This is a genomic window from Halomonas gemina (assembly GCF_023554995.1).
GTDB classification, from domain to species: Bacteria; Pseudomonadota; Gammaproteobacteria; order Pseudomonadales; family Halomonadaceae; genus Halomonas; species Halomonas gemina.
Map to the genome: position 1 here is coordinate 281,909 of NZ_JAMJPK010000003.1, position 55,913 is coordinate 337,821.

The 55,913-nt window shown below is 66.6% G+C and carries 54 protein-coding genes and 1 pseudogene (2 of these 55 running past the window's edge); 26 read left to right on the forward strand and 29 right to left on the reverse strand.

Annotation, left to right across the window (positions count from 1 at the left end; all coding sequences use genetic code 11):
- The 4 genes in view from M8009_RS08000 to M8009_RS08015 are tightly spaced (at most 56 nt apart) and all read left to right on the forward strand, a layout consistent with a single transcriptional unit that may run on beyond the window.
- A protein-coding gene (locus tag M8009_RS08000) for a phosphotransferase (protein ID WP_250060299.1) crosses the window boundary here: on the forward strand, positions 1-946 show its 3' portion. Its footprint begins 155 nt before the window's first position; the window shows 946 of its 1,101 coding nt (coding positions 156-1,101); its start codon lies beyond the left edge, outside the window; its stop codon occupies positions 944-946.
- Between the two features lie 56 nt (positions 947-1,002).
- Positions 1,003-2,262 (forward strand): ABC transporter substrate-binding protein, encoded by a 1,260-nt coding sequence (locus tag M8009_RS08005; protein WP_250060300.1) that lies wholly within the window; start codon positions 1,003-1,005, stop codon positions 2,260-2,262.
- Positions 2,263-2,311: 49 nt separating this feature from the next.
- Positions 2,312-3,991, forward strand: a complete 1,680-nt coding sequence (locus M8009_RS08010) for an ABC transporter permease (RefSeq protein WP_250060561.1) — start codon at positions 2,312-2,314, stop codon at positions 3,989-3,991.
- The gene (locus M8009_RS08015) at positions 3,988-4,623 is read left to right on the forward strand and encodes an ATP-binding cassette domain-containing protein (RefSeq protein ID WP_250060301.1); all 636 of its coding nucleotides are present in this window, start codon (positions 3,988-3,990) and stop codon (positions 4,621-4,623) included. The genes M8009_RS08010 and M8009_RS08015 overlap by 4 nt, the downstream gene beginning before the upstream one ends.
- Positions 4,624-4,651: 28 nt before the next feature.
- Here M8009_RS08015 and M8009_RS08020 read toward each other — a convergent pair whose 3' ends face one another.
- Genes M8009_RS08020 through M8009_RS08030 form a run of 3 tightly spaced genes read right to left on the reverse strand, consistent with a single transcriptional unit; the run spans position 4,652 to position 7,001 of the window.
- Complete coding sequence (locus M8009_RS08020) at positions 4,652-5,386, reverse strand: C40 family peptidase (protein ID WP_250060302.1); 735 nt, start codon at positions 5,384-5,386, stop codon at positions 4,652-4,654.
- A 20-nt stretch (positions 5,387-5,406) separates the two neighbouring features.
- On the reverse strand, positions 5,407-5,958 hold the full coding sequence (locus M8009_RS08025; protein WP_250060303.1) for a hypothetical protein: 552 nt from the start codon (positions 5,956-5,958) through the stop codon (positions 5,407-5,409).
- Positions 5,955-7,001 (reverse strand): DUF3179 domain-containing protein, encoded by a 1,047-nt coding sequence (locus M8009_RS08030; RefSeq protein WP_250060304.1) that lies wholly within the window; start codon positions 6,999-7,001, stop codon positions 5,955-5,957. The genes M8009_RS08025 and M8009_RS08030 overlap by 4 nt, the downstream gene beginning before the upstream one ends.
- A gap of 181 nt (positions 7,002-7,182) precedes the next feature.
- Here M8009_RS08030 and M8009_RS08035 point away from each other — a divergent pair, with 181 nt between their 5' ends.
- From M8009_RS08035 to M8009_RS08050, 4 genes are all read left to right on the forward strand, one after another.
- Positions 7,183-7,875, forward strand: coding sequence for a TIGR04283 family arsenosugar biosynthesis glycosyltransferase (locus M8009_RS08035; protein ID WP_250060305.1), 693 nt, complete (start codon positions 7,183-7,185; stop codon positions 7,873-7,875).
- A complete protein-coding gene (locus M8009_RS08040; protein ID WP_250060306.1) occupies positions 7,865-8,542 on the forward strand; it encodes a TIGR04282 family arsenosugar biosynthesis glycosyltransferase in 678 nt (225 codons plus the stop codon). The genes M8009_RS08035 and M8009_RS08040 overlap by 11 nt, the downstream gene beginning before the upstream one ends.
- A 333-nt stretch (positions 8,543-8,875) precedes the next feature.
- Complete coding sequence (locus M8009_RS08045) at positions 8,876-9,454, forward strand: sigma-70 family RNA polymerase sigma factor (RefSeq protein ID WP_284047757.1); 579 nt, start codon at positions 8,876-8,878, stop codon at positions 9,452-9,454.
- On the forward strand, positions 9,451-9,654 hold the full coding sequence (locus M8009_RS08050) for a zf-HC2 domain-containing protein (protein WP_250060307.1): 204 nt from the start codon (positions 9,451-9,453) through the stop codon (positions 9,652-9,654). The genes M8009_RS08045 and M8009_RS08050 overlap by 4 nt, the downstream gene beginning before the upstream one ends.
- A gap of 29 nt (positions 9,655-9,683) precedes the next feature.
- On the opposite strand, the gene M8009_RS08055 is transcribed toward M8009_RS08050, so the two are convergent.
- A complete protein-coding gene (locus M8009_RS08055; RefSeq protein ID WP_250060308.1) occupies positions 9,684-10,142 on the reverse strand; it encodes a DUF302 domain-containing protein in 459 nt (152 codons plus the stop codon).
- A 115-nt stretch (positions 10,143-10,257) separates the two neighbouring features.
- Positions 10,258-10,515, reverse strand: coding sequence for a hypothetical protein (locus M8009_RS08060; RefSeq protein WP_250060309.1), 258 nt, complete (start codon positions 10,513-10,515; stop codon positions 10,258-10,260).
- A gap of 294 nt (positions 10,516-10,809) precedes the next feature.
- On the opposite strand from M8009_RS08060, the gene M8009_RS08065 reads away from it, so the two are divergent.
- Complete coding sequence (locus M8009_RS08065) at positions 10,810-11,475, forward strand: DUF3047 domain-containing protein (protein WP_250060310.1); 666 nt, start codon at positions 10,810-10,812, stop codon at positions 11,473-11,475.
- A gap of 21 nt (positions 11,476-11,496) precedes the next feature.
- Here M8009_RS08065 and M8009_RS08070 read toward each other — a convergent pair whose 3' ends face one another.
- The 5 genes from M8009_RS08070 to M8009_RS08090 form a co-directional block, all read right to left on the reverse strand.
- Complete coding sequence (locus M8009_RS08070) at positions 11,497-11,859, reverse strand: hypothetical protein (RefSeq protein WP_250060311.1); 363 nt, start codon at positions 11,857-11,859, stop codon at positions 11,497-11,499.
- Positions 11,860-11,897: 38 nt separating this feature from the next.
- Entirely contained in the window at positions 11,898-12,383 is a 486-nt protein-coding gene (locus M8009_RS08075) for a DUF302 domain-containing protein (protein WP_250060312.1), read from the reverse strand.
- Positions 12,383-12,958, reverse strand: a complete 576-nt coding sequence (locus M8009_RS08080) for a DinB family protein (protein WP_250060313.1) — start codon at positions 12,956-12,958, stop codon at positions 12,383-12,385. The genes M8009_RS08075 and M8009_RS08080 overlap by 1 nt, the downstream gene beginning before the upstream one ends.
- Before the next feature lie 124 nt (positions 12,959-13,082).
- Positions 13,083-13,388 (reverse strand): hypothetical protein, encoded by a 306-nt coding sequence (locus M8009_RS08085; RefSeq protein ID WP_250060314.1) that lies wholly within the window; start codon positions 13,386-13,388, stop codon positions 13,083-13,085.
- A gap of 124 nt (positions 13,389-13,512) precedes the next feature.
- Positions 13,513-15,909: a PqqD family peptide modification chaperone gene (locus M8009_RS08090; RefSeq protein WP_250060315.1), complete on the reverse strand. Its 2,397-nt coding sequence runs from the start codon at positions 15,907-15,909 to the stop codon at positions 13,513-13,515.
- Between the two features lie 157 nt (positions 15,910-16,066).
- Between M8009_RS08090 and M8009_RS08095 the strand changes: the two genes are divergently transcribed.
- The 3 genes from M8009_RS08095 (at position 16,067) to M8009_RS08105 (ending at position 18,415) form a co-directional block, all read left to right on the forward strand.
- Complete coding sequence (locus M8009_RS08095) at positions 16,067-16,657, forward strand: TetR/AcrR family transcriptional regulator (protein ID WP_250060316.1); 591 nt, start codon at positions 16,067-16,069, stop codon at positions 16,655-16,657.
- Positions 16,658-16,742: 85 nt separating this feature from the next.
- Positions 16,743-17,312 (forward strand): carboxymuconolactone decarboxylase family protein, encoded by a 570-nt coding sequence (locus M8009_RS08100; protein WP_250060317.1) that lies wholly within the window; start codon positions 16,743-16,745, stop codon positions 17,310-17,312.
- 146 nt (positions 17,313-17,458) lie between these two features.
- Positions 17,459-18,415, forward strand: a complete 957-nt coding sequence (locus M8009_RS08105; RefSeq protein WP_250060318.1) for a sulfurtransferase — start codon at positions 17,459-17,461, stop codon at positions 18,413-18,415.
- A gap of 59 nt (positions 18,416-18,474) precedes the next feature.
- Here M8009_RS08105 and M8009_RS08110 read toward each other — a convergent pair whose 3' ends face one another.
- The 14 genes from M8009_RS08110 to doeA form a co-directional block, all read right to left on the reverse strand.
- Positions 18,475-19,158, reverse strand: coding sequence for a haloacid dehalogenase type II (locus tag M8009_RS08110; protein WP_250060319.1), 684 nt, complete (start codon positions 19,156-19,158; stop codon positions 18,475-18,477).
- Between the two features lie 81 nt (positions 19,159-19,239).
- Entirely contained in the window at positions 19,240-20,187 is a 948-nt protein-coding gene (locus M8009_RS08115) for a cyclodeaminase (RefSeq protein WP_250060320.1), read from the reverse strand.
- A 142-nt stretch (positions 20,188-20,329) separates the two neighbouring features.
- Entirely contained in the window at positions 20,330-21,322 is a 993-nt protein-coding gene (gene eutB / locus M8009_RS08120; protein WP_250060321.1) for a hydroxyectoine utilization dehydratase EutB, read from the reverse strand.
- Positions 21,323-21,414: 92 nt separating this feature from the next.
- The gene (locus tag M8009_RS08125; RefSeq protein WP_250060322.1) at positions 21,415-22,842 is read right to left on the reverse strand and encodes an aspartate aminotransferase family protein; all 1,428 of its coding nucleotides are present in this window, start codon (positions 22,840-22,842) and stop codon (positions 21,415-21,417) included.
- 69 nt (positions 22,843-22,911) lie between these two features.
- The gene (locus tag M8009_RS08130; RefSeq protein WP_250060323.1) at positions 22,912-24,393 is read right to left on the reverse strand and encodes an NAD-dependent succinate-semialdehyde dehydrogenase; all 1,482 of its coding nucleotides are present in this window, start codon (positions 24,391-24,393) and stop codon (positions 22,912-22,914) included.
- 288 nt (positions 24,394-24,681) lie between these two features.
- Positions 24,682-25,515, reverse strand: a complete 834-nt coding sequence (locus tag M8009_RS08135) for a universal stress protein (protein WP_250060324.1) — start codon at positions 25,513-25,515, stop codon at positions 24,682-24,684.
- 87 nt (positions 25,516-25,602) lie between these two features.
- Positions 25,603-26,955 (reverse strand): MFS transporter, encoded by a 1,353-nt coding sequence (locus M8009_RS08140; protein WP_250060325.1) that lies wholly within the window; start codon positions 26,953-26,955, stop codon positions 25,603-25,605.
- Between the two features lie 603 nt (positions 26,956-27,558).
- Complete coding sequence (locus M8009_RS08145; protein ID WP_250060326.1) at positions 27,559-30,342, reverse strand: aminotransferase class I/II-fold pyridoxal phosphate-dependent enzyme; 2,784 nt, start codon at positions 30,340-30,342, stop codon at positions 27,559-27,561.
- A gap of 49 nt (positions 30,343-30,391) precedes the next feature.
- Complete coding sequence (locus M8009_RS08150) at positions 30,392-31,390, reverse strand: C45 family autoproteolytic acyltransferase/hydrolase (protein WP_250060327.1); 999 nt, start codon at positions 31,388-31,390, stop codon at positions 30,392-30,394.
- A 47-nt stretch (positions 31,391-31,437) separates the two neighbouring features.
- Positions 31,438-33,021 (reverse strand): biotin carboxylase, encoded by a 1,584-nt coding sequence (locus M8009_RS08155; RefSeq protein WP_250060328.1) that lies wholly within the window; start codon positions 33,019-33,021, stop codon positions 31,438-31,440.
- Positions 33,022-33,064: 43 nt separating this feature from the next.
- The gene (locus M8009_RS08160; protein ID WP_250060329.1) at positions 33,065-33,934 is read right to left on the reverse strand and encodes a carbon-nitrogen hydrolase family protein; all 870 of its coding nucleotides are present in this window, start codon (positions 33,932-33,934) and stop codon (positions 33,065-33,067) included.
- A gap of 197 nt (positions 33,935-34,131) precedes the next feature.
- Complete coding sequence (locus M8009_RS08165; RefSeq protein ID WP_250060330.1) at positions 34,132-34,605, reverse strand: Lrp/AsnC family transcriptional regulator; 474 nt, start codon at positions 34,603-34,605, stop codon at positions 34,132-34,134.
- Positions 34,602-35,615: a N(2)-acetyl-L-2,4-diaminobutanoate deacetylase DoeB gene (gene doeB, locus M8009_RS08170; RefSeq protein WP_250060331.1), complete on the reverse strand. Its 1,014-nt coding sequence runs from the start codon at positions 35,613-35,615 to the stop codon at positions 34,602-34,604. Before doeB ends, M8009_RS08165 begins: the two co-directional genes overlap by 4 nt.
- 31 nt (positions 35,616-35,646) lie before the next feature.
- The gene (gene doeA, locus M8009_RS08175) at positions 35,647-36,846 is read right to left on the reverse strand and encodes an ectoine hydrolase DoeA (RefSeq protein WP_250060332.1); all 1,200 of its coding nucleotides are present in this window, start codon (positions 36,844-36,846) and stop codon (positions 35,647-35,649) included.
- Positions 36,847-37,117: 271 nt separating this feature from the next.
- Here doeA and M8009_RS08180 point away from each other — a divergent pair, with 271 nt between their 5' ends.
- From M8009_RS08180 to M8009_RS08190, 3 genes are all read left to right on the forward strand, one after another.
- Positions 37,118-38,068, forward strand: a complete 951-nt coding sequence (locus tag M8009_RS08180) for a 2-hydroxyacid dehydrogenase (protein ID WP_250060333.1) — start codon at positions 37,118-37,120, stop codon at positions 38,066-38,068.
- Between the two features lie 113 nt (positions 38,069-38,181).
- Entirely contained in the window at positions 38,182-38,748 is a 567-nt protein-coding gene (locus M8009_RS08185; RefSeq protein WP_250060334.1) for a nicotinamidase, read from the forward strand.
- A complete protein-coding gene (locus M8009_RS08190) occupies positions 38,745-40,091 on the forward strand; it encodes a nicotinate phosphoribosyltransferase (protein WP_250060335.1) in 1,347 nt (448 codons plus the stop codon). Before M8009_RS08185 ends, M8009_RS08190 begins: the two co-directional genes overlap by 4 nt.
- A gap of 139 nt (positions 40,092-40,230) precedes the next feature.
- On the opposite strand, the gene yghU is transcribed toward M8009_RS08190, so the two are convergent.
- From yghU to M8009_RS08210, 4 genes are all read right to left on the reverse strand, one after another.
- Positions 40,231-41,094, reverse strand: coding sequence for a glutathione-dependent disulfide-bond oxidoreductase (gene yghU / locus M8009_RS08195; protein WP_250060336.1), 864 nt, complete (start codon positions 41,092-41,094; stop codon positions 40,231-40,233).
- Between the two features lie 123 nt (positions 41,095-41,217).
- Complete coding sequence (locus M8009_RS08200; protein ID WP_250060337.1) at positions 41,218-41,955, reverse strand: SDR family oxidoreductase; 738 nt, start codon at positions 41,953-41,955, stop codon at positions 41,218-41,220.
- Between the two features lie 126 nt (positions 41,956-42,081).
- A complete protein-coding gene (locus tag M8009_RS08205; RefSeq protein ID WP_250060338.1) occupies positions 42,082-42,684 on the reverse strand; it encodes a TetR/AcrR family transcriptional regulator in 603 nt (200 codons plus the stop codon).
- Positions 42,685-42,736: 52 nt separating this feature from the next.
- Entirely contained in the window at positions 42,737-43,297 is a 561-nt protein-coding gene (locus M8009_RS08210) for a DJ-1/PfpI family protein (RefSeq protein WP_250060339.1), read from the reverse strand.
- A gap of 168 nt (positions 43,298-43,465) precedes the next feature.
- Between M8009_RS08210 and M8009_RS08215 the strand changes: the two genes are divergently transcribed.
- The 6 genes and pseudogenes from M8009_RS08215 to M8009_RS08240 all read left to right on the forward strand — a co-directional run.
- Positions 43,466-44,149 carry a hypothetical protein gene (locus M8009_RS08215; protein WP_250060340.1) on the forward strand — a complete coding sequence of 228 codons (684 nt, stop codon included), beginning with the start codon at positions 43,466-43,468 and terminating at the stop codon, positions 44,147-44,149.
- A 57-nt stretch (positions 44,150-44,206) separates the two neighbouring features.
- Positions 44,207-45,133, forward strand: coding sequence for a LysO family transporter (locus M8009_RS08220; RefSeq protein ID WP_250060341.1), 927 nt, complete (start codon positions 44,207-44,209; stop codon positions 45,131-45,133).
- 162 nt (positions 45,134-45,295) lie between these two features.
- A complete protein-coding gene (locus M8009_RS08225) occupies positions 45,296-46,735 on the forward strand; it encodes an ATP-binding protein (RefSeq protein ID WP_250060342.1) in 1,440 nt (479 codons plus the stop codon).
- Positions 46,732-47,439 (forward strand): response regulator, encoded by a 708-nt coding sequence (locus tag M8009_RS08230; RefSeq protein ID WP_250060343.1) that lies wholly within the window; start codon positions 46,732-46,734, stop codon positions 47,437-47,439. Before M8009_RS08225 ends, M8009_RS08230 begins: the two co-directional genes overlap by 4 nt.
- A gap of 111 nt (positions 47,440-47,550) precedes the next feature.
- Positions 47,551-48,204 (forward strand): hypothetical protein, encoded by a 654-nt coding sequence (locus M8009_RS08235; protein WP_250060344.1) that lies wholly within the window; start codon positions 47,551-47,553, stop codon positions 48,202-48,204.
- Between the two features lie 83 nt (positions 48,205-48,287).
- Positions 48,288-49,220, forward strand: a pseudogene (locus M8009_RS08240) (BCCT family transporter); the annotation flags it as partial.
- 252 nt (positions 49,221-49,472) lie between these two features.
- Here M8009_RS08240 and M8009_RS08245 read toward each other — a convergent pair.
- On the reverse strand, positions 49,473-50,978 hold the full coding sequence (locus tag M8009_RS08245; protein ID WP_250060345.1) for a carbohydrate porin: 1,506 nt from the start codon (positions 50,976-50,978) through the stop codon (positions 49,473-49,475).
- 262 nt (positions 50,979-51,240) lie between these two features.
- Here M8009_RS08245 and M8009_RS08250 point away from each other — a divergent pair, with 262 nt between their 5' ends.
- The 5 genes from M8009_RS08250 to M8009_RS08270 form a co-directional block, all read left to right on the forward strand.
- A complete protein-coding gene (locus M8009_RS08250) occupies positions 51,241-52,101 on the forward strand; it encodes an aldo/keto reductase (protein WP_250060346.1) in 861 nt (286 codons plus the stop codon).
- Positions 52,102-52,283: 182 nt separating this feature from the next.
- The gene (locus tag M8009_RS08255; protein WP_250060347.1) at positions 52,284-53,552 is read left to right on the forward strand and encodes an ABC transporter substrate-binding protein; all 1,269 of its coding nucleotides are present in this window, start codon (positions 52,284-52,286) and stop codon (positions 53,550-53,552) included.
- A gap of 14 nt (positions 53,553-53,566) precedes the next feature.
- Entirely contained in the window at positions 53,567-54,541 is a 975-nt protein-coding gene (locus tag M8009_RS08260; protein ID WP_250060348.1) for a carbohydrate ABC transporter permease, read from the forward strand.
- Positions 54,538-55,380, forward strand: coding sequence for a carbohydrate ABC transporter permease (locus M8009_RS08265; RefSeq protein WP_250060349.1), 843 nt, complete (start codon positions 54,538-54,540; stop codon positions 55,378-55,380). Before M8009_RS08260 ends, M8009_RS08265 begins: the two co-directional genes overlap by 4 nt.
- A 20-nt stretch (positions 55,381-55,400) precedes the next feature.
- Positions 55,401-55,913, forward strand: partial view of an alpha-glucosidase gene (locus M8009_RS08270; protein ID WP_250060563.1) — the start only. It continues 1,104 nt past the right edge of the window; only the first 513 of its 1,617 coding nucleotides appear in the window; its start codon is at positions 55,401-55,403; its stop codon lies beyond the right edge, outside the window.

Below are 55,913 nucleotides of genomic sequence, written 5' to 3' on the forward strand. Positions count from 1 at the left end.
CGAGCGGGAACAGATCGACTGGGTGGCACGGTTGCCCAAGCAGAGCCAGATGCGGCTAGATCCCGAATCCAACCTCGACTACCAGGCGGCCTGCTTTCGCCGCGCCAGCCAGGGCGGCCATGCCCCCGCCCTGCACGGCATCCTCCCACCCGACCCGGCGCTGCCGCGTGGCGCTCTGCTGGTGAGTACCATCCGGGGTCGCCCGGCGCGTCTCCCGGATGACCTTGCCGGCATCGCCGAGGCGCTGGCCAGCTTCCATGTGCTGAACGTGCCCAATGTCGAGGCGCGCCCGCCGCTGCTGTCACCCGCCGACCCCTGGACGGCGATGCTCGAGGAGGTCAGGGACCAGGCACGCTTCCTCGACCGGGCCGGGCTGGAGGCGGACGCCCGAGCGCTGATCGAGGCCGAGCTGGCCGCCCTGCCGGAGCGGCTGCCTCCCGGGCCCGGCACCGAGCCGCGACTGATCAGCTTCGATGCCCATCCCGGCAACTTCCTGATCACCGAGTCGGGACGCGCGGTGCTGGTGGACCTGGAGAAATGCCGCTATGGCCTGGTGGGCTTCGACCTGGCCCACGCCAGCCTCTATACCTCCACCACCTGGGACCTGCAGAGCCACGCCGAGCTGCGTCCCGCCGAGGTGGCGGCCTTCTATCGTCACTGGATCACCGCCACGGGCTTCGACGGCGACACCGCCACGCTGCTGGCGAGCCGGCGGGCCATGTGGCTCTGGTCACTGACCTGGTGCGCCAAGTGGCGAGCCCGTAACCTTCGCACCCGGGACGTCCATGCCCGCGGCGAGGACTGGTCCGCCGAACTGAGCGACAATGCCCTGATCGCCCATGTTCGCGGCCGGGTCGACCACTACCTCTCCGTGGCCGTGATCGAGCATGTGCGCCACGAGAATCGCGTGCTGGCAGGCCTCCTCGAACCCCAGGTTCAGGGGTGACCCCTCCCGCCATGAACGACCACGAACGACGTCTCTCTACGAAAAGGAACCCCGCGATGCGCGCTTTCTCCCCCCGGCTCGCCGCCCTCCTGCCGGCGCTGCTGCTCACCAGCACGAGCCTGCAGGCCGCACCCGACCCGACCGACTGGGAGGCGGTGCTCGACGAGGCCCGTGGCCAGACGGTCTACTGGTATGCCTGGGCCGGTGAGCAGCGCACCAACGACTATATCGATTGGGTCGCCGGGCGGGTCGAGGAGCGATTCGATATCGAACTCACCCACGTCAAGATCGGCGACACCGCCGAGGCGGTCTCCCGGGTGCTGGCGGAGAAGCAGGCCGGCAACCATGACGACGGCAATGTCGACCTGATCTGGATCAACGGCGAGAACTTCGCCACCATGAAGGCCAACGACCTGCTGTTCGGCCCCTTCGCCGAGGAGCTGCCGAATTTCGCGCTCACCCACCCCGAGCACAACCCCGAGGTGGTCACCGACTTTACCCTGCCCACCGAAGGATACGAGTCCCCCTGGGGGCGGGCGCAGATCACCTTCTACTATGATAGCAATGAGCTCCGCGGGGATAGTGACGAGCTCGGCGGGGATAGCCAGGAGATCGCGACGCCCCCGCAGGATATCCCCGCCCTGCTGGAATGGGCCGAGGCCCACCCCGGGCGTTTCACCTATCCGCGGATTCCCGACTTCACCGGCAGCACCTTCCTCAAGCAGGCCCTGATCGCCCTCACCGACGAGGACGAGGCACTCTATGCGCCGGTCGACGAGAGCGACTTCGCGACCGTCACCGCCCCGCTGTGGGACTACCTGGACGCGCTCCACCCCCACCTGTGGCGCAGTGGTCGGCAGTTCCCTGCCACCGGGCCCGAGATGCGCAGCCTGATGGGCGACGGCGAACTGTCGCTGGCCTTCACCTTCACCCCCTCGGAGCCGGCGGCGGCGGTGGCAGACTTCGAGCTGCCGGAAAGCACCCGCAGCTATGTGCCCCGGGGCGGTACCCTGGGCAACGTGCACTTCGTGGCCATTCCCTACAACTCGCCCCACAAGGCCGGCGCCATGGTGGTCGCCAACTTCCTGCTCTCGCCCGAGGCCCAGGCCCACAAGCAGGATCTCGCCGTCTGGGGGGATCGCAGCGTGCTCGACATGACCCGTCTCGATGACGACAGTCGGGCCCTGTTCACCCTGGACGAGAGCAACCCGGCGATGCTGCCGCCAGGCGCCCTGCAGCAGACGCTGCCCGAACCGCACCCCAGCTGGATGACGGCCCTGCAGGACGCCTGGCAGGCCCGCTACATCGGCAACTGATGGCGAGGCACCGCGCCCAAACGGCACCCGCGGCGAGGTCCGCCCGATGATGCTGCGCCTGGCTCCCGTGCTGATCGTCATCCTGCTGGTCGCGCCGATCCTGGCCGGCCTGGCCATGGCGCTGCTACCGGCCTTCGGCTACCTGCCGGCGCTTGGCGGGGAGCGGCTCTCTCTCGACCCGTGGCGGGCACTGTTTGCCGAGCCCGGCCTCTGGCGCTCGGCCGCCATCAGCCTGACCAGCGGACTGCTCGCCACCGCCATCTCACTGGCGGTGGTGCTGCTCTACCTGGCCGCCACGACCGGCAGCCGGCTCGACCGCTGGATCCGGCGACTGGTTTCGCCGCTGCTCTCCATTCCCCATGCCGCCGCGGCCTTCGGCCTGGCCTTCCTGATCGCCCCCTCGGGGCTGGTCGCACGACTCGCCTCGCCGGGGCTGACCGGCTGGGAGCGCCCGCCGGACCTGCTGATCGTCCAGGACCCCTGGGGGCTGTCGCTGATCGCGGGGCTGGTGATCAAGGAGATTCCCTTCCTGCTGCTGATGAGCCTGGCGGCCCTGCCCCAGCTCGACCCCGAGCGTCGCGTCGCCATGGCTCGCTCGCTGGGCTACCGACCCACATTGGCCTGGTGGAAGGTGGTCGCCCCGTCGCTCTATCCGCTGATCCGCCTGCCGGTGTTCGCGGTGATCGCCTATGCCTCATCGGTGGTGGATGTGGCGATGATTCTCGGCCCCACCCTGCCCCCCACCCTGGCCGTCTCGATTCTCACCTGGTTCAGCGACCCCGACCTCGACAAGCGATTTCTGGCCTCGGCCGGGGCGATCCTGCAGTTCGGGGTGACCGCCACGGCGCTGGCGATCTGGTGGGGGCTGGAGCGGCTCGCGGGCAGGCTGATGGGGATCTGGGTCGCCCGCGGTGGAAGACGCCTGGGCGAGACGAGCCTGCATCTCGCCGGCAAGCTGTGGATCCTGCTGGCCACGGTGACCGCCTTCGTCGGCATCGCCGGCCTGGCGATCCACTCCGTGGCCGGCTTCTGGCGCTTCCCCGATGCGCTGCCGGGGAGCTTCACCGCCGCAAACTGGGCCAGGGTTCTGCCCTCGCTCGCCGGACCGGTCGCCTCGACGGCGCTGATCGCCCTGGCCTCGACGCTGCTCGCCGCAGGCCTGGCCCTGGCGGCACTCGAAAACGAGCAGCGCAGCGGCCGGCACCCTTCACGGGCGCTGTGGCTGCTCTACCTGCCGCTGATCGTCCCACAGATCGCCTTCCTGTTCGGCCTGGTGGTGGTGATGGAGCAGCTCGGGACCCCACCGACCCACGCCCTGATCACCTTCGGCCACCTGCTCTTCGTGCTGCCCTACGTCTTCCTCTCGCTCTCGGAGGCCTACCGGCGCTTCGATCCACGCTGGTCGCAGCTGGCGCTGACGCTAGGCGCCTCGCGCAACACGCTCTTCTGGCGGATAAGATTGCCGATGCTGCTGGCGCCGGTGCTCACCGCCCTGGCCGTGGGGCTGGCAGTGAGCATCGGCCAGTATCTGCCCACCCAGCTGCTCGGGGCGGGTCGCGTGACCACCGTCACCACCGAGGCAGTATCCTTGGCCGCCGGCGGCAACCGCCGGGTGATCGGTGTCTGGGCACTGGTCCAGGCCGGTCTGCCCCTGGTGGGTTTCATCATCGCGATCGGCTTGCCGAAGCTGCTATGGTCGAATCGCCGCGGCCTGCAGGGAGCCCCATGAACGCCCCCCATCACCTCGAACTCCGAGACATTTGCATCCGCCTCGACGACCAGCCCCTGGTGGAGCTCGAGGCCGAGATCGGCCCCGGTGAGGTCCTCACCGTCATGGGGCCCTCCGGCTCGGGCAAGTCGACCCTGCTCGCCTATCTCGCCGGCTTCCTGGCCCCGGAATTCCGGGCCAGCGGGCAGGTGCTGCTCGACGGCCGCGACATCAGCGCCCTCCCGGCCGAGCGTCGCGGCGTCGGCCTGCTGTTCCAGGACCCGCTGCTCTTTCCCCACCTCTCGGTGGCCGGCAACCTGCGCTTCGGCATGCCCCGGGCCACCGCCGACAAGGGCGCTCGGGTCGAGCAGGCCCTGGCAAACATCGGCCTCGTCGGCTTCGGCAATCGCGACCCGGCGACGCTCTCCGGCGGCCAGAAGGCGCGGGTGGCGCTGATGCGCCTGCTGCTGTCGGCCCCCTGCGCGGTACTGCTCGACGAACCCTTCTCGAAACTCGATACCCACCTGCGCCACGAGATGCGCCGGCTGGTGTTCGACCGCCTGCATGAGGCCGGCCTGCCCAGCCTGCTGGTCACCCACGACCGGGAAGACGCCGAGGATGCCGGTGGACGTGTGATCGAGCTGTCTCACTGAGCCTGCGGGCCCCTGCGTCATGTCCGGCTCAGGCCGATTCTTCCCACTCCAGGTCATGGGGATCGAAGCCCCCGACCAGCCCGGGCTTGACGACCTCGAACCAGGGGGAAAGATCGAAGTCCCGCGGGGTAAAGAGGGTATGGTGGCGGCGCCGGAACACCCTCGCCTGGCCCGCGACGGGGATCGGCAGGATCGGATATCGAATCGACTGGAAGGCCTCGGCGATCAGGGTCGAACAGATCGCCCGCGTCGGGTCGCCGCTGCCCAGCCCCAGCAGGTGTCGCCGCCAGGGGGTGGGCACCGGGGGCAAGGGCAGCAGGTAACGAGCCAGGTCGAGGATGTTGCGCAGATCATAGCGGTGGCCCACGCGCCCGCAGGCAAAGGCGATCAACCGTTCGAGGTCCTGACGCCCCATGCCTACCGGCCGACAGATGCGCAGCGGATAGCCCTCGAACGCCTCGAATCCCACCTGACGCACTCCCTCGGCGAGATCAGCCTCGACAAAGGCGCCACCCTGGACCGAGGCCGCCGCCCCGGAACAGCCGCCCTCGCCTATATAGAGGGCGGCATGGGACCAGGTGGACTGCGTCAGGTACTTGATCACCGTACTGATCCTAGAGGAGCCCTCGACCAGCAGGACGTCTCCAGGCTCGAGACATTCCCGGATCCCTTCGTCGACGGGCAACAGCGGGCGATGCCACGGCCTGGGACAGGAGAGCCAGCAACCGAGACCATAGCCGCAGCGCTCAAGCATGTTGGTCATGGTGGGAACCCTCCAGCGACTCAGGAGACGGATGACGCCAGGACCTTGGTAAGGTACGCGAGGCTCGCCAGCAGCAGCAGCGCCGCTAGCGGAATGAGCCAGGGGGTCAGCGATGCCAGGGCCCCGGCCAGCGGCAGCCCCAGCCAGATCAGCGCCAACGGCGCACAGCAGGCACCTCCCGCCAACAGGGCCGGCAGACTCGACAGGAAGCTGCTGCCCGAGGCCTGCCACCCACAGGCACGAGACGCCCGACGCAGCCTCCATCCCAGGGTCAGGTTGGTGCCCAGTAACATCCCCAGCCCCCATGCCAGCAGGCTGTTGATCGGGCTGAAGGTCCATACCAGGGGACCGGCCTCGATCAGCCCCACCGGTTCGAAATGGAAGGGGCCGCGTGTTTCCCAGACGCGCTCCCAGGCGGGAAAGACCGCGTGAAGGCCACCGGTGCCGCCGCCGCCCAGATCCCCGATCAGCCAGAGGTAGAGCCCGCCATAGACAAGCCCCACGGTCGCGACCAGCCCCAGGCCCAGCGGCCAATGACACAGAATCACCCACAGGGCGCGAAGCGGTTTCATGGCCTCGGCTCCTCATCTCCCCGGTACAGCAGGGTATCGGGGTAGAACGCTTCCCAGGCGAACCACATCGCCTCGTAGGCATTGACGGAGGAGAGCCCCTCGGTGCTGCCACCGCTGACGCCTTCCGGGCCGAACTGCAACTCGTCGAGGCGGATCTCGGTACGCTGGGGATTATGGAGGACCCAGCCGGTATCCAGGCCGCTGTCGTGGATCACCGCATAGTGATTATCGCCGACCGCCAGGTCGATCACCCCCTGGCGGCGCAAGGCTTCGGTGGTCACGGCGGCGGCGCCTTCCTCGGTTCGAAACCCGAGCACCGTGGCCTTGGGCGGCAGGCGCCCGCTTTTCGCCATCACCGGGAATAGCCTGCCACTCTCCGGCAGGTAGTAGCCGCTCGTCGGGTTGTAGCTCCCGTAGGGGTCGCGTCGATAGTTGCGCACATGCCCTGTCTCCTGGGTCAGCACCCGCGTCTCGGGATAGCGAGCCTTCCAGGCCCCCCAGGTGGTCCAGATGACCCGCAACTCCTCGAGCCCCTGTCCCGCCAGGGGGCCGTCGATGGCCACGCCGAGAATCTGGGGCCATTGACTGTCGGTGGCACGGTCGTACATCACCAGGTTGCTGTTCACCAGCCGACCGGACACCCCCAGTTCGGTATCCCCGCGATGGAATCCCAGTGCGGTACCCGTCAGCGGGCAGTAAGTGACACTGACGGGCGTGCCGGCCAGTTCGTCGTTGACGATCTCGTGCCACACCAGGATGCGCTGGGGATAGGCGCGGGCCTCACCGTCCAGGTAGAGGCCCACGATCCTGTCGCCGTCCTCGAGCAGGTCATCCGCGGCATGGGCCGAGTGGAAACGGGGTCGGTCGATGGAGGGAATGCCATCCTTGGCCGGCCCCCCCGAACGCACCGCCTGGCGGAAGGCCTCGAGGGTGTGGGGCACGGCCACCTCGGGTGGGTCGACGGTGGGCAGTCCCGCCCCGGCCGCTGGCGAAGAGAGCAACAATACGGCCAGTGTGGCCAGGATTCTGTGCGACCCATGCATCACTCACCTCCTTCCGCCCTGCGGCCGGGTTCGAGACCGGCAGACTATCGACGCCACTCTTCCTCTGTCGGCCTGTCTGAGGGCACCTTACAGTGCGATCATCTCGCGACAGTAAGGCTGAGGCGGGTTACACGACTCAGAGCTCGTTGCAACCTTACGCGGACCCAGGAGGACTGATCGCATGGCGGACACGCCGAGGCTCAGCATCATCATCCCGACGCTCGACGAAGAAGCCACCATCGAGGACCTGCTGTCCCGGCTTCGAGAGCTTCGGGTCGGCGGTGCGGAGACCGTGGTCGTGGACGGGGGCAGCCTCGATGATACGGTAGCCCTAGCGTCTCCCCTGGCCTCGCGAGTGATCGTCAGCGAGCCTGGCCGGTCCCGCCAGATGAACGCCGGCGCACGAGAGGCACGCGGCCGGCAACTGCTGTTCCTGCATGCCGATACGCGACTTCCACGAGGCACCGAGCGGTTGATCGCCTCGGCCCTCTCGGCTGAACATTGCTGGGGGCGCTTCGATGTGCGACTGGAAGGCCGTCATCCGCTACTGCCCGTCATTGCCGGCGCCATGAACCTTCGCTCCCGCCTGACGGGCATCGCCACCGGCGACCAGGGGCTGTTCATGACCCGGGAGGCCTTCGACGCCGCCGGCGGCTTTCCCGACCAGCCGCTAATGGAGGACATCGAGATGTCGCGGCGACTCAAGCGGCAGTCGCCGCCGGCCTGCCTGCGCGCCAGGGTGACGACCTCGGGACGCCGCTGGGAACGCGATGGCGCCTGGCGGACCCTGCTGCTGATGTGGCGGCTGCGTTGGCGCTACTGGCGGGGCGCATCGGCGGATGACCTGGCCCGGGCGTATCGCCATGTCCGCTGATACTCCCGGTCACTTTCCCCTGGCGATACTCGCCAAGGCGCCGCTTCCCGGACGGGTGAAGACGCGCCTGATACCGGCCCTGGGTGCCGAGGGGGCCTGCCGGCTACACGAGCGGCTGCTGCGGCAGGCGCTGGCCACGGCCCTCGCCGCGACCTCGCCGCAGCGCATCACCCTGTGGACGGCACTGGATCATGCCCACCCGCTGTTCCGGGAACTGGCCGACCGGCATGGCATCAGCTTGCGTGCCCAGCCAGAAGGCGACCTGGGAGAGCGCATGTACCGGGCCCTGCAGGCCATGGACGCGCCGGGACTTCTGATCGGCAGCGACTGTCCGGCGCTCTCCCCGGCCCTGCTCATACGCTGCCATGCTGCCCTGACGGAGGCCGATGCCGTCTTCCTGCCGGTCGAGGATGGCGGCTATGCGCTGGTCGGGGTCCGACGAGCCGACCGCCGCCTCTTCGCTGCCGTCGACTGGGGCACGAGCCGCGTGATGGCACAGACGCGCGATCGCGCTAATGAGTTGGGCTGGCGGCTGGCCTGCCCGGCCCGCCTCTGGGATGTGGACAGGCCTGAGGATCTCGAGCGACTGGCCAGACACCCTGACCTGATCGCCGGGGACCCGTACTCGATGACCGGACATCATGAAGAGGAGGATAAGCTTCCCTGATCCTTGATTCCCTCACTCCCTCTCCCGGCAGCTTCTCGGTAACATATGCCTCCAGGAGCAACCCCAGGCAGCGACCGATCGGATCAAATGCCACAAAACCCGCTGCCCATCATGGACCCCATATCCGTCAGGAATCGCCTTCACACAACGTTGCTTACTCGGCCAAAACGGCAGCGGCTTTGTTCAGAGAGGTCATCCATGATTCATGGGGATCCCGTAAGGAATATCACTCCTAGTCGACCCACCTCAGAGTTCCTGACCCTGATTGACACCAGCTGCTAGACTCTGACGAAATCCGGATCAATCAGCGGAACAGGGAACAGGAAATCACACATGACCGAGAAAGAAGACAGGCTTCAGAGGCTTACAGCCGTGAGGCCACGCCTGGTCTCCTTCGCCCTCATGCACTTGCGTGATCGCAGCCAGGCTGAGGATGCCGTACAGGAGGCAATGATGTCCGCCATCGAAAAGAATGAAAGCTTCGCTGGACGATCCGGTTACGAGACCTGGGTCTTCGGCATCCTCAAGTACAAGATCCTCGATGCCATGCGCGTACAGAAACGCCATGGCCGCTGGCAGCCCCTCGAGGATGAGGATGACGACGACGCCATCGACCGACAATTCCAGCAGAATGGCCGCTGGCAGGAGAGTGCTCGCCCTTCCCGCTGGGGAGAGCCCGAGGCAGCCTTCGAGACCGAGCACTTCTGGCAGGTCTTCGATGCCTGCATGATCGCCCTGCCGGACAACGCCGCCAGGGTGTTTTCCCTGCGCGAGCTGATGGGGCTCTCCACCGACGATATCTGCAAGGAGTTGGACATCAAGGAGAACAACTGCTGGGTGATACTGCACCGCGCCCGGCTGCGCCTGCGTGCCTGCATCGAGAAGGGCTGGCTGAAGGAGGAAACGGCATGATGATGTGCAAGGAGGCGACCCGCCTGATGTCCCTCAAGCAGGACCGCCCTCTGACGTTCCAGGAACGACTGTCACTGAGGTTGCACCTATCCATGTGCGGCGCCTGCCGGGAGTGCGACAGACAATTCACCCTGCTCCACGAGGCCGGCAGGCGTTTCGGCCCGGAGCATGACGCCGACCACGACGATGACGGGCACTGATGGCCCGTCACTGTTTCACCGGCCCGGTCTCACTGGCCTGCGGCAGCGCTTGCCATGCCCTCGAGCACACCGGCGACCTTGTCCAGGGGCAGGTCGCACTCCTCCAGGGCGTGACGTTCGGCCAGATAATGTGGCGAATTCCACTCCAGCCTGACGCCATCATCCGTCTCCCGCACCACCATCTTCTGAGGCAGGTCCAGCGCCATGCTTCCCTGGCACTGCATCATCGGCGTACCCACCTGCGGATTGCCGAAGATGAAGGTACGGGTCGCCGGTAAAGAGAGCCCCACGCCCTCCGCATTGGCAGTGTGATCGACAACGGTCATCAGGGTCAGTCCCTTCTCCTCGATGGCGTCACGAAGCCGCTCCTCGACACGATCGATATCATCGTTCGACTGCAGGTGCATCACCCCGTGCTCTCCGGCCTGTGCCAACAGCGGTAGAGCCACGAACATGGTCATTGCCGCTCCGATCAGTGACTTCCACATGGTACCTCCTCACTCTTACAGCGAATGTCCTGTCAGGATGGCCAAGACCTGCGAGCAGGGCAAGAAACCCGGACCTGAGGATCAGGTCCGGGGTCACCCGCTCAAGGAGATGTGGTCAGTTCCACCAGTAGCGCAGGGCTTCTCGTGTCTGCTGCCAGTCATCCTCTGTCCGGCGATACTGCCCTTCTTCAGGTTGACTGACATCCCTGTTTCGCCGCTGATCGATGGAGCTCTCCGCCTGTATGGCCGAGCTTGTCCTTTTCTCTTGCAACGCCTGACGACGCTTATCCTGATATTCGGAATCCATCGCCATCAAGGGGCCTGCACCCATTATCAGGGTTATCATGGCAAGGGTAATAGCTCTAATCTTCATGGCAACACCTCGTGACTATTGATTGATTAAAGACCATTACTCGGGTCTTGACACTTAGTTCACTTGTGGCCATCTTCCTTACGCAAATCACAAGATATAACAAGCACTTTTCTTGAAATTAATTTGAACAAACATAGCATTTCCTGGACAGTACCGATGAGATGACAGGGCCCTATCACGGCACCATGGCAACTTAGTCTCAACACATCACGAAACACTTTACCGTGACAACGTTCCAAGCCTTCCAAGGAACCATCAATCCGCCCGTGGTTTTTGAATGGAGTGACCTACACGATGAACCGTCCCCTTTTCCCCTGCTGCCTGATGATGCTGACGACACTCGTGGCAGCACCGGCCATCGCGGAAGATGACCTGTACTTCTCGCCGGACGCTATCCACGCCTGGCCGACACGCAGTTTCGAGGGCGAGACCGAGTACCGGGTCATTGAGCGGGAGGGCGCTCGGGTACTCCAGGCACGTGCACGACAACAGGCCTCGGCAAAATACCTGGAACGCGAGATCGATCTGAGCGAGACACCCTACCTGCACTGGTGCTGGCAGGTATCGGGAATACATGAGGGTCTCGACGAGACACGAAAGTCGGGGGACGATTACCCGGCACGGGTCTATGTGGCCCGCAAGACGGGGCTGCTGCCCTGGCAGGTCGAGTCGGTGAACTATGTGTGGGCCTCGAACCAGCCGGCAGGGTCGGACTGGCCCAATGCCTTCACCTCACGCGCCCGGCTGCTGGCCCTGCAGAGTGGCGACGCGCGCGTAGGCGAGTGGGTGGCGGAAGTGCGGGATATCCGCGAGGACTATCAGCGACTCTTCGGGAACCGCCCGGACCATATCGATGGCCTCGCCCTGATGAGCGACGGCGACAATGCCGGGGTGGATGCCACGTCCTGGTTCAGCCACCTGGCCTTCTCCGCGAGTTCCGAGCCGCCCGACTGTCCCTGAACACACCCGGCGAGCGACCACTCAGGCAAACAGCAGGTCACCGTAGCTCCAGATCAGAGTGCCGACCACGATGGAGAGGTAGCAGACGAAGGGAACGGCACGCCAGAAGCGCGTGACCAACCTCGCCGGGCGGATGGAGGCGGCCAGCCACGAACGGGTGCCCGACTCGAGACAGCGCAACAGGTACTTGCGGTGATACTCCACACCGACAGAGAAAAGCACCATCAAGGCACCGGAACGCTGGAACCAGTGTCCATCACCGGTCACCAGGCTGGCATAGGCGGAAAGCAGCACCGGCACAACCGCCATCATCATCAACAGGGCCTCGACCAGCGTTGCCTCGCGCGAGGGGAACGGCTGCTGAACCGAAGATTCGCGAGACATGTCGGCCTCCGGATGAACAGGTTCGGAGAGCCCGGGGGCTACTCCGATGCCTCGACAACCCGCTGCGCAATGGCGGCAAACAGGCTGTCGAGCTCGCGGGCCACGGTTTCCAGTTCCTCACCGGCGGCGTCCACATAGGGCTCGAGCAGATGAGTCGGCGTCTTCCAGGAGAGCGTGGCACTGCCGTCGTCATTTTCGGTGACATAGAAGCGCATGGGGGCCTCGATCATTGCCGGGACGCTCAGCCGCAGGATCCGCACGGCATAGTCGTTACGAAACACGCCCAGCACCCGATTGCCGGGGATGCTGACCCCTCGGTTCGCGGCGGCCTCGGTGGGCCCGGCCTCGGTGACCACGAACATGCCCTCGGCCTCGACCGCCTCCCGCAGGGCCTCCAGCAGTTCGTCATAGGCCAGCGAGGTGGGCGTCACCTGCCACCCCTGATCGGGCCAGCGGGGTTCGGCAGCCACCGGGGCAACCAGGATCAGGGCCAGTATCCATGTTGCCAGAATCGCGCGCGTCATCAGGCACTCCTCCGCGAGGGCGGCGCCTGCTCCTCGGACACCCTCTGCCAATGGCGAAGCGTGGAGGGGTGCACCCCGAACGACTCGGGCAGATGGATATCCGCCTGTTCGGCCAGCAGGGCAATGATCGCCATATGGTGAATGCTATGACTGGTCAGGAAGGCAAGCTCTCGGTCCAGGCTGGACGCCAGGCAAAGCGCCTCGTCGTCCATGGGATAGGCCAGGGTGAGCGCATCCGTTGACGGCCCGCTGTCCAGCAACGCCAGTCGCGCCTCGAGGCCGGCCAGGTGGCCCGCGGCTTGCTGCGGCCATTGCTCGAGGGCCTCGTCGCGACGGCGTTGCTCGTAGTCGATGACCTCTTCTCCTCGGTCGAGACCATCGAGGAGGGCATCGTAATGGTCGATGATATGACGCACATGCTTGCCAAGAGTGTGATGTCCGTGCGCGCCGAACGCCTGTCGATAGCGTTCAGGGGCCAGAGCCGCGACCATGCGCCTCAGCTGGGCCAGGGTCTGCAGATTCTCCTCGACGAGACGCGCCGTGGCAGGGGATGGCCGAGAGTGACGTGATGTCATGACGAGTGTCCTGTGGGTTCCACTGTGGGTCACGTTAGTGGGATCGCTGCGAGTGGGCGGGGGGGAGAACCAGGCCGCCACCGTGATGGCGGCCCTGGTCCCCCGCTGATGGGGAAGGAAGGGCTCAACCCTCGCCTTCGCCCTCGCCCTCTGCTTCACCCTCGCCTTCTGCTTCGCCTTCGGCCTCACCTTCTGCTTCGCCTTCGGCCTCAGCCTCACCCTCGGCCTCGGCGCCGCCCTCGGCGTGGGCCTCGGCAAGCATCAGGGGGGCCTCCTGGCCGTTGGAATAGCTCAGCTCGGTGGACGTCTCGCCGGCCACGGCCTGGAAGGCAGCCCCGCTGGCAACCAGGGCGAGTGCCGGTGCCGTATAGCCCAGCTGACGGCTGAGGCGACTCAGCAGGCTACGACGCTTCTCATCTTGTAGTGTCATGCTCATGACCTCCTTGATACACAGTGGGTGACATGCCGTGCATGTCGTCTTGCAGTGACGTCGGCCCGGTGGCCGACGTCTTCATCGGCGATGCCGAGGGCATCACCGGATGCTCGTGCCCCTTTCATCCCTTCGCCATGGCGGAACGGTTGACCGAGGGGACGGGGTCTATCCGGGTGACCAGCCATTCGGCCAGCGCAGCGGTATCCGGCGCCTCTGGGCCTGTGCTCAGGGCGCACGCGGCCAGGGTGGAGAGCCAGTCGCCCAGGACCGTCACGCTGTGGGCATCCAGTGCCTGGCCATCGCCGGTCAGGCAATTCGGGAGCAGGGCGCCAAGCGCCTCCAGCATGGCGACCGGGGCGAGGGCCTGGTCGGCTGATGCCTCGGCCGGCAGCAGGACACCACGCAGGGTCACGGATTCGGGCAATCCCGCCGGGGCCAGGCCGGCGACGCCGGGCAGGGGAAAATCCAGGGGGTCGGCGATGGCCGGGTCCGAGAGGTCCAGGCGCACACCGCGGGTCAGCATGCCCCCCGATGCCTCCAGCAGCCGCCGCAGCAGGAGGCGACTCTCCTCATCGTCGGGGAGCAGGCAGAGCACCCCACTGCCCTGCGGCGTGATCAGCAGGCCAGCATCGACCACCGGGCGGCCGGGCATCGCGGCCTGGCGAACCAGGTGGGCCGTCAACACCGGGCCCAGCTGCGCCAGCGTCAGCCGCGATGCCAGCAGCCGGTCGTCGCTGGCCAGGGCATAGCCGACAGACTCGCGCAGCACCGCCAACCGCGGCAGCCGGCTCGCCGCCTCATCGGCAAGCGGTGACAGCCGTTCGCCGAACCATGTCGTCAACCGCGCCATGGCGGGGCCGCTGCCCACATCCAGGGCCCATTGATGGCCGTCCAGGCTCAACCTCATGGCCCGCCCCGGCGGCGACACCGGCGCGGGCCGGTCATGGGCCTGGTACTCGCCCGTCAGTGCTGACGCTACGATGCCCTGCTGACAGAGCAGGCCGGCACGGCACCAGTCGTGCAGGGTGTTCCACACATCGCGCCGCAGTACCGAGAGCTCCGCCGGGGCCCCCGCCTCGCTGGTGGCGCGTGCCAGCTCATCGGCGATGGCATCGGGGTCCAGCCCCTCGGTCGCCAGCAGCCAGGTCAGGGCCGCCGTGTCGTTGGGTTGATAGTAGCGACCGCTGCGCGTGTCATAGAGGGCGAGACGCTCCTCGTCGACCAGTTCCGCGACGTGGCGCCGCTGCAGCCGCGAGGGCGCCAGGGCGCGCCCCGTCAGCCCTTCCGCCAACCGCAGGTCGGCCGGGGTGGGCAGCGTGAAATAGGGCAGGTAGCGCTCCGGCTCGGCGGCCGGCAGCAGCCGCAGGAAACCACCGGCACGCGCCTGCTCGGCCTGAGCCTCGGCGACCAGCCGCGCGGTGAGGTCCGGGTCCTGCTCGGCGGCACCCGCCCCGGACAGGGCCTGCCCGGGGATATCGACCAGCGAGACCATGTCATGCACCAGCCCGCCCTTGACGGCCTCCTCGACGCGCCCTCCGGACTCCGGGGCGGCACAGATGCCCAGCGACGGGCTCAGGTTGCACTCCAGGATCCACGGCTTGAGGGTATCGTCCACCAGGCAGTCGAGACCCAGTAGCTCGTAGCAGCCACGCGGATCGGCGCCGGCCTCGGCCGTGCGGAGTCGCATGGCATCCACGGCGGAGATCGCGGTCAGCGCCACCAGATCCTCGATGCGAGCGAAGAGGGTCGCATCGTCGTGACCCTGGTCACGCAGCCACTGGCGGTAGCGGTCGAGGTCGATAAACTCCACCGGCACCTCGGCACGGCTGTTCAGGGCGTTGATGTCCGGGTTGGTGAGCTGGCTGTAAGGATTATCGGCATCCTCGGGATCCCAGGGTTCGGAGGCAAGCTTGGCGAAGCCCTGGCGGTAGAGATAGACGCGCAGCGGCTCCAGCGAGGAGATCAGCACATAGAGCCGCAGGACATACTTGTGGCCGCGGATGGTATGGGGGTTGGCCAGGTACTCCTGTACCAGCCAGTCCTGCGCGAGAGGCGCCTCGGCGACATCCTTCAGCACCCGCACGCCCTTGCCCTTGGAGGCATTGGTGGGCTTTAGGATCCAGCGCTGGCCGGGGTCGGCCTGGGCGGCCTCCTGCAGCGCGTGGTAGTCATCGGGCATCACATAGGCACGGGGAAAGAACGCCAGCCGCCGGGCGAGCTCATGGTCGGTCCCATGGCTATCGCGGATGCGTTGGCGAAGGGTGGCGAGGCTGTCGTGGAGACGGCTCTTGACGGTGAGCGCCGCATTGCCCGGGAAATGATTCATCTTGCGCGTCGGCGAGACCCGTCGGAACTGCGCGGCGTCCGGCATGCCGGTGATCCAGCCGGCATCCCAGTCATGCTCGCCGCCGAGCTGCCAGCCCAAGGGTTCCAGGGCCTCACGGAAGAACCGCTCCTGCTCGGCGGCCCGCTTGCCCCCCAGCCAGAAGCGCCTTGTCGGCGAACGCTGCTCCGTCATGCTCGGAATCTCCTGATGGCCATCGTGATCGTGGTGATATGGGTCATGGTATCTGAATGCTCTGTCGACGCTGCGACGCGCTCCTTACAGCGATAGCAAGTGGCGCGTGATCTGTCGCCCCTTGAATTATGGAACGATCGATACTAAATTTAGCGACATGACACGAGGACGTCCCATCGCATTCAGCCCCGACGAGGCTGCCAACGCCGCCATGCGGGTCTTCTGGGCACGTGGCTACGAAAGCGCTTCGACCCGGGACCTGCTCGAGGCCATGCAGCTCTCGCGCAGCAGCCTCTACCAGGCCTTCGGCAACAAGGAGCAGCTGTTCCTCGAGGCGCTGAGACGCTATCGCGAGTCCCTGGTGGGCCGCCTGGGGCGACGCCTCGTGGCAGCGCCCTCGGCCATGGCCTTCCTGGCGGGCCTGTTCCGCGAGACGGCACAGGAAGCCGGCAGCGAACGCGCCGCCCTGGGCTGCCTGATCTTCAACTCCGCCAGCGAGCTCGGCCAGCACGATGGCCTGCCCTCGCAGCATGCCCGCCAGAGCATCGCCGCCATCACGGCCCTGTTCCGGCAGGCCGTGGCAAGGGCCCAGGCGGAGGGCGACATCGCCCCGGACCGGGACGCCGACGCCCTGGCCAGCTACCTGACGATGGGCATGGCCGGGCTCAGGACCCTGTTGAAGAGCGGGGTCGATGCCGGGCAAGCCGGCCAGGTGGTAGAACTGCTCCTGGACGGCCTGCGACGCTGATTCGCACCTTTTCTCGCCATTTATGGAACGATCGATCCATAAATGGCGCAACAGCAGCACCCAAACGACAAAGGAGACACACCCCATGTCCGCCGACTATCAACTGCAACTCCCGCCCCAGACCCTCGACAACGCCGACGCCAAGGCAAAGCCGCTGCTCGAGCAGGCCAACGCCAAACTGGGCTTCGTGCCCAACATGTACGAGGGCATGGCCAAGGCGCCCGGCGTGCTGGACACCTACCTGCACGGCTACACGCTGTTCCGCGAGGACTCCGGGTTCGCGCCGCCCGAGCAGGAGGTGGTCTTCCTGACCATCAGCCGACTCAACGGCTGCGGCTACTGCATGTCCGCCCACAGCATGCTGGGTGAGAAGATGTCGGACGTGCCGGCCGATGTCCTGGAGGCGATCCGCAACGACCAGCCGATTCCCGACGCACGCCTGGCGGCCCTCGCCGAGTTCACCCGGGTGATGTTCGAGACCCGGGGCAAGCCCGGCGAGGCGGACGTCAAGGCCTTCCTGGATGCCGGCTTCGAGGAGCAGCAAGTGCTGCAGATCGTGCTGGCCCTGGCGGTCAAGACGCTCTCCAACTATGCCAACCACGTCAACCACCCGGAACTCGACGAGGCCTTCGCCGGCCACGCCTGGAAGGGCTGAGAGGCCGCCGAAAGGCGGATAAAGGGATAAAAAAAAGTTTACATATAACTTAATGCACTAGATGTGTCAGGAAGCATTCTTGGCGAGGGAGCGCCAACCCGGTGCAGCATGGGCAGCAAGCTCCATCCCTGACGAGGAGATTTCCCATGCGATCCCGACTGCTACTGGCCGCCGGCGCCCTGGCCATCGCCGGCCCGGCCCACGCCCTGCACCCCTCCCCCTTGGTCGAGGCCGAATGGCTCGACGAACAGCTGGGCAGCGACGACCTGGTGGTGCTCGACGTCCGCTCCGCCATCGATGACGGCGGCGACCGCGAGAGCTTCGAGGCGGCCCGCATCCCCGGCAGCCGCTACAGCAGCTACACCGATGCCGGCTGGCGCGAGGAGCGCGACGGCGTGGCCGGCTTGCTGCCCGATGTCGAGGAGCTGGAGAGCCTGATCGGTGGGCTGGGCATCGACAACGAGGACACCGTGGTCGTGGTCTCGGCCGGCACCGGACCCACCGACTTCGGCAGCGCCGCCCGCATCTACTGGACCTTCAAGGCCCTCGGGCACGACGAGGTGACGATCCTCAACGGGGGCTTCGCCGGCTGGGAGCAGCAGGGCTTCGAGATCGCCAGCGGCTCGGCGAGCGACCCCGAGACGGTCGATTTCTCGGCCACGCTACAGGAGCAGCTGCTGGCCACCACCGAGGAGGTGGAAGCGGCCCGTGAGGACGGCGAAGCACTGGTGGATGCCCGGCCGCCGGCCTTCTTCACCGGCGAGACCCAGTCACCTGCCGCCCGCGTGCCGGGCACCATCCCGGGCTCGGTGAACCTGCCCCACGATGGCAGCCTCGAGGCGCGCGACGGGGCCTACTACCTGCAGTCGGACTCGCTGAAGGCCCGCATCGACGCGCTCGGGCTCGACCGCGAGGCGCCCACCGTGGCCTTCTGCAACACCGGCCACTGGGCCGCCAGCGGCTGGTTCCAGCTCAGCGAGATCGGTGGGCTTGAGAACGCCACCATGTACGACGGCTCCATGGCCGCCTGGACTCGCGACGACGAGCGCCCCGTGCAGTTAGCCGATCGCGGCACCGTCAGCGTCGGCGAACTGGCCGAGTAGCCTCGCCACCTGACCGTCCTGCCAGAACGCCCCGCGACCGGTCGCGGGGCGTTTTTCTGCTACCCCAGCCGCTCGGCCAGGGCATCGAGGTCGCTGACCGTGATGTCCGGCTCGATCCCCCAGGGGTCGAAGGGCGCATCGGGGGTGCGGCGCACCCAGGCGGCATGCAGTCCGGCATGGCGGGCGCCGATGACGTCGAAGGGGTTGCTGGAGATCAGCCAGGTATCGCCGGGCTCGCTCTCGAGCCGGTAACGGAGGTGGGCGTAGACCGCTGGGTCGGGCTTGAAACGCTTGACCTCGTCGACGCTGACCACCGTCTCGAAGCGCTCGCGGATCCCGGCCTGCGCCAACAGCCCCTCGACCGCCTCACGACTGCCGTTGGAGAAGGCCACGCAGCGGACTCCCGCCTCGGCGAGGCGATCCAGTGCGGCCGACGCCTCGGGAAAGGCCGGCAGCCGGGCGTAGACCCCCATCAGGTGGTCCTTGTCGGTCTCCGAGAAGCGCGTCTGCAGGGCACGGTCGGTGAACTCCAGCGCCTCGCGGGTACAGTGGGAGAAGTCCACGTAGGCACCCATCAGGCCGCGCCGGAAGCTGTACTCCAACTGCTTGTCGCGCCAGCGCCGCGAGAACTCCGGGGCCAGGTCCGAACGGTCCTGCCCGGCGAGGCGCTGCTCGAGCTCGGCGACCACGCCATGGGTGTCGATCAGGGTTCCGTAGACATCGAAGGCGAGTACCGTTGCCATCCCCTTGCTCCTTCCATCGGTTAAAGCTCCCAGCCTGCGCCAGGCGCCCCGCCGCGACAAGTCGACCTGCGATGAAGAGGCTCAGCCAGACAGGAGCCTCGACAGGGCGAAGTCGGCGATGGCGGTATCCTGGACGCCGGTGCCGGTGAGGTCGCACACCGTCAGCGTGTCGTCCGTCAGGCGCAGACGCTGCCCCTCGGCGACCACCCGGCCCAGCTCATGGACCTTGAAGGGCACTTCCCCGCCCTCGAACGCCTTGAGCTCACCGTTGCCTTCACTCTGGGCACGGGTATCGCAGACAAAGGCGTCGGCGCGGGTCAGCACCGAGGCATCCAGCTCGCGCTTCTGCGGACTGTCCGAGCCCATGGCGGTGACATGCACACCCGCGGGCAGGTCGCGGGCATGCAGCAGCGGGGTGCGCGACGGGGTGGCGGTAACGATGATATCGGCCGCGGCACAGGCCTCGGCCACGTCATCATGGACGTTCACCGTCAGGCCCGTGCCGCGCAACCGCTCGGCGTAGGCCTCCGCCCCTTCCCGGCGACGGGCCCAGACGTCCAGGGTATCGAGGTCGCGCACCAGGCGCAGCGCCTGCACCTGGCGCTCGGCCTGCTCACCGGCGCCGAGTACCGCGACCCGGCGGCTGTTCTCCCGCGACAGGTGCCTGGCGGCGATGGCGCCGGCCAGCGCGGTGCGCACCTGGGTGAGATACCCCTCATCGAAGAGCACGGCCTCCACCAGCCCGGTCTTCGCCGAGAACACCATCATCAGGCCGTTGAGGCTCGGCAAGCCCAGCGTCGGGTTGTCGAAGAAGCCGGGGCTGACCTTGATGGCGAAGCACTCGGCACCGCGGATATGCGCGGTCTTGACGTCGACTTCGCCGTTGGCCTCCTCGATGGCCATGGAGAGGATCGGCGGCTGCACCACCTCGCCACGCCCCAGGGCGGCGAAACCCGCCTCCACGGCGGCCAGGGCATCGCCGTCGATGCCCACGGCACCTTCGATGGCATCGCGATGAAAGAGCTGCATGGGGACCTCCAGAAGCAAGGGCCAAGCTGCCAAGCTGCCAAGCTGCCAAGCCAAGGCTCGATGAGAAAGTGACAAGTCGCAAGGATTCGCAATCCCCTTGCTACTTGCTACGCGGCGCTCGGCGCTCGGCGCTCGGCGCCGCTCAGCGTCCGGCCAGCGCCCGCGCCCGGTCGAGGGTCGAGAGGGAGACCGCGTTGCCGGAGAGGATCAGCGCCACGCGCTGGCCCCGAACGTCCAGGCCATGCTCCGCGATGGCCGCCAGGCCCACGGCGGCGGCGCCCTCCACCAGCCGTTTCTCCTCCTCGAGGATCTCGACCATGGCCGCGGCGATGGCGCGCTCGGAGACCTGGACGTGGTCGTCCATCACCTCGCGCACCAGACTGAGGGTGCAGCGATTGTCGCGCCCGATGCCGCCGCCCAGGGAGTCGCCAAGGCTCTCGACCTCCTCCACCGCTACGGGATGGCCGGCCTTCAGGCTCTCCCACATGGCCGCACCATGGGACAGGCTCACCCCGGTGACCCGGCAGGCGGGGCGAATCGCCTTCACGGCCGCGCCGATGCCGCCCAGCAGGCCACCGCCGGAGAGCCCGACGATGACCCGGTCCAGGTCCGGGCAGTCCTCCATGAGCTCGAGGCCGATGGTGCCCTGCCCGGCCACGACGCGCGGATCGTCGAAGGGCGGGATCAGGGTCATGCCGCGCTCGCTCACCAGCCGATCGACCTCCGCGAATGCCGCGTCCTGGCTGGCCCCGACGCGTCGCACCTCGGCACCCAGCGCCTCGATGGCGGCAACCTTGTTGGCCGGCACCAGCCGCGAGAGGCAGACCACCGCCGGCACGCCAAGCCGTGCGGCGGCGTACGCCAGCGCCCGGCCGTGGTTGCCGGTGGAAGCCGTCACCACCCCGGCCGCCAGTGCCTCGCGGCCGCGCTCCTCGATCAGCGCGGCGAGCATGTTGACGGCGCCTCGCAGCTTGAAGGCGCCGGTGGGCTGGCAGGTCTCGAGCTTGAGCCGGATGTCGGCATCGAAGCGCGCCGACAGCGCCGCCGAACGCACCAGCGGCGGGCGCACCACCTCGCCGACGATGCGCCGTCGCGCCTGGTAGAGCATCTCCAGGGAGACACCGTGATCGTGCATCGTCTCCTCCACGCCAACGGCGTCGCCGCGGGCAGGCCCGCGGCGACGCTCAGGGTTACGGCCTCCCGCTGGTGCCGGGATCGGGCCAGCCGTCAGGCGACCGTGTCCGCCACCGCATTGACGGCCCCCTCGCGGACCAGCTCGTCGAGCACCGCGTCCACGGCGTGACGGGTTCGCGCGACGATCTCGTCGACCTCCTCGCGGCTGGTGGTCAGCGGCGGCGCGAAGCCCAGGATATCCCCCTGGGGCATGGCGCGGGCGATCAGGTTCTCCTGCATCGCCGCGGCGGCGATGCGCGGCCCGACCTTCAGCGCCGGGTCGAAGGCCGTGCGACGGCTCGGGTCGGCGGCGAACTCCAGTGCCGCCAGCATGCCCACGCCGCGCACGTTGCCGACGATGGGATGGTCGCCGAAGGCGTCCTGCATCTGCTGCTGCAGGTAGGCGCCGGTATCACGGGCATTCCCCGTCAGGCCCTCGCGCTCGATGATCGCCAGGTTGGCCAGGCCCGCGGCACAGCCCAGGGCATGGCCGGAGTAGGTCCAGCCGTGGCCGATCGGGCCGAACTCGCCGGTGCCCTGTTCCAGCACCTGCCACACGCGGTCGCCGACGATCACCCCGGAGAGCGGCTGGTAGGCGCTGGTCAGGCCCTTGGCGACAGTTATGAGGTCGGGCTTGATGCCGTAGAAGTGGCTGCCGAAGTCGCTGCCGATGCGCCCAAAGCCACACACCACCTCGTCGGCGATCAGCAGCACGTCGTACCTGGCCAGCACCTCCTGGATCTCGTTCCAGTAGCCTTCCGGCGGCGGCACGATGCCCCCGGTGCCGAGCACCGGCTCGCCGATGAAGGCGGCCACGGTCTCCGGCCCCTCGGCGAGGATCATCTCCTCGAGCTTCGTTGCGCAGTGCTTCGAGAACTCGCGCTCGGTCATGCCCTCGAGCTCGGCGGCGCGCTGGTAGTAGAACGGCGCCTCGGTGTGGCGGATGGTGTCGATGGGCAGGTCGAAGTGGTCATGGAAGGCCTTGAGGCCGGTCAGCGAGCCCGAGGCGATACCGGAGCCGTGGTAGCCACGCATCCGCGAGATGACCTTCTTCTTCTGCGGCAGGCCGCGCACGTTGTTGTAGTAGCGCACGATCTTGAGCTGGGTCTCGTTGGCATCACTGCCGGACATGCCGTAGTAGACCTTGGACATACCGGGACCGGCGAGCTCGAGGATCTTCTCGGACAGGGCGATCTGCGGCTCGTTGGAGTGCCCCACATAGGTGTGGTAGTAGGACATCTTCAGGGCCTGCTCATAGATGGCCTCGGCTACCTCGGTGCGGCCATAGCCGATGTTGACGCAGTAGAGGCCGGCAAAGCCGTCGATGAACTCGCGGCCATCCTTGTCGACGATATGGATCCCCTTGCCGCCGGTGATCACGCGCCCCGGCGCGTCGCCATGGGCGAAGTCGCGCAGGTGGGTGGAGGCGTGGAAGGTCACCTTGCGGTCGCGGGCGATCAGGTCCTGGTGCTGCTGGTTCATCTCGTTCTCTCTTTTCTCGTGCTCCCCGGCATCCCGCCGGGGAGAAGGTTCATCAATGTGGTCGGGCAATCAGCTGCCGGAGACCGAGCCGAGGGCACCCAGGCAGTAGTACTTCGTCTCGAGGTACTCGTCGATGCCGGTCACCCCGCCCTCGCGGCCGAGGCCGGAGTGCTTGACGCCGCCGAAGGGCACGGGCGGGCCGGTCATCTTCACCGAGTTGACCGAGACCATGCCGAACTCCAGCGCGCGCATGATCTTCCAGATGCGGCGGATGTCGTGGGTGTAGATGTAGGCTGCCAGGCCGTACTCGGTGTCGTTGGCCATCTCGATGACCTGGTCATCGTTGGCATAGGCGGTGATGCCGGCCACCGGGGCGAAGCTCTCCTCGTGCCAGATCTTCATGTCGTGGGTCACGCCCGTGAGCAGCACCGGCATGAAGAAGTTCTCGCCCGGGGCCTGGCTCTGGTCGCCGGCCACCAGGGTGGCGCCCTTGGAAAGGGCGTCGTCGACGATGGCCGCGGCCTTCTCCACCGCCTGGCGATGGATCAGCGGCCCCAGGTCGATCTCGCCCTCCAGGCCGTTGCCCACGGTCAGCGCCGCCATGCGCTCGGCGAAGTGCGCAACGAACTCGTCGTGGATCGACTCGTGGACCAGGATGCGGTCCGCGGCGAGGCAGTCCTGGCCGGCGGTCTGGAACTTCGCCGCCACCGCGGCGAAGGCCGCCTCCCTGGGGTCCATGTCCGGCCCGACGATGAAGGGCGCATTCCCCCCCAGCTCCAGCGAGACGCGCTTGACGGTGTTGGCGCACTGCTCGAGCAGCAGCCGGCCTACCCGGGTGGAGCCGGTGAAGGAGAGCGCCTTGACGCGGTCCTCGCCGCACAGGATCCGCGACACCTCGGGCGGGTCGCCCAGCACCACGTTGAACACCCCGGCCGGGATGCCGGCGCGCTCGGCGAGCTCCGCCAGTGCCAGCGCCGAGAACGGCGTCTCCCCGGCCGGCTTGACGATCACCGTGCAGCCGGCGGCCATGGCGGCGGCGGCCTTGCGGGTGATCATCGCCAGCGGGAAGTTCCACGGGGTGATCAGGGCGGCGATGCCCACCGGCTCCTTGATGGTGCCAAGAGAGGCATTGGGAATGGGACTGGGGATGGTCTGGCCGAAGGTGCGCTTGCCCTCCTCGGCGAACCAGCGCACGAAGCTCGCGCCGTATTCCACCTCGCCGCGGGCGTCGGGCAGCGGCTTGCCCTGCTCCAGGGTCATGAGGGTGGCGAGGTCCTCGCGATGGGCCTGCAGCAGATCGTACCAGGCCAGCAGCCGCTCGCAGCGCTCGTCGGCGCGCAGCGCGCGCCAGTGCACGAAGGCCGCCTCGGCGGCATCCACGGCCGCGGTGATCTGGTGGGCCTCCAGCCAGGGAATGTGCCCCAGCGCCTCGCCGGTGGCCGGATCGAACACGGCCTCCTCGCGGCCGCCCTCGCCATGGGTCCACTTGCCGTCGACGTAGGCATACTGACGAAACAGACGCGGATCGCTGAGTTTGCTGGAAAGAGTCATACGGTACCTCCCCTGACGCACCGGCATGTATCAACGCCGGCGATATTCCGGCGCGGCTCTGGGCGCCGAAAAAAGAAAAAAACGTGCGAGCCGCCTGTTGATGACGTCCCAGGGCGGCTCGATGGCGTCATGATAGAGGAGGTGACGGACACAGAGTTTTTGTTTCATCCCTGGAATCCGCCGGGATTTTTTGTGCCTTCCACATTGATGATCGATTTTTCCTGGCCACAAAAACAAGACGGCGCCACCCTTTCAAGGTGACGCCGCCGCGTTCCCGGTGGATCGAGATCAGCGCAGCACCAGCAACGAGCAGGGAGCATTGAGCAGCACCGAGCCCGTGATGCTACCCACCAGCAGATGACGGATACGCGAATGCCCGTAGGCACCCATGATCATCATGTCGATATCATTTTCACAGGCGTAGTCGACCAGTGCCTGGTCAGTATCCTGACGCGGCAGGAGGAAGGTCCGCACGGGAATGCTCCCTCCCTCCAGGGTATGGCGAACCCACTCCATCTGCTCACGATGCTCATCGGTTTCCCCCCCGACCATGACGACGTCACATTCGACACCGTCCAGCAAGGGGCTGTCGGCGACCATCTGAACCCCCTTGACGGTCGTCTTGCTGCCATCGAATGCCAGCATGATGCGCCGTGGCTTCCGGAAACTCTCCTGAACGATCAGTATCGGTCGATGCAGTGCACGGATAACGCGCACGATATTCCCCCCCAGATGACCTTCCGGAGTCGTCGCACCGTGCTTGCCGAGAATCAGCAGACGCATCTCGTCTTCCAGTGAGGCCAGCACCTCGACCAGGACCCCTTCCTCGAGTCGGCGCAGTGGCTGCAGGCTCACGTCGTCGGCACAATGCTGGCTCGCCTGCTCCAGTACGAGTTCGGCACGCTCTCTCAGCAGATCGAGCTGGCGCGTATCCAGGGCCTGCATCTTGTCGCCCAGGGCAGTGTCCTTCATCGCCTCTTGTTCCCGGGCGGCTTGCATGTTCTCGATCACATGAAGCAGCGTCATCGGCACGCCGATACGCTTGCTGGCCCAGGCGGCGGCATCGCAAACGGCAGGCATCATGTCCGAGTCATCGATGCTGGCAATAATGTGTCGTGTCATCTCGCTCTCCTCGCAATATCGCTCGGCACCCCTTCAGTTCGGGCACCGAGACATCCCCGCCATCGCGGGGCTCGGTCTCGCTGCCGATCAACGGCTCTCATCGTGCCCCGGATAACTGGCAAGCTGCCGATGCAGCTGTTCCAGCATCTTGAGCTGAGCCCTGTTGTCGGCTTCATGCTTGCGACTCACCTCATCGAGCTGCTGTGACAGCAGGTCGACACGGTCCTTGAGGGTCACATTCATCTTGGAGATTTCACTCAGCGCATGACTTGAGCCGCTGCGAGACAACCACTTCTTGAGGCCAGAAAAGTGCATGGCGCGTTCCGCCAGAAGCAATACCGCCACGAAGATCAGCGCGATAGCCATGGCGGTATAGGAGAAATAGACACTGCCATCACCGAACAAGCGACTTACCAGGCCCAGCAATACCGGCGAGATGAACTGGCCGAGATAGATACTGCTGACCAGGATAGCGGTAGCCATTGCACGAGCCGCCCCGGTCGTGATCTTGGTTGCGCTGTCGAAGATGATCGGCACCGTGCTCCCGTAACCGAAACCAAGTACCAGCACACCGATGCCCAGCAGCACGATATATTCGTTCAGGAAGGCAATCATGCCGAAACCGATAGCCATGTAGACGACCTGCAACGGCACGAAGAGCGACTTCAGGACGCGACGGAAGAATGCCACCGACATGCCGCCAAGAAAACCACCTACTGAACATACTGCAATGACCAAGCCGTTGACGACGGTATTGGTGATATGCAGTTCGCTCAGGTAAAGCGACATGTTCGAGGGTATCCCGAAGAAGACCACGAACGTCAGGATCATGTACACGGCGAGCAGGAACACGCGAGCATCGAAACTGCTCTTCTCGCCGGCTTCACTGGTATGCTGGGGAGGCGCCTTGCGCGGCAAGAAGAAGACCACAAGCAGCAGCACGAACGCCGCAAGACCATAGGCCATGAAGGAAAAACGCCATCCCTGCAAGGCCAGCACGCCGGACACGACGATGGCGATGATACCACCAAGGTTGGTGGCTGCACTCTGCAGACCCAGGGTCCTAGTCCGCTCCTCCCCCTCATAATAATCGGAGATGAGCGTAATCGAGAGAGGAATCATCAGACCGATCGAGATACCCAGCAGGACGCGGGTTCCCAACATGAACATCATGGAATCGGAGAGCGATCCACCAATCCCACCCACCAGATACATAACCAACGAAACGATCAGGATCGATTTCTTGGAGTAGTGCTTGGCGAGGAAACCGGAAATGAAGGAAAAGGGAACGACCAACCCGGCATGCAGGGAAGTCAGCAGGTTGATCTGGAAGTCGGAAGCATTGGGAAATGCCGCCGCAATGGAAGCAATGGCTGGTGCAATCATCGCCCCAGCCATCACTGTTATCAATGATACCGAAAGTATCGCGTATTTTAACACTTATCAGGACTCCGTACTGTCACTTTTAATTGGAGATTGCCAATCTGGCAACCATGCTCACAACTAATAAGTGAAGACAAGACCCGGCAACACAGGGGAGTATCTGCACTCTATATTAAGCCAAGTCGGCAAATATAGAAAACGAAAGAATGAAACAACATGTTTTAAATAATAATTACACGCTGCTAAACTCTGTCGTCATGTGGATTACTGACAATTTCGGACCATCACGATATAAGTTAATTTTCATCGGATTATCACGAAACAATCAAGAGCAGCCATTATTTTTTAAATAAACCCTTTAAAAACCCACTTCTCAATTTATTTTACATTATGTAGTATCAATTATTGATCAATCGTCAAGAATAATACACAAGGGTCGCTGGAAATTCAATAGAATCGCAGTGTATACCAGGGCTATCGCGGTCGGGTTCAGCAAGAGGCACAGGAGGCAGACAGAACGTGGAGGGGGCCACCGCCCCCTCGCAGGTCCGGCGCCCCGGGACCTTTCGCTGAACTGCCGCGAGCGGATAAGCCAACTACGACAAATCTGCAGCGTATTGCGGCATTGCATGCGCGACGTCGTGACCTCAGAGCCTCTTATCACCCCGCCGGCGGGTTGCGCAGGGCCTCCTCGGTGAAGACCAGCAGGCCGAGCTCCGGGCGATAGCCGTGGATCTCGGTGACGTCCAGGGCCTGCAGGAAGTAGAGGATCTCCTCGCTGACCACCTGCCCCGGCACCAGCACCGGAAAGCCCGGCGGGTAGGGGATCACGAAGCTCGCCGAGACCACGTCGCGGCCACTGCGCATCTGGGCCTGGAGCTCACCGTTGTCGAAGCGCAGGTACTCGGTGTTCTCGTCGTCGTAGCTGAGGAAGTAGGCCTGGCGGATGTCGCCCTCCGGCGTGCTGCCGCCGGGGTTGGGGCGGAAGGCATCGTGGAAGCGGCTGAAGTCCGGCAGCGGCGGCAGCTCCTTGGTCAACGAGTGGACCCGGTTCTCGATGATCTTGCGCTCCGGGCGGCTGCTCTCCTCCCAGCGATACTCGAACTCCTTGGCCAGCTTGAGCAGCACGTCGAGCAGGTAGGCGATCGAGCCCCGGGTGGTACCGATGTTGGTCATGAACAGCACGGTGTTGCGCGAGGTCTTGTTGATCTGGATCCCGTACTTGTTCATCAGGTATTCGTTCTTGAAGGTATCCCCGTCGATGCCCGTGGCGCCGATGGCGATGGTGATGCGGCTGGGGTCGACGACGAACTCGTCGTTGGCCCAGGCCTCCTCCATCTTGTTCCAGCCGGTGACCGGGTCATAGAAGGTCTCGACCCCCGACTGCCGGTACTCCAGCGGCACCATGTCCTTGTTGATCAGTACCCGGAAGTACTTCTGCAGCAGCGGGTGGGTATAGAGCTGCTCGCGCAGCGACAGCGCCGCCTCCACCTGGGCGTGCACCAGCTCGAAGCCCTCCATCTCGGCCTGCATGCGCCCCACATCCAGCGAGGCGATGATCTGGTAGTTGGGCGAGGTCGAGGTATGGGTCATGTAGGCCTCGTGGAACGGCGCCTCGACCTTCTGGCGATAGTCCTGGTCCCAGACATGAATCATCGACCCCTGGCGCAGCGAGGTCAGGGTCTTGTGGGTAGAGTGGGTGGCATAGGCGCGGATGCGCACCGTGTCGGGGTCGGGCAGCAGGGGCCGGTCGAGCCAGGTGGCATCGTCGTCGGGGTCGAGGGCGTCGAACTCCGCCTTCCAGGCGTCGTACTCCTCGCGATAGGCCTCGCTGCGGTAACGGTCGCGCAGGGTACGCGCGGCGTGCATGGCGGTCCGCGGCCGATAGGTGGGGTTGAAGCCGGCGAAGGCGAACCACGCCTCGTCCCACAGGAACACCAGGTCGGGCTTGATTGCCAGGCACTCCTCCATCACCCGGCGCACGTTGTAGACCACGCCGTCGAAGGTGCAGTTGGTCAGCAGCAGCATCTTGACCTTGTGCAGCTGGCCCGAACGCTTGTAACCAAGCAGCGTCTTCTTGATCTCCTTGAGCGGTACCGCTCCGTACATGGAGTAGTCGTCGAGCGGATAGGAGTCGAGGTAGCTGACGTGGGCGCCGGCCAGCACCATGCCGTAGTGGTGCGACTTGTGGCAGTCGCGGTCGATCAGCACGATATCGCGGGGCTTGATCAGCGCCTGCACCACGATCTTGTTGGCGGTGGAGGTGCCGTTGGTGACGAAGAAGCTCTGCCGCGCACCGAAGGCCCGGGCGGCGTACTCCTGGGCCTTCTTGATCGGCCCGTAGGGCTGCAGCAGGGAATCCAGCCCGCCGGAGGTGGCCGAGGTCTCGGCCAGGAAGATGTTGATGCCGTAGAAGTCGATCATCTGCCCGGCCCAGTGGGAACGGGTGATCGACTTGCCCCGCGAGATGGGCATGGCATGGAAGACCCCGGTGGGCTTCTTGCTGTACTCGCGCAGCGCATCGAAGAAGGGGGTGCGATAGCGGTTGTCGATGGCGCGCAGGATGGTGTGGTGCTGCTCGATGTAGTCCGTCTCGCGGTAGAAGATACGATTGAAGTGACGGATATCGCGACTGGCCGTGGCCTCCACGTCGCCGCTGGTGACCAGGAACTGGTCGATCTCGGGGCGCAGCTCGTGAATCATGCTGCTCAGCAGGATGCTGCGCTCGGCCTCGGACTGGTTCTCCAGCACCTTCTCCGAGAGGCCTTCAAGGTAGCTGCGCAGGGCGCTGAGGTTGTACTTCGACTTGTAGGGAAATTCATAGCGGATCAGGCAGGCCTGGATGTTGGGGTTGACCAGCACCGCGATCAGCGCATCCTCGAAGCTGCGCACCGTGACCACGTCATAGACGAAGCGATCCTCGGGGCGACGCATGTTGTGGAAGGCCTCACGAACCACCTCCTCTTCCGGCGCCGACAGGTTATCGACAATCAGCAGCTCGAAGTAGGGCTGGGCCGAGCTGTTCGACGCCGGGTGTCCGCGGCGCAGCTGCGCCAGGGCATCGAGGGTCTCCATATCCTCGGCATCGGCGTCGGTCTCGGAGAGATCCACATGGCGCCGCCGGTAGGACTCACTGATCAGCGCCCGTACCAGACGCTTGACCACCTTCTCCAGCAGCCCGTACTCCCCGCGGTCGAACAGCGACCAGAGATGGCGGAAGTCCTCCTTGGAGGGGAAGGCGTGGTAGTCCTCGATGATCTCGAGCCGCGTCAGCTTGATGTCGACGGCCTTGACCAGGTTCTTGGCCCGACTGTCGTCGTTCAGGCGCACCAGCTGCCCAAGGTCACGCTTCAGCGCATTCCAGGTGTCGGCACGCAGCTGGGAGATCTTGTGATAGAAACCCAGGGCGGTATAGGGCGTCTCGGTATGACTCGTCTCTGGCATGGCAACACCCATCCTTGCTCTTGTTGTCGAGGGGAAATCGATCGTTCGGTCAGCCGCTATGCAGCCCGCGGCTGCCGTAGCGCACGGTGATCCGCTCCTCGGGAAAGTCGTCGAAACTCAGGTCCAGGTTCATCCCCGGCCAGTGGAACTGGGCGCGCCCCGAGCGGGGGCGGTAGACCGCGGTATAGACGGTCCCCAGGCCACGCCGGTAGTCGTGGCGAAACAGCGGCGGGGCAGAGAAGGCCGCGATCAGCCGCTCCTCGGTAGTGGTCTCGTCGTCCACCAGGATCGACAGCTGGCGCTCGCGGATCAGGGTCTCCGAGGCCAGGGCATGGGCATACCACTCGATCTTCTTCTGGTGGTTGGTGGCCACCGGCACGCGGCGGATGCTGGCGCGGCGATCCGGGCCGATCATCGCCGTCACGTAGCGGCCGGCGGCGTCGGCCACGGTGATGTTGTAGGCCATGTGGGTGGGCACCCGCGCCAGCACCTCGGCCGCCTCGGGCACGCTGTCGCAGAACTCGAGGATGTAGCGCAGGATGATCGGCGCACCGAAGCCCTCACCCACCGCCTTGCGCCCACCGAAGGCCAGCGACACGGCAAGCCCGCGGTCATTCATCCCGTCGAGCACGCCCCACAGGCAGTCGGACATGGCGATCACCCGCCGCTCGTTCCAGTGGGTATAGAGGATCGTGCCCTCGCACAGCTCCGGCGGGTAGTCGTAGTTGCGCGCCAGCACCGTGGAGGCGGGGCTGGCGAGCACCGCCTGGGAACAGCCGGTGATATAGGGCGGCGGCTGGTAGAGGCTCAGGAAGCGCGCGGCCAGGTCACCGCCGCCGGCCAACTCGCAGAGCGCCCGATAGGTCCCGAGCAGCTCCGGCATGTGCCGGCGCAGGGCGTTGTAGCAGGCGAGATACCCCGGCCGCTCGCGCTCCCCCTCGCTGAGGTACCACTGCTCATAGGCCGGCCAGTGGTACTCGAAGAGCGCCTGCCACCGCGGGCCGGCCTTGGCCTCGTGCACGGTGCGGAAATCGAGCATCTTGTCCATGTCGGCCGCAGGCACCTCCCGGGGCGAAAGGGAAACGGTCCCGGAACTCACAGGATCTTGAAGTTGCCGCCGCCGACGGCATGGCTGACGGCCACCTCCGCCACCACCGGGTCCTGCAGCGACTGGCCGGCGTACTGCCCGCGGATGCCGTCGATCCACGCCTTGGCGCGCTCGGTCAGCTGGAAGTCATCATCCATCAGCCGCCCCCGGGTGATCAGGATGCCCAGGTCGGCCCCCTCGTAGCGGAAGTCCCCTGTGCCGCTGATGCGCAGGAAGAAGCCCTCGCTGTCGTTCTCGGCGGCATGGGGGTGGTAGCTGTAGTGGTCATAGCTGACGCTGCCGTCGGCGGCCATCCTCCACACCCCGGTGCGCGGTGCGGCGGTGAGCAGGTCGACGCTCTCGTCGGTATGCTTGATTACCAGCTGGCTCCAGCTGTCGACGCTGTCGGGGTGGGCCCAGCGCTCGTTGATCTCGTTGATGTCGAGGTCGAACTCGACATCCGAGAACTCCAGCAGGTGGAAGAGGAACAGCGGAATGTCGGAGTGGGCGAAAGCGGCCACGTTGGTCAGCGAGCTGGCCCCGGTGACCCGCGGGTTGAGCTCGCCGAGGTAGACCTCGCCGTTGTCCATGTCGATCAGGAAGTCGAGCTCGAAGTAGCCGCGGTAGCCCTCCTCGCGGAGCGCCTCGCCGAACTGGAAGGTGTACTCGCGCGCCTTGTCGCGGATCGACTGGTCGAAGGCGCCGGCGAACATCTCGTTGCCGCACCAGCCGCCCTTGTAGGGGGTCAGCGTCTTGAAGCCGACGAGCTCGGTCATCAGCGGCCCCACCACGGTGCCGCAGCGGGTGGCACAGGCCTCGATGGCCGAGCCGCGGCAGTTGATACGCTTCATGATCTTGACCTCGGGCTCGGCCTCGATCTCCTCGGCGTGCTTGTAGTAGTCGTCCTCGCTGGCGATGAAGAAGGTGGTATGGCCGGAGTCGCCGAAGGCGGTCTGCACCACCAGGTCAGTGCCTAGCTCCTTGCTCACCTCGCAGAGCTCCTGATAGCTGCCGACCTTGGCCAGCACGTTGGGCACGCTGGGCACGCCGGCCTTGTTGCCGATGCGCACGGTCTCGATCTTGTTGTCCATGCGGTTTCTCAGCGCCGCCGGCGGGAAGGCCACCTTGAGCCCCAACTGCTTGCAGACCTCCTCGGTGTGCTCGTCGAACATCAGGAAGGCCGCCACGCCGGCATTCTCGCCATCTGCCCGCGACTGGATGAAGTCGATCACCTCCTTGTGCTCGAGGAGATAGTTGTTGATGTCCTCGATGCTCTCGAAGTCGCGGGGGAACTTCTCCTTGGGCACGAAGACGTTGCGCTGCTGCCCCTCGAAGCAGTCGATATAGTTGATATGGCGGAAATTGCCCACCCAGTCACCGATCCCCAGCAGGTTGAAGTTGGTAGCCGAGATGAAGTAGATCGGCTCCTTGTTGTTGAGGAAGTGGCGGCGGACATCGGCAATGGTTGTTATTTTGCTCATCGTGGTCGCTCCATCGGTAACGGGTGAGGCGCCGGGCGCCTGGTGCGGGGAAGTGGCTGCAGGGAGGGTGCCGACCAGGCGGCGCAGCAGTCGAGTCAGGTACTCCAGCATGAAAGCTCCTCTTCACTTCGATGCGCCGCCCGCAGGCGGGGGATCAATAGTCCTCGACGTTGGCACGGACAGGCTTGGCCAGCGGGCCCAGGGTGTCGAGGAAGGGAGTCGAGCCGCTCTCGCTCCGGTACAGCGAGAAATCCACCTTGCGGTCGCGGAAGCTCTTCAGCGGCTGGCCCAGTCCACGCAGCCCCGCCTCGCGCTCACGACGCACCCTCGTCATGTCGATCTCGATCGGCATGATCTCCTCGCCGATCCCGGCCTGGTGAATGACGTCGCCGGAGGGCCCCACCACGATCGAGCGACCGTTGCCCAGGGCCCCGGCACCGTTGATGTCGAAGAAGTAGCACTGGTTGATCGCGGCATTGGTGCGCGCCATCGACAGCTCGATATCACGGTCGATGGTATCGGTCATGGTCGGGTGCAGGATCACCTCGGCGCCCATAGCGGCCAGGGTGCGGGTGGTCTCGGGGAACCACATGTCGTAGCAGATCGAGACCCCGAAGCGCCCGACATTGGGCACGTCAAAGACCACGAACTCGGTGCCACTCTCGACCCCTATCTCATAGGGACGGAAGGGGAACAGCTTGCGGAAACGGTTGACCACCTGCCCATGGGGGTTGATCACCGAGAGGGTATTGTAGATGCCGTCCTCGGCCTGCTCGAACATCGAGCCGGGAATCAGCCAGATACGGTGCTGCTCGGCGATCTGGCAGAACAGGGCCTCGGCGTCGCAGGGCATCGGGCGAGCATTGTGCGTCGAGGCCCCCATGGGCATCAGCTCGCTGAACAGGACCATCTGCACCTGGGGAAAACGGCTCATCAGCACGTCGATCCGGTGGCGCATGGCCTCGGTGTTATCACCATGGTGATGGGCGTGCATCTGCACCCCGGCAATAGTGAAATAGGACATCTTGGTCTCTCTTCGTCAGGCGATCTCGGAAACTTCCAGGGCGCTGTCAACTATCATCGAACATGACCGGCACCTTCGGGAGCATGCCGGCGGGATCGCCCGGCCGGGCAAGCCTTGGCCCACCCATCTATTACCAGCTTATGCCACAAGGGCCGCGGTGACTTCAACGCTGAAATCTCGATCTAGCGGAAAAAGGCTCAGGCCAGATCCTCGGGAGAGAAGCCCGGGACGGGACGTTTCACCGTCTTGGTGACGATATAGGTGAAGTAGCGCTCGATCCCGGCCTCCCCAGTCAGCCAGGCATCCATCAGCCGCTGGTAGGCATCGATGGAGTCGGTCTCGAACTTGATCAGGTAATCGACCCCCCCGCCCACGGCCACGCACTCGGTGACCTCGGAAGTGGCGTGGACCAGGGCCTCGAAGCGGGCGAAGCTCTCGGCGTTGTGGGCCTTGAGCTCGACCTGCACCCACACGGGCGTGCGTTTGACCAGCGCCGCGGCATCGATGCGGGCGCTGTAGCCCTCGATGATGCCTGCCTTCTCGAGCCGGCGAACCCGTTCCCAGCAGGGGCTGACCGAGAGGTTGATCGCCTCGGCCAGCTTCGACTTGGTGATGCGGCCGTCCCGGGAGAGGATCTCGAGGATCTTCAGGTCATAGCGGTCGAGCTTCATGAGAGGGAGTCGACCACATCGGCGATCACCGCGATGGTGTCACCCATGTTGACCAACGCCGGATGGCGCCGTGCCGCCAGTACCCCGCTGCGCCCGGCGCGATACTCCACCGGCGCGGTGCCGCTGCGCGTCGGATCAAAGACCCGGGCCACCACCTCGCCCTGCTCGACCCGCTCGCCCAGGGCGAAACAGAGCTCCAGCACGCCGCTGTGCTCGCTCTGCACGTAGCAGCTGGCATCGGGCATGTCGAGATAGACCTGGGGGGCGTCAGGCATCTCCACCTCGCCGGCCATCAGGCCGTAATGGATCAGGAAATTGCGCACGCCGCGCTCGGTGATCGCCATGCTCTCCGGCGTGGAGGTGCCGCCGCCGCCGAGCTCGGTGGCCACGAAGATCTTGCCCTGGCTCTCCACCGCGGTGTCGAACAGCGCCGCCGCGTCGAGCTCGAACATCATCATGGCGTAGGGGGCACCGAAGGCCTTGGCGCCTTCCAGCGCCTGGCGCTGCTGCTCGGCATCCTCCAGCACGTGGGAGGCGCCGAAGGGGATGATGTCCAGGGTGCGCCCGCCGGAGTGCAGGTCGAGCACCACGTCGCACATCGGCACCATCACCCGGGTGAAGTAGTCGGCGATCTTCTCGGTCACGCTGCCATCCGGGTCGCCGGGGAAGCTGCGATTGAGGTTGCCGCCGTCGAGGCCGGAGGTACGCTTGCCGGCCATCACCGCCGGCTGGTTCATGCAGGGCACGATGATCACCCGGCCGCGGACGTCGTCGGCCTCGAGCGAGCTCGACAGCTTGAGCAGCGAGGTGATGCCCTCGTACTCGTCGCCGTGATTGCCGCCGGTCAGCAGCGCCGTGGGGCCCTCGCCGTTCTTCACCACGGTGACGGGAATCATCACCGCTCCCCAGGCCGACTCGTCAACGGAGATCGGCAGCTTGAGAAAGCCGTGCTGGACGCCATCGGCGTCGAAGTCGACGGTGGCGGAGATGGGGCTGGGACGCTTGGTCATGTCAGGGAACTCCTTGTTCTGTAACGGCGGCTCAGCGCACAAAGAGCTGACGCGGGAAGTCGGCCAGGGTCTCGCAACCGGTCTCGGTAATGAGGATGCTCTCGGTGATCTCCAGGCCCCAGTCGTCCTCCCACAGCCCCGGCATGAAGTGGAAGGTCATGCCGGGCTGCAGGATGGTCTCGTCCGAGGGGCGCAGGCTCATGGTGCGCTCACCCCAGTCCGGCGGATAGCTGATGCCGATGGGGTAGCCGCAGCGCGCGCCACCGCGGTCGAAGCCGTACTTATCCATGGCCGCGCCCAGCGCCATGGCGATATCCGCGGTGCGGTTGCCGGGCTTGGCCACCGCCAGGCCACTCTCGATGCCCTCGAGCAGCGCCGACTCGGCGCGCACGAACTCCTGGGGCGGCCTGCCGAGGAAAACCGTCCGCGACATCGGCGCATGGTAGCGCTTGAACACCCCGGCGATCTCGAAGAAGGTGCCCTCGCCCTCGCGGAACGGCGTGTCGTCCCAGGTCAGGTGCGGGGCGGCGGCGTCACTGCCGGTGGGCAGCATGGGCACGATGGCGGGATAGTCGCCGCCATAGATCTTGCCCTGCTCATCCCGCCAGCCCTCGATGGCGACGCGATAGATCTCCGACACCAGCTTGCTCTTGGGCAGGCCCGGTTCGATCACCTCGAGGATCCGCGTGTGCATGCCCTCGACGATCTTCGCCGCCACGCGCATGTACTCGATCTCCTGGGGCGACTTGATCGCTCGACACCAGTTGACCAGGGCGTTGGCGTCCATGAAGCGCGCATGGGGCAGCTCGCGCAGCAGGCTCTGGTAGGCCTTGGCCGTGAAGTAGTAGTTGTCCATCTCCATGCCCACCACGCCCTCGTGCCAGCCGCGATCGGGCAGGATGGTCTGGGCGAGGTAGTCCATAGGATGCATGTCCGGATTCTGCACGTAGTAATCCGGGTAGTAGGTGATATTGTCCGGATCGATCCAGCAGGTGCGCAGGGCGCCGTTGGCGTCCATCCGCCGGCCATACCACACCGGTTCACCCTCCAGGCCCACAAGCACGCACTGGTGCACGTAGAAGGACCAGCCGTCGTAGCCGGTCAACCAGGCCATGTTGGAGGGGTCGCTGACGATCAGCACGTCGATACCACGGCTGGCCATCTCGGCGCGCACCTTCCACAGACGGGTCGCGTATTCCTCACGAGTGAAGGGCAGGGAAACCTGGATCATGAAGCCACTCGCCATCGCATCATCAAGAAAATCGGCCCTCTCTGCAGCGAGAAGGCCGGGCCGGGGGCCGGATCACTGACACGGTGCCGGGCCACAACATGGGTGCGGCGGGCATTCCGGACAGCCGGTCGGTTCCCTCGGGTGGAGGTTACTGCCAACCCATGGTGGGCGGTCAAGCATTTCCTGATGCTCTATCACGGATACCCTGTCACGCTTGTTCACAACCAGCCACGCTCCCATGATGAAGGGAAAGATCGCCGATGGAGGAAGCATGAAGGTCCTGGTCCATATCGATGATGCCGAGCAGTGGCGGGACGCCCTGGCCGAGCGCCTGCCCCACGCCGAGGTATTCACCAGTAGCGCCCCGGCCGAGAAGCGCCGCGAGGCGGACTACCTGGCGGCCTGGAAGCCCCCCGAAGCCCTGCTGCGTGAGCCGGTCGCCCTCAAGGGGATCGTCAACCTCGGCGCCGGCGTCGATGCCCTGCTGGGCAATCCGGGGCTCCCCGAGGGCGTGCCCATCGTCAAGCTGCGCGATGCCGGCATGGCCGAGCTGATCGGTGACTATGTGCGCTACGGCATCCTGCTCTTCCAGCGTGACTTCGACCGCTACCGCCGCCAGCAGGCGCGGCGCGAGTGGCACGAGCATGCGGTGATCGACAAGGCCGACTGGCCGGTGGGCGTGCTGGGACTCGGCGCCATCGGGGCGAAGGTCGCCGCCATGGTGGCTGCCGACGGCTTCCCGGTGCATGGCTGGAGCCGCTCTCCCAAGAGCCTCGACGGCATCACCTGCCACCATGGCGAGGCGGGACTCGATGCGCTGCTCGGCCGGGTCAGAAGCCTGGTGCTGCTGCTGCCGGACACCCCCGCGACCCGCCATGTCATCGACGCGGCCGCCCTGGCGAAGCTCCCCGAGGGCGCCACCCTGATCAATCCGGGGCGCGGGACGCTGATCGACGAGGCCGCCCTGCTCGACGCGCTTGGTCCAGTCAGAGAGGGCGAGGAAGAGACGGAGGGCCGGCTGCGCGGGGCGCTGCTTGACGCCTTCCCCGCGGAACCGTTGCCCGGTGAAAGCCCGTTCTGGTCACATCCGCGGGTCTGGGTCACCCCCCACATGGCCGGCCCCACCCCGCTCGGCGCGGCGCTTGACCAGGTGGCCGAGGCCCTGCGCGCCTTCGAAGCCGGCGCCCCCCTCGACACCATCGACCCCGCGGCCGGCTATTGATGGTCTGACCAAGCCGTTCGAACCCGGACGAGGGGTTGTGCTTTTGCTACACGAGCCTCAAGTCAGTGGGTACGCTGATAGGAAGCCAATCACCGGCTCCTGGGAGGAACGCTATGACAATGCAGATCGACTACAGGCCCAGCGATGCTCTGCTGGTCGTGGATATGCAGAACGACTTCTGTGAGGGTGGCGCACTGGGCGTCGAGGGTGGTGCCGCCCTGGTGCCGGGTATCAATGCCGAGATCGAGGCGGCCCGGGCGGCCGGCGCCCTGGTGGTCGCCTCGCGGGACTGGCATCCCGTCGACCACGTGAGCTTCACGCATCGCGGTGGCCCCTGGCCGGTGCACTGCGTTCAGGACACCCCCGGCGCCGCCTTCCACCCCGACCTGGCACTGCCCGACGACGCCATCCGCGTCAGCAAGGCCACCGCCTTCGATGCCGACGCCTACTCCGCCTTCGACGGCACCGGGCTCGGCGGCTACCTGAAGGAGAAGGGCATCAAGCGGGTGATCGTCTGTGGCCTGGCGCTGGATGTCTGTGTCCATGCCACGGTACTGGCAGCCAGTCGGGAAGGCTTTACCACCCTGTTGCTGGAGGCGCTATCCGCCGCGGTCGACCCGGATGCCATCGAGGCATGCCACCGTGATTTCGAGGAAGCCGGTATCGAGGTGCGCGCATGAACGAGCCTATTCCCCTGCAGGTCGAAGATGGCGAGCTGGCCCTGCTCACCGACCTCTACCAGCTGACCATGACCCAGGCCTACTGGAAGGAGGCGATGCAGGAGCGGGCCACCTTCAGCCTCTTCTTCCGCAAGATGCCACCGGCACGCCGCTTCATGCTGGCCTGCGGGCAGCAGCATGCCGCAGCGCTGCTCAGCCGGCTGCGCTTCGGCGACACGGCCCTCGAGCGCCTCGCCGGCACGGGCCTGTTCGATCAGGGTTTTCTCGACTGGCTGGGCGACTGGCGCTTCGAGGGGGACATCTGGACCCTTGCCGAGGGCACGCCGGTGTTTGCCAACGAGCCGCTGCTGGAAGTGGATGCGCCCATTGCCCAGGCCCAGCTGCTCGAGAGCCTGGTGATGAACCTGGTGCAGCTGGAGACGGTGCTCGCCTCCAAGGCGGTGCGCCTGGTGATGGCCGCCCAGGGGCGTCCGGTGGTGGACTTCGGGATGCGCCGCATGCACGGCGTGGACGCCGCCGTCCGCGGGGTCCGGGCCTACCGCAGCGCGGGGCTGGCTGGGACCAGCAACGTGCTGGGCGGCCTGCGCCACGACCTGGCGATCAACGGCACCATGGCCCACAGCTATATCCTGGCCCACGACGACGAACGGGAGGCCTTCCGTGCCTTCGCCCGCCACTACCCCGGCACGACCCTGCTGGTGGACACCCATGACACCCTGGAGGGGGTGCGCAAGGTGATCGAGATCATGCGCGAGGAGCCCGAGGTGGGGGTCAAGGCCATCCGGCTCGACTCCGGCGACCTGGGCGAGCTGGCCAAGGGTGCGCGTGCCCTGCTCGACGAGGCCGGCCTCGAGGAGATCACCATCGTCGCCAGCAGCGGCCTGGATGAGCACCAGATCGCCACGCTGCTCGAGGACGGCGCCCCCATCGACGCCTTCGGCGTCGGCACCCAGATGGGCGTCTCGGCGGACGCCCCGGTGATCGACCTCTCCTACAAGCTGGTGGAGTACGCCGGCACCCCGCGGGTCAAGCACTCGCCGGGAAAGGTCAACCTGCCCTGCCGCAAGCAGCTTTATCGCCGCCGGGACGACCGGGGCCGCTATGTCGGCGATATCATCGCCCTGCGTGACGAGGCCGTCGACGCCGGTGAGCCACTGCTGCGCCCGCTGGTTCGAGCCGGCCGGCTCGACGATGACGAGATGGCCCGGGCCGATGAGGCCCGCGAGCGGGTCGCGGACGCCCTCGAGCGCTTTCCCGAGGACGTCAGGTGGCTTGCGGAGGGCGAAAGCGACTACCCGGTCACGCTCAGCCCGGAACTCGAGCGCCTGCAGTCGAAGACCTGACGCCTCGCCTTAGGCTCATGGCTCATGGCTCATGGCTCAACAGGCCAGGAGCCGGCTCGGTAAACCTCGCAGGAAGGGGCTCATCGCTGGCGATGAGCCCCTTCGTGTGTCGTGACGCCAGCCCTCGCTCGTGGCGTCGTTACATCTTGTCCTGGGTCCGGGTCTCGAAGTCGCTGGCCGAGTGGCGCTCGTGCAGCTGCTCCGAGGGCTCCCCCCAGGTACGGTTGACCATGCGTCCGCGCTTGACCGCCGGCCGCTCGGCGATGCGCCTCGCCCAGCGCTGCACGTTGGGGTACTCGTCGACGGCCAGGAACTCCCCGGCATCATAGAGCAGCCCCTGGACCAGCACGCCATACCAGGGATAGATGGCCATATCGGCGATGGTGTAGTCGTCACCGGCGATGTAGGCGCGCTCGGCAAGCGTGCGGTCGAGAACGTCGAGCTGTCGCTTGGTCTCCATGGTGTAGCGATTGATGGGGTATTCGAGCGGCTCCGGCGCATAGGCGTAGAAGTGGCCAAACCCGCCACCCAGGAAGGGGGCCGCACCCATCTGCCAGAACAGCCAGTTGAGGGTCTCGGTCCGCCCGGCGTGATCCTCGGGCAGGAAGGCGCCGAACGTCTCGGCCAGGTAGAGCAGGATCGCGCCGGACTCGAACACCCGGGTCGGCGGCGCGGTGGTATGGTCCATCAGCGCCGGGATCTTGGAGTTGGGGTTGGCAGCGACGAAGCCGCTGGAGAACTGCTCCCCCTCGCCGATGCGGATCGGCCAGGCATCGTACTCGGCGCCCTGGTGCCCCAGCGCCAGCAACTCCTCGAGCATGATGGTCGCCTTCACGCCGTTGGGCGTAGCCAGGGAGTAGAGCTGCAGGGGGTGCTGGCCGATCGGCAGTTCCCGGTCATGGGTCGGCCCGGCCACGGGGCGGTTGATGCTGGCGAACTGGCCGCCGCTCTCGCTTTCCCATCGCCAGACGCGTGGCGGACGATAGGAGGTATCGTCACTCATGGGCATGCTCCTGTGTCTAATGGCAGTCGGTTGTCCATTGCCCTCTCCTCGCGGGGCTTTTCAAGGCGGCGGACCGGATATCTGGCCCGGCCCGCCGACGGGCCTTGCCGCGAGGGCTGCCCCTTACAGCGGCTGCTTGGTCGGACGGATGATCAGCTCGTTGACGTCGACGTCCGCCGGCTGCTCGATGGCGTAGGCGATCGCCCGGGCGATGGCATCGGCATCGATGGCCATCTCGTAGAGCTCGTTCACGCCCTTGGCGGTGTCGGGGTCGCTGATGGTGGTAGTCAGCTCGGTGGCCACCGCCCCCGGGGAGATGTTGGTGGAACGGATCTCCTCGCCGCCCTCCTGGCGAATGCCCTCGGAGAGCGCCTTGACCGCATACTTGGTGGCGCAGTAGACCGCCGCGGAGGGGAAGACCACGTGGCCGGCCACGGAGGAGAGGTTGATGATGTGGCCGGCATGTTGCTCGCGCATGGTCGGCAGCACCGCGGCGACGCCGTAGAGCACGCCCTTGATGTTGACGTCGACCATCTGCTCCCACTCGTCGACCTTGAGCTGGTCCAGCGGTGACAGCGGCATCAGGCCGGCGTTGTTGACCAGCACGTCGATGCGGCCATAGGCCTCCTTGGCGGCCGTGGCGAGGGCCTCGACCTGCTCGCGGTCGGTCACGTCGGTGACGCGATAGATGGCCTCACCGCCCTGCTCGACGATGGCGTCGCGCAGCGCCACGAGACGCTCCTCGCGGCGGGCGCCGAGCACCAGCTTGGCGCCGGCCCTGGCCAGGCGGTGGGCGGTGGCCTCGCCGAGGCCGCTGCTGGCGCCGGTAATGATGACGACCTTGCCGTTGATCTCGGTCATGGAATCTTCTCCTCGGGAATATATCAGGGTGTCGTTTCCCGGCCGGTTCGGCCGGGCTGGTCTTATAGACCAGTCTACTAGAAGCGGGACGCACGCCAGTTTGGAGGGCTGGCTCTCGGCCGGAGATCAGCTCGCCACGGGCAGCTCGCGGGCCAGTACCTGGCGGAAGAGGATCGCCTCGAAGCACTCCATGGGGGCCAGGGACTTGACCGTCTTGGCGCGCAGGATGGCACCTTCCCAGCCGGCCATGATAAAGCCCGCCAGCGCCTCGGGGTCAATGTCATCCGGCACCTCGCCGACCCCGCGGGCCTCCTCGAGGCAGGCCACCAGCCGACGCTCCCAGGCGCGGAACACCTGATCCAGGCGGGCCCGGAATACCTCACTGCGCGCCGAGAGTTCCTGGCCCAGGTTGCCGATCAGGCAGCCGCGGGCATGGTCGCAGGAGAGCATGTCCGCCTTGCCGGCGGCGAAGTAGCGACGCAGGCGCTCGAGCGGGGAGGCGTCGGTGGCCTCGAAGATCGCCGCCAGCCGGCCGTCGTACTGCTCGGCGAAGGCGTCGATCACGGCCAGGCCGAAATCTTCCTTGCTCGAGAAGTAGTGGTAGAAGGACCCCTTGGGGACCCCGGCCCGACTGAGCACCGCATTGATGCCGGTGGCATTGTATCCCTGCTCGGCGATCAGGTCGGCGCCGATTTCGATCAGTTTGTCGCGGGTGGCGTGCGTCTTCATGCCGTAAAGAATAGACCAGTCGTCTAGCCGCGTCAAACCTCGCCGGCAAGTCTCAGTCGAGCATGGCGGCGAAGCGCTTGAGCCACGCCGGGTGGGCCGGCCAGGCGGGGGCAGTGACCAGCTTGCCGCTGGCCACCGCCTGGTCGACCTCGATCTCGGCATAGTCGCCGCCGGCCAGGCGCACCTCCGGTGCGCAGGCCGGGTAGGCCGAGACCCGATGCCCCTCGAGGGAGACCGCCGCCGCAAGCAGCTGGGCACCATGGCAGATGGCCGCCACCGGCTTGTCGTGGTCGAAGAAGTGGCGGACCATCTCCAGCACCCGCTCGTCGAGGCGCAGGTACTCCGGCGCCCGCCCGCCGGGGACGACCAGACCGTCGTAGTCGGCGACCTCCACCTCGGCGAAGGTGGCATTCAGGGTGAAGTCGTGCCCGGGCTTCTCGGAGTAGGTCTGGTCGCCCTCGAAGTCGTGGATGGCAGTGCGTACCTTGTCGCCCTCGCGCTTGTCGGGACACACCGCCTCGACCGTGTGCCCCATGGCCTGCAGGGCCTGGAAGGGCACCATGATCTCGTAGTCCTCGACATAGTCACCGGCGATCAGCAAGAGTCTGGCCATGGGAGTCTCCTCGATTGTGTGGCGGCGACGGAGGCGTCGCCCCGCAAGGGCAGCCTAGCAGCCCCGCGAAGGGCCCGCCGGGGAAAAGCGCAAGGAGCGTGCAGACGGGAACCCCCGGGCCTGAGGAGACTCTCATCCCTGCCCTACCGACGGCCATGGAGTCCTCGCATGCCCGCATCGTTGCGCCGTTGCACCGCCCTCGTCCTGCTCCTGCTGCTGGCCGCCGGCAGTGCTTTCGCCGCCGAGCCGCGCCCCTTCGAGGCCCGCTACCGCCTCGAAGTGGCCGGCTGGCCGAGCACCACCGTCGAGCACCGCCTGAGTCGTGACGGAACGCACTGGCAGAGCGACATGCGCGCCGCCATCTCGGTGGCCCGCGGTCACGAGCGTAGCCGGTTCATCGCCGGCGAGGCCATCCGTTCGCTGCACTATGCCAGCGGCTACAGCCTGCTGGGCATCGGCAAGGAGTATGAGCTGGACCGCGAGGCCCTGGCCCGGCTGCCCGACCGCCAGACCGCCCTGTTCGAGCTCTCCCGGCGCGCCGTGAGCGACGACTGCGACACGCCCTGCCGGCTGCGCTACCTCGACCACCGCGGCCGCGAGGAGCGGGTCGACTACCGCCGGCTGGACCACCGCACACTCGAGCTGCCCGCCGGGCGATTCGACGCCCTCAGGGTGGAGGTCACCGAGCCGGACGATCCCGATCGCCGCATGGTCTTCAGCTTCCACCCTGGTGTGCCGGGCCTGCTGCTGGCCATGGAGTATCACCGTGACGGCGAGCGGCGCAGCCGGCTGGCCCTCACCGACCTGACCCTCGCCGGCGCCGGGCTCGCTTCCTCCCCGAAGGGAAATTGACTAGAGTGGGCGGCTTTCGGTCGTCGCCGGCGGCCCCTGGACGGGAAGGGAGTCTCGATGCTGAGCGGTCTGGTGATCGTGCTGTTGCCGCTGGTGCTGGGTTACCTCGTGCCGGTGCGGGATGCCCGGTTGATGGCGCTGATCAACGGTGGCGTCAACGCCTCGATCTACGTGATCCTGCTGCTGATGGGCGTGAGCCTGGCGGGCCTGGACGACCTGGCCGGCCAGCTCTCGCGCCTGGGCGGTCAGGCCCTGCTGCTGTTCGCGGTGATCTCGGGCTGCAACCTGGCGGCCCTGTGGTGGCTGTCGCGCCGGCTGGGGCTGACCGCCGACCCCTCGAGGGTGGTGGCGGGTGCGCCCACCAGCAAGTGGGCCGCCATGGCCGGCTCACTGGCACTGGTGGCGGTGGTGGTGGCCGGCGTGGTGCTCGGCCTGCTGCTGGAGTGGCTCACCGGCAGTGGCCTGTTCGCCACGGCCGAGGCCCTGGCCGAGGGGGTGCTCTACCTCCTGCTGGCGCTGATCGGCTGCCAGCTGCGCAACTCCGGCATGCCGCTGCGCCAGATCGTGCTCAACCGCTTCGGCCTGGCCATCGCCCTGACCCTGGCCGCCAGCTCGCTGGTCGGCGGCCTGCTGGCGGCGCCGCTGCTGGACCTGGCCTGGAACGAGGGGTTGGCGCTGGCCGCCGGCTTCGGCTGGTACTCGCTCTCCGGCATCCTGGTCGGCGACCAGCTGGGCCCGCTGATGGGCGGGGTGGCCTTCTTGAACGACCTGGCCCGGGAACTGCTCGCCTTCGTGCTGATCCCGCTGCTGATACGCCGTCATGCGGCCCTGGCGATCGGCTATGGCGGCGCCACCTCCATGGACTTCACCCTGCCGGTGATCCAGCAGCACGGCGGGGTGGGCTGCGTGCCGGTGGCCGTGGTCAGCGGTTTTCTCCTCTCGCTGCTGTCGCCGCCGCTGATCCTCTTCCTGCTCTCGCTGTGACCGACTCCCGCCGTGACCTCCGGCGCCCTTGCCGGCGGGGACGGCATGGGCGAGGCTGAGCTCAAGCTGCACATTGCCTGCACAGAACCTGACCGATGGCTGCACGCCGAGCGGCGAGAATGCATCATGCCCCTCGCCGCCCCTCGCTCCCGGAGCCCGTCCATGCCCTCGCCACGCCTCCCCCGCCCGGCCGTCTCGCGTCTCGGCATCAAGCTGTTCGCGATCATCCTGGTGGTCAACGTGGCCATCTCCGGACTGGTGTTCCTGGCGGTCTCGCGCAGCCTCGACCAGGGCTTCATCGAGTACCTGGACCAGACCCAGACCCGCCGCGCCGAGACCCTGGCCGAGGGGCTCGCCGAGGAGTGGGCCGGCCGCGGCGACTGGCAGTGGCTGCGCCAGTCACCCGGCGCCTGGCACCGCCTGGTACGCCGCCAGCTGTGGCCCGGCGACACCCCGCCGCCGGAGGGCATCGAGCGGCGCCTGGGGGATCCCAAGGACTTCGTGCTCCACGACGCCTCCGGCCTGCCGGTGATCGGCCTGCCCCCGGACAGCGACCAGGAGGCGGCGGAGTTGCGCTGGCTGCCGATCGAGAGCGCCGGCGAGCGGGTCGGGATGCTCGGTTACCGCCCGCCCCAGCAACTGATGGCGCGCATGGACCGCATCTTCCTCTCCCGCCAGCAGCGCAACCTGGGCATCATCGTCGCCGCCCTGGGCCTGGCCTCGCTGCTGCTGGCCGGCGGCCTCTCCTGGTGGCTGGGGCGGCGTACCCGCGGCATGGCCCGGGCCACGCGGCGTCTCACCGAGGGCGACTACAGCACCCGCCTGGCGGAGCGCGGTCGCGACGAGCTGTCGAGTCTCGCCCACGATTTCAACGTGCTGGCCGCCACTCTGGAGGCCAGCCGCGAGGCGCGCAGCCGCTGGGTCTCCGACATCGCCCACGAGCTGCGCACGCCGCTGGCGGTGCTGCGTGGCGAGATCGAGGCCATGCAGGATGGCATCCGTTCCCTGGACCAGGACAACCTGCACTCGCTGGCCCAGGAGGTCGGCCAGCTGGAGCGCCTGGTGGCCGACCTGCGCCTGCTCTCGCAGAGCGATGCCGGCGCCCTGGAGGTCCAGCTGGCGCCCCTGGACCTGGCGGAGAGCCTCGCCTCGCGCCTCGACGAGGCCAGCGGCTGGCTCGGCGACAGCGGCATCCAGCTGGAGCGCGAGGTCGAGGGCCCGGCGTGGATCCGCGGCGATACCCAGCGGCTGCGCCAGCTGTGGAACAACCTGATCGACAACACCTGCGCCTATACCACGGCACCGGGGCGGCTGCGCGTGCGCCTGGCAGCCCACCAGGGGCAGGTGCGGGTGACCTGGGAGGACAGCGCCCCGGGGGTGCCCGACGCCGAGCTGCCGCGGCTCACCGAGCGCCTCTACCGGGTCGAGGGGTCACGCAGCCGCGCCAGTGGCGGCAGCGGCCTGGGACTGTCGATCGCCACCGCCCTGGTCCGCGCCCACGGCGCGCGCATGCAGGCCTCCCCCTCGCCGCTCGGCGGGTTATGCTGGACCCTGACCTTTCCCGCCATCGAGGACCACCAGCTCAGGGAGGACGCTGCATGAGCACCCCGGACACCGAACAGGACCTGGTCCTGATCGTCGAGGACGAACCCAAGATCGCCCGCCTGGTCGCCGACTACCTGCAGGGCAGCGGCTTCACCAGCCACCACCTGGATCACGGCGATGCCGTGCTGCCCTGGCTTGCGGCCTGCCGGGCGCGCCCGGAGCTGGTGCTGCTCGACCTGATGCTGCCGGGCACCGACGGCCTGACCCTGTGCCGGGAGATCCGCCAGCGCTGGCCGGAAGTGGCGATCATCATGCTCACCGCCCGGGTCGAGGAGGTGGACCGCCTGCTGGGCCTGGAGCTGGGCGCTGACGACTACATCTGCAAGCCTTTCAGCCCCCGGGAGGTGGTGGCGCGGGCCAGGGCCGTGCTGCGCCGCAGCCGTGCCGCCAGCTCGCCCGCCCAGGGGGGCAGCGACCTGGTCCTCGACGAGGAGGGCTGGCGGGCCCTGGCCGACGGTCACGACCTGGGCCTCACCGCGGTGGAGTTCCAGCTGCTGAAGGTGATGATGCACTCGCCCGGGCGCATCTTTACCCGCGAGCAGCTGATGGATCACATGTACCGCGACCACCGCATCGTCTCCGAGCGCACCGTCGACAGCCACGTCAAGAAGCTGCGCCGCAAGATCGCCGAGACCTGGCCCGAGCGCGAGGTGATCCGCTCGGTCTACGGCGTCGGCTACAAGTATCAGCCGGAGGAGTGAACTCCGGCGGATGCACGACCTTTGCACCCTCGCTGCATGCCGCTTGCATCCCTGGCGACGAGACTGGCAGCGTCAACCCGAGGCCCGACGAGGCCACCAAGGAGAACCGCCATGACACGCTCACTCACCCGTACCCTGCTGGCCCCCGCCCTGCTCGCCGTCGCTATCGCGCCCCTGGCGCTTTTCGCCAGTGCCGCCCCCGGCGAGGGCAAGCAACAGGGCGGGAGCGAGGAACATCGCCAGCAGCACGAGCAGCGCCGCCAGGCCCTCTTCGAGCGGGCCGGCATCGACGACGAGACCCGCCAGGCCCTTGAGGAGGCCCGCCGCGAGCACCGTGAGGCGGTCCGCGAACTGCGCGAGGAGCACCGCCAGCGCATGGACGAGATCCTCGACGAGGAGCAGCGCGAGGCACTGGAGGCCGCCCGGCAGGAACTGCGCGAGGAGCAGCGCGCCGAGCGCCGCGAGGCCATGCAGCAGCGCCTGACCGCGCTGGTCGACAGCTGGGGGCTCTCCGACGCCGATCGCGAGGCGCTGCGCGAGGCCCGCGAGGCGATCTATGCCGACATGCAGGCACTGCGCGAGGGCGACTTCGACTCACGCCAGGAGCGCCGCGAGGCCATGCGGGCGCTGCGCGAGGAGCACCAGGCGGCCCTCGCCGAGATCCTCAGCGACGAGCAGCTCGAGGAGATGCGTGCGTTGCTCTCCCGCCATGGCCAGCCGGGCAAGGGCCGCGACGGCCGCAAGGGCAAGGACGGCACCGACTGACGCCTGCCTCCTCCCTTACGCCCCCGCTCCATCTCGTTTCGCCCGGCCTCGTGCCGGGCGTTTTCGTTCGAGTCTCGGCGTTCTTGCCTCGACGTCCATGCCGAGAGGCGCATGCCCCCTCCCTCACCGAGCAGCGAGACCGGCTCAATCGCGTCGTCTTCCACGGCAGCGTGGCCGGCATCCTGGTCTTCCTGGTGCTGACCATGCTGTTCACCGAGCGGGCCGGCACCTTCTTCGATGCCGGCCTGGCCTGGGTCAGCGAGACCTTCGGCTGGTACTACATGCTCGCCGCGGTGGTCTACCTGGTCTTCGTCATCGTCATCGGCGCCTCCCGGGTGGGCAACATCCGCCTGGGCCCGGACCACTCCAGGCCCGAGTTCTCGCTGCTCTCCTGGGCCTCGATGCTGTTCGCGGCCGGCATCGGCATCGACCTGCTGTTCTTCTGCGTGGCCGAGCCGCTCGCCCACTACCTGGCGCCGCCCGACCTCGCCCCCGAGAGTGCGGCGGCCATGCGGGCCGCCGTGCCCCAGACCTTCCTGCACTGGGGGCTGACCGGCTGGGGCATGTACGTGCTGATGGGCATGGCCCTGGCCTACTTCAGCTACCGCCATCGTCTGCCGCTGGCGATCCGCAGTGCCCTCTACCCGCTGCTCGGACAGCGCATCCACGGCCCCATCGGCCACGCCGTCGACATCACCGCGGTCATCTCCACGGTGTTCGGAATCGCCACCAGCCTCGGCATCGGGGTGATGCAGCTCAACTACGGGCTGACCTACATGTTCGACATCCCGGAAAGCCTCTCCGTCCAGGTGGTACTGATCGCCCTGGTGGTGGTGCTGGCGACCATCTCGGTGGTTAGCGGCGTGGAGAAGGGCATCCGTCGCCTCTCCGAGTTCAACATGCTGCTGGCCGCCGCCCTGCTGCTGTTCGTGCTCTTCCAGGGCGACACCCTGCGCCTGCTCGACGCCCTGGTGCTCAATGCCTGGGACTACCTGGGCGGCTTCGTAGGAGCGAGCAGGCGCTGAACACCCCCCAGACCACCATCTACACCCTGCTCGAGCAGTACCCCTACATCGGCCTCACCGCCCCGGGAGGCGACTGGCGCGAACGCCTCGACCGCGCCCTGGACACCTCGACCCGGGCCGGCGCGGCGACTCCCCCTGGCGTCGCCGTTGGCGTTTCCGGCCGATGCAAAAAGCCCGCGGCATCACGCCACGGGCAAGCATCGAAACAGCAGACTGGGCCCGGCCGGCGCCGGGCCCTTGCCATCAGAACCAGACTTCGGTCTGCACGCCGAAGGTCCACTGGCTGCCGGTGAACTCGTCGCTGCCGAAGGCATCGTCAGCGCTGTAGTCGTTGAGCTCCTCGTCCCAGTCGCTCCAGCTGGCGAAGAGGCGGATCTCCGGACGCTGCCAGAAGCCACCCACCTGGGGCTTGAAGGTCGGAGCGATGGTGAACTTGGTGTAGTCCCCCTCGACGGCAGTGCGCCCGTCGAAGCCCTGGGGATCGAGGTCCATCCACTGGTAGCTGGCCTCGTACTGCATCTCGAAGTTCTGGGTCAGCTCGTTGGCCAGGCGCACGTTGAGGGTCGCCCAGTCGTACTGGTCGCCGTCGACGTAGCGCTCCTCGCTGGTCTCGGCGAGGAGCGCCGGGGCCACGCGCCACTTGGGGGCCAGATAGGTGGTGCCGTAGAGGCCGACGCGGGTCGCGGTGGCATCCTCGGTCAGGTTACCGCGAGCCCCGATGCCCTTGACCTCGGCCCCCAGCCCCTGGCCGTGCAGCACGGCGGCCTTGAAGTTGCCCTCGCCCAGGCCGAAGAAGCTGTCGCCATGGTAGGCCACCATGGTATGGAAGCCGGACTCGGCGGCCTCCTGGCCTTCGCCGATATCGCGCTCCTCGTTGTCGGCGGCCGACATGCCGTTGACCATCCACTGCCAGTTGCCGAAGTAGTTGTTGGAGGTGAGGATCAGGTTGTCGGTATCGCCGCTGTCATCCCCCGGCGACTCGCGGGTCACGGGGAAGTCGCTGAAGCTGCGGCCGTAGAGCGAGAGGTTGGATTTCCAGCTGTCGGCCAGCTGCATGTCGTAGATGCCCGCGCCGGTACCGGACAGGAAGATGAAGTCGGTGTCGAGCCAGTGGATATCGAAGTTGTCGCGGTCGAAGCGCTTGCCGGCCCAGATCGAGGCGTTCTCGAAGGCGCCGGTAAAGCTCGGCAGGTCACTGAACTCGGCATAGACCTGGCGCACGTTGAGGTTGGATTCGTCGGCGGTCCAGTCGTTGCTGGTGCTCACCCCGTCGGCCAGCATGGTGGTGTACCTGGCCTTGGCGCCATTGTCGAAGCGCATCCGGTAGTTGAAGACCGCCTCGGCGTAGGTGTCCGGCTCGTTGCCCAGGCGTCCCACGGGCCCGCCCAGGGAGCCGGCCGGGGTCAGGTAGGGGCCACCCTCGGCGCTCTTGCCGTCCTCGCCGATCAGCAGGCCGGAGCGGGCGTAGACATTGAAGGAGAAGCCCTCCTCGCCGCTGGCCTGGCGCTCGACCCTGGCCAGGCGCTCCTCGACCTCTGCCTGCGAGGCCCCCTCCTCGGCCTGGGCCTCGGCCAGTTCGGCGCGCTGTTCGGCCGCATCGGCGCGCTGTTCGGCGGCGACGATGCGTGCTTCCAGCTCGGCCAGGCGCTCCTCGAGGGAGTGGGTATCGGCACCGGCCACCCCGGCGAGGCCCAGGCTGGCGGAAGCGATGGCGATGGCGAGCGGCTTCTTGAGCGTGACAGTGTGCATTGTCGTTCTCATCCTTTGTTGTTGTCGCGACGGGTGGTCATCACGATGGTGGGGAGTCCCCCGGGGCCGGGGCATCGAGGCCCGGTGCGAGACACCTCCCGGAACTTAATCGATTCAGAAACCAACCACAAAAAGTCTTTTGTAATATTACAACTAATGTCTAAGCAGCAACCGGGAACTAGAGGTAAAACCGGTAATAAAACCACATACCGCTCCTCGACATGCGATACCCTCCCCCTCGACACCACCACGAGGACGCGCAATGACGCCCGAACAGCCCCCTCTCGCCCTGATGCTGGGCATGATGCGCCTGCATGAGACCCCCGAACTCCAGGCATCCGAGCGGCTGGCCGACTGGATCGAGGCCCGCCTGGACCAGGGGCTCGACTGGTTCGACCACGCCGACATCTACGGCGGCGAGGGCCACAACGAGCGCCTGTTCGGCGAGGCCCTGCGCCGTCGGCCGAGCCTCGCCGCCCGGGTCAGGGTGGTCACCAAGGCCGGCATCCTGATGGCACCAGGTGACACTAAGCACTACGACAGCTCGCCGGCATGGCTGTCCGGTGCCATCGACCGGGCCCTGGCGCGACTCGGGGTCGAGCGGCTGGACCTCTTCCTGATCCACCGCCCCGACCCGCTGATGGAGGCCGAGGCCACCGCCCGGGTGCTGGATGATGCCGTCCGGGCCGGCAAGGTCGCCGCCCTGGGGGTCTCCAATTTCCTGCCCGAGCAGTGGCGCCGCCTCCAGGCCGCGCTCTCCCATCCGCTGACGCACCACCAGTTTCAGCTCTCACTCACCCGCTCGGCGCCACTCTTCGACGGCCACCTCGATGCCCTGTCTCGCGACGGTCTCTCGCCCCTGGCCTGGTCGCCCCTGGATGGTGGCGCGCTGTTCGAGGGCGCCGCCGGCCAGGCCCTTGAGCGTCTCGCCGCCCACCACGGCATCAGCCCCGCCGGTCTCGCCCTGGCCTGGCTGCGTCGCCTGCCGGGTTCGCCGGTGCCGGTGATCGGCACCCTCGACCCGGCGCGGATCACGACCCTGCAGGACGAGGCCCGATTCTCCCTGCCGCGTCGGGATTGGTATGCCCTGCTGGAGGCGGCCCGCGGCCACGAGGTTGCCTGACGGTCCGGCAGCCTGCGACCAAAGTCGCGGTTGAAGTCTGGCGTGAGCAACGGCTAACTGTGCCGGACACGATCTTAATCGTTTAAGTCAGGAGAGGACTTCCGGTGGCGCTACCTGCGGGTGACACATCGCGACCGGTCCTCCCTGAAAAAGTGACAACAACAAGCGAAGAGGAAGCCAGCATGCTCAAGAAGACCCTGATCTCCGCCATCGCCCTGGCCGGCGCCGCCGCCGGCAGTAGCCAGGCCCAGGCGGCGGAGCTGACCATCTCCTGTGGCGCCGTCGGCGCCGAGCTTACCCTCTGCGAGCAGGGTGTCGCCCAGTGGGAAGAGCAGACCGGCCACGAGGTCGACATCGTCTCCACCCCCAACTCCTCCACCGAGCGCCTGTCGCTCTACCAGCAGATTCTCTCCGCCCAGTCCAGCGACATCGACGTGATGCAGATCGACGTGGTATGGCCAGGCCTGCTGGCCAACCACCTGCTCGACCTCGGCGAGACCCTCGGCGAGGACGCCGCCGCCGGTCACTTCGAGACCATCGTGGCCAACAACACCATCGACGATCGCCTGGTGGCGATGCCCTGGTTCACCGATGCCGGGGTGCTCTACTACCGCAAGGACCTGCTCGAGGAGCACGGCTTCGAGGCCCCCGAGACCTGGGAAGAGCTGACCGAGATCGCCACCGAGATCCAGGCCGCCGAGCGCGAGGCCGGCAACGACCGGATGTGGGGCTACGTCTTCCAGGGCCGCGCCTACGAGGGGCTGACCTGCAACGCCCTGGAGTGGATCGCCAGCTATGGCGGCGGCACCATCGTCGACGCCGAGGGCGAGATCACCATTGACAACGAACGGGCCGCCGAGGCGCTGGACCTCGCCGCCAGCTGGATCGGCAATATCTCGCCGAAAGGCGCCCTCAACTACACCGAGGAGGAGGCCCGCGGCATCTTCCAGAGCGGCAATGCGGTGTTCATGCGCAACTGGCCCTATGCCTGGTCGCTGGCCCAGAGCGAGGAGAGCAACGTGCGCGACAAGGTCGGCGTGGTCAAGCTGCCCAGCGCCGAGGGCGAGGAGAGTGCCGCCACGCTCGGCGGATGGAACCTGGCCGTGTCCCGCTACACCGAGAACCCCGAGCTCGCCGCCGACCTGGTGGCCTTCCTGACCGGCGAGGCGGAGCAGAAACGCCGCGCCATCGAGGGCGCCTACAACCCCACCCTGGCCTCGCTGTACGAGGACGAAGAGGTGCTCGACGCCGTGCCCTTTTTCGGCACCCTCTACGACACCTTCACCAACGCCGTGGCACGCCCCTCGGCCCCCACCGGCGACAACTACGGCCGGGTGAGCAACAGCTTCTTCAATGCCGTGCACCAGGTGCTCTCCGGTGACCAGAGCGGCGCCGAGGCCGTCTCCCAGGTGGACAGTGAACTCTCCCGCATCAAGCGTCGCCGCTGGTAATCCAGGAGGTCCCCATGACGACTCCAGCCACTCAAGGCGCACCCCGGGCGGTGCGCTCCCCCCAGGCGGGCTACCGGGGCACCAAGGTGCGCCGCCAGCGCGTGCGCGCCGCCTGGCTGTTCCTCTTGCCAATGCTGGTGGCGCTGGCACTGGTCGCCGGCTGGCCGCTGCTGCGCACCTTCTACTTCAGCTTCACCGATGCCTCGCTGTCGGACACCGCCGGTGCCGCCTTCATCGGCATCGAGAACTACCTGGTCTTCGAGGATGGCGCCTGGTACGGCCTGCTCACCGACCCGGTGTGGTGGACCTCGGTGTGGAACACCCTCTACTTCAGCATCGTCTCGGTGTCGCTGGAGGTGGTCTTCGGCATCATCGTCGCCCTGCTGCTCAACGCCGAGTTCAAGGGCCGCATGCTGGTGCGTGCTGCGGTGCTGATCCCCTGGGCCATCCCCACCATCGTCTCGGCCAAGATGTGGGCCTGGATGCTCAATGACCAGTTCGGGATCATCAACCACCTGCTGATGGCGGTCGGCATCATCGACTCGCCCATCGCCTGGACCGCCAGCGCCAGCTACTCCATGTGGGCGGTGATCATGGTCGACGTCTGGAAGACCATCCCCTTCGTCGCGCTGCTGGTGCTGGCCGCCCTGCAGATGCTGCCCAAGGACTGCTATGAGGCCGCCGAGGTCGACGGCATCCATCCGGTCAGGGTGTTCTTCCGCGTGACCCTGCCGCTGATCACCCCGGCCCTGCTGGTGGCGGTGATCTTCCGCCTGCTCGATGCCCTGCGGGTGTTCGACGTCATCTACGTGCTGACCTCCAACTCCACCAGCACCATGACCATGTCGATCTACGCCCGCCAGCAGCTGGTCGAGTTCCAGGACGTCGGCTATGGCAGCGCCGCCTCGACGATGCTCTTCCTGATCATCGCCCTGGCCGTGGTGATCTACCTCTACCTTGGCCGCCGCCAACTGGGAGTCGACCAATGAACCAGTATCAGCTGACCAAGCTCGCCAAGCGGGTCGGGTTCTATGCCCTGATCGCCGTGGTGATGGTCTACGCGATCTTTCCCTTCTACTACGCGGTGATCACCTCGCTGAAGCCCTCCAGCGAGCTGTTCCGGGTCGACTTCTGGCTGTCGACGGTGGACTTCGGCAACTACGTACATATCTTCACCCAGAAGAGCTTCGTGCGCGCCATCATCAACTCCATCGTCATCTCGCTCTCGGTGGTCTTCATCGCCCTGCTGCTGGGCATCACCGCCTCCTATGCCCTGGGCCGGGTCCGCTTCCGCGGCCGGACCACGGTGATGCTGGTGATCCTCGGGGTCTCGATGTTTCCCCAGGTGGCAGTACTCTCCGGGCTCTTCGAGGTGATCCGCGGGCTCGGCCTCTACAACAACCCGGCCGGCCTGATCCTGAGCTACACCATCTTCACCCTGCCCTTCACCGTCTGGGTGCTGACCACCTTCATGAAGCAGCTGCCCTTGGAGCTGGAAGAGGCGGCGATCATGGATGGCGCCACCCCCTGGGTGACCATCACCAAGGTGTTCCTGCCGCTGATGTGGCCGGCCATGGCGACCACCGGCCTGCTGGCCTTCATCGCCGCCTGGAACGAATTCCTCTTCGCCCTGACCTTCACCCTCACCGACGACCAGCGCACCGTGCCGGTGGCGATCGCTCTGATCTCCGGCGGCAGCCAGCACGAGCTGCCCTGGGGGCCGATCATGGCCGCCTCGGTGACCGTCACCGTGCCGCTGGTAATCCTGGTGATGATCTTCCAGAAGCGCATCGTCTCCGGTCTCACCGCCGGTGCCGTCAAAGGATGAACCAACACATGGACCCCAAGATGCAAGACAACCTGACCTGGTGGCGCGGCGGCGTCATCTACCAGATCTACCCGCGCAGCTTCATGGACAGCAACGGCGATGGGATCGGCGACCTGGCGGGTATTACCGAGAAGCTGGACTATGTCGCCAGCCTGAACGTGGATGGCATCTGGCTGTCGCCCTTCTTCACCTCGCCGATGCTCGACTTCGGCTACGACGTCAGCGACTACCGTGACGTCGACCCGATGTTCGGCACCCTGGACGACTTCAAGGCCCTGCTGGCGAAGGCCCACGCGCTGGGCCTCAGGGTGATGATCGACCAGGTGATCAGCCACTCCTCGGACCAGCACCCCTGGTTCCGGGAGAGCCGCGCCGATCGTACCAACCCCAGGGCCGACTGGTATGTGTGGGCCGACCCCAAGCCCGACGGCACGCCGCCCAACAACTGGCTGTCGATCTTCGGCGGGCCGGCCTGGACCTTCGACTCCCGCCGCCGCCAGTATTACCTGCACAACTTCCTGACCAGCCAGCCG

Excerpts from the sequence above, each read along its gene's own strand:
- M8009_RS08025 (WP_250060303.1), bottom strand. The coding sequence starts at position 5,958 with ATGAAACCGCTTCGCGCCCTGTGGGTGATTCTGTGTCATTGGCCGCTG.
- M8009_RS08080 (WP_250060313.1), bottom strand. The coding sequence starts at position 12,958 with ATGACATCACGTCACTCTCGGCCATCCCCTGCCACGGCGCGTCTCGTC.
- doeA (WP_250060332.1), bottom strand. The coding sequence starts at position 36,846 with ATGATCCAGGTTTCCCTGCCCTTCACTCGTGAGGAATACGCGACCCGT.
- yghU (WP_250060336.1), bottom strand. The coding sequence starts at position 41,094 with ATGAGTGACGATACCTCCTATCGTCCGCCACGCGTCTGGCGATGGGAA.
- M8009_RS08150 (WP_250060327.1), bottom strand. The coding sequence starts at position 31,390 with ATGGACAAGATGCTCGATTTCCGCACCGTGCACGAGGCCAAGGCCGGC.
- M8009_RS08105 (WP_250060318.1), top strand. The coding sequence starts at position 17,459 with ATGCGATCCCGACTGCTACTGGCCGCCGGCGCCCTGGCCATCGCCGGC.
- M8009_RS08250 (WP_250060346.1), top strand. The coding sequence starts at position 51,241 with ATGACGCCCGAACAGCCCCCTCTCGCCCTGATGCTGGGCATGATGCGC.
- M8009_RS08225 (WP_250060342.1), top strand. The coding sequence starts at position 45,296 with ATGCCCTCGCCACGCCTCCCCCGCCCGGCCGTCTCGCGTCTCGGCATC.
- M8009_RS08075 (WP_250060312.1), bottom strand. The coding sequence starts at position 12,383 with ATGACGCGCGCGATTCTGGCAACATGGATACTGGCCCTGATCCTGGTT.
- M8009_RS08255 (WP_250060347.1), top strand. The coding sequence starts at position 52,284 with ATGCTCAAGAAGACCCTGATCTCCGCCATCGCCCTGGCCGGCGCCGCC.
- M8009_RS08260 (WP_250060348.1), top strand. The coding sequence starts at position 53,567 with ATGACGACTCCAGCCACTCAAGGCGCACCCCGGGCGGTGCGCTCCCCC.
- M8009_RS08050 (WP_250060307.1), top strand. The coding sequence starts at position 9,451 with ATGATGATGTGCAAGGAGGCGACCCGCCTGATGTCCCTCAAGCAGGAC.
- M8009_RS08205 (WP_250060338.1), bottom strand. The coding sequence starts at position 42,684 with ATGAAGACGCACGCCACCCGCGACAAACTGATCGAAATCGGCGCCGAC.
- M8009_RS08020 (WP_250060302.1), bottom strand. The coding sequence starts at position 5,386 with ATGACCAACATGCTTGAGCGCTGCGGCTATGGTCTCGGTTGCTGGCTC.
- M8009_RS08190 (WP_250060335.1), top strand. The coding sequence starts at position 38,745 with ATGAACGAGCCTATTCCCCTGCAGGTCGAAGATGGCGAGCTGGCCCTG.
- M8009_RS08115 (WP_250060320.1), bottom strand. The coding sequence starts at position 20,187 with ATGCAGCTCTTTCATCGCGATGCCATCGAAGGTGCCGTGGGCATCGAC.
- M8009_RS08055 (WP_250060308.1), bottom strand. The coding sequence starts at position 10,142 with ATGTGGAAGTCACTGATCGGAGCGGCAATGACCATGTTCGTGGCTCTA.
- M8009_RS08165 (WP_250060330.1), bottom strand. The coding sequence starts at position 34,605 with ATGAAGCTCGACCGCTATGACCTGAAGATCCTCGAGATCCTCTCCCGG.
- M8009_RS08085 (WP_250060314.1), bottom strand. The coding sequence starts at position 13,388 with ATGACACTACAAGATGAGAAGCGTCGTAGCCTGCTGAGTCGCCTCAGC.
- M8009_RS08045 (WP_284047757.1), top strand. The coding sequence starts at position 8,876 with ATGACCGAGAAAGAAGACAGGCTTCAGAGGCTTACAGCCGTGAGGCCA.
- M8009_RS08065 (WP_250060310.1), top strand. The coding sequence starts at position 10,810 with ATGAACCGTCCCCTTTTCCCCTGCTGCCTGATGATGCTGACGACACTC.
- M8009_RS08145 (WP_250060326.1), bottom strand. The coding sequence starts at position 30,342 with ATGCCAGAGACGAGTCATACCGAGACGCCCTATACCGCCCTGGGTTTC.
- M8009_RS08035 (WP_250060305.1), top strand. The coding sequence starts at position 7,183 with ATGGCGGACACGCCGAGGCTCAGCATCATCATCCCGACGCTCGACGAA.
- M8009_RS08180 (WP_250060333.1), top strand. The coding sequence starts at position 37,118 with ATGAAGGTCCTGGTCCATATCGATGATGCCGAGCAGTGGCGGGACGCC.
- M8009_RS08010 (WP_250060561.1), top strand. The coding sequence starts at position 2,312 with ATGCTGCGCCTGGCTCCCGTGCTGATCGTCATCCTGCTGGTCGCGCCG.
- M8009_RS08005 (WP_250060300.1), top strand. The coding sequence starts at position 1,003 with ATGCGCGCTTTCTCCCCCCGGCTCGCCGCCCTCCTGCCGGCGCTGCTG.
- M8009_RS08110 (WP_250060319.1), bottom strand. The coding sequence starts at position 19,158 with ATGGCAACGGTACTCGCCTTCGATGTCTACGGAACCCTGATCGACACC.
- M8009_RS08040 (WP_250060306.1), top strand. The coding sequence starts at position 7,865 with ATGTCCGCTGATACTCCCGGTCACTTTCCCCTGGCGATACTCGCCAAG.
- M8009_RS08095 (WP_250060316.1), top strand. The coding sequence starts at position 16,067 with ATGACACGAGGACGTCCCATCGCATTCAGCCCCGACGAGGCTGCCAAC.
- M8009_RS08265 (WP_250060349.1), top strand. The coding sequence starts at position 54,538 with ATGAACCAGTATCAGCTGACCAAGCTCGCCAAGCGGGTCGGGTTCTAT.
- doeB (WP_250060331.1), bottom strand. The coding sequence starts at position 35,615 with ATGACCAAGCGTCCCAGCCCCATCTCCGCCACCGTCGACTTCGACGCC.
- M8009_RS08160 (WP_250060329.1), bottom strand. The coding sequence starts at position 33,934 with ATGTCCTATTTCACTATTGCCGGGGTGCAGATGCACGCCCATCACCAT.
- M8009_RS08135 (WP_250060324.1), bottom strand. The coding sequence starts at position 25,515 with ATGACACGACACATTATTGCCAGCATCGATGACTCGGACATGATGCCT.
- M8009_RS08015 (WP_250060301.1), top strand. The coding sequence starts at position 3,988 with ATGAACGCCCCCCATCACCTCGAACTCCGAGACATTTGCATCCGCCTC.
- eutB (WP_250060321.1), bottom strand. The coding sequence starts at position 21,322 with ATGCACGATCACGGTGTCTCCCTGGAGATGCTCTACCAGGCGCGACGG.
- M8009_RS08185 (WP_250060334.1), top strand. The coding sequence starts at position 38,182 with ATGACAATGCAGATCGACTACAGGCCCAGCGATGCTCTGCTGGTCGTG.
- M8009_RS08070 (WP_250060311.1), bottom strand. The coding sequence starts at position 11,859 with ATGTCTCGCGAATCTTCGGTTCAGCAGCCGTTCCCCTCGCGCGAGGCA.
- M8009_RS08090 (WP_250060315.1), bottom strand. The coding sequence starts at position 15,909 with ATGACGGAGCAGCGTTCGCCGACAAGGCGCTTCTGGCTGGGGGGCAAG.
- M8009_RS08235 (WP_250060344.1), top strand. The coding sequence starts at position 47,551 with ATGACACGCTCACTCACCCGTACCCTGCTGGCCCCCGCCCTGCTCGCC.
- M8009_RS08155 (WP_250060328.1), bottom strand. The coding sequence starts at position 33,021 with ATGCTGGAGTACCTGACTCGACTGCTGCGCCGCCTGGTCGGCACCCTC.
- M8009_RS08230 (WP_250060343.1), top strand. The coding sequence starts at position 46,732 with ATGAGCACCCCGGACACCGAACAGGACCTGGTCCTGATCGTCGAGGAC.
- M8009_RS08215 (WP_250060340.1), top strand. The coding sequence starts at position 43,466 with ATGCCCGCATCGTTGCGCCGTTGCACCGCCCTCGTCCTGCTCCTGCTG.
- M8009_RS08130 (WP_250060323.1), bottom strand. The coding sequence starts at position 24,393 with ATGACTCTTTCCAGCAAACTCAGCGATCCGCGTCTGTTTCGTCAGTAT.
- M8009_RS08220 (WP_250060341.1), top strand. The coding sequence starts at position 44,207 with ATGCTGAGCGGTCTGGTGATCGTGCTGTTGCCGCTGGTGCTGGGTTAC.
- M8009_RS08030 (WP_250060304.1), bottom strand. The coding sequence starts at position 7,001 with ATGCATGGGTCGCACAGAATCCTGGCCACACTGGCCGTATTGTTGCTC.
- M8009_RS08210 (WP_250060339.1), bottom strand. The coding sequence starts at position 43,297 with ATGGCCAGACTCTTGCTGATCGCCGGTGACTATGTCGAGGACTACGAG.
- M8009_RS08245 (WP_250060345.1), bottom strand. The coding sequence starts at position 50,978 with ATGCACACTGTCACGCTCAAGAAGCCGCTCGCCATCGCCATCGCTTCC.
- M8009_RS08125 (WP_250060322.1), bottom strand. The coding sequence starts at position 22,842 with ATGAACCAGCAGCACCAGGACCTGATCGCCCGCGACCGCAAGGTGACC.
- M8009_RS08200 (WP_250060337.1), bottom strand. The coding sequence starts at position 41,955 with ATGACCGAGATCAACGGCAAGGTCGTCATCATTACCGGCGCCAGCAGC.
- M8009_RS08100 (WP_250060317.1), top strand. The coding sequence starts at position 16,743 with ATGTCCGCCGACTATCAACTGCAACTCCCGCCCCAGACCCTCGACAAC.
- M8009_RS08060 (WP_250060309.1), bottom strand. The coding sequence starts at position 10,515 with ATGAAGATTAGAGCTATTACCCTTGCCATGATAACCCTGATAATGGGT.